This window comes from Terrabacter sp. GCM10028922 (assembly GCF_042666095.1).
Taxonomy (GTDB): Bacteria; Actinomycetota; Actinomycetes; order Actinomycetales; family Dermatophilaceae; genus Terrabacter.
This window is the reverse complement of record NZ_JBHTFG010000005.1, coordinates 1-56,670: the sequence shown is the minus strand read 5'-3', so window position 1 is coordinate 56,670 and position 56,670 is coordinate 1. Positions and strand designations below refer to the sequence as shown.

48 protein-coding genes and 2 tRNA genes (1 of these 50 only partly in view) are annotated in these 56,670 nt (G+C 71.9%); 20 read left to right on the top strand and 30 right to left on the bottom strand.

All coding sequences use genetic code 11. The features are described 5' to 3' along the window. The 5 genes in view from ACFQU3_RS04625 to ACFQU3_RS04605 are tightly spaced (at most 33 nt apart) and all read left to right on the top strand, a layout consistent with a single transcriptional unit that may run on beyond the window. Positions 1 to 259 carry the end of a nitrate/nitrite transporter gene (locus ACFQU3_RS04625; protein WP_385907190.1) on the top strand. It extends 1,232 nt beyond the left edge of the window, so 259 of the gene's 1,491 nt are visible here — the last part of the coding sequence; its start codon lies off the left edge, out of view; its stop codon occupies positions 257 to 259. A gap of 14 nt (positions 260 to 273) precedes the next feature. After that, the gene (locus tag ACFQU3_RS04620; protein ID WP_385907322.1) at positions 274 to 2,400 is read left to right on the top strand and encodes a molybdopterin oxidoreductase family protein; all 2,127 of its coding nucleotides are present in this window, start codon (positions 274 to 276) and stop codon (positions 2,398 to 2,400) included. Further along, entirely contained in the window at positions 2,397 to 3,998 is a 1,602-nt protein-coding gene (locus ACFQU3_RS04615; protein ID WP_385907187.1) for an FAD-dependent oxidoreductase, read from the top strand. Before ACFQU3_RS04620 ends, ACFQU3_RS04615 begins: the two co-directional genes overlap by 4 nt. After that, complete coding sequence (gene nirB / locus ACFQU3_RS04610) at positions 3,995 to 6,556, top strand: nitrite reductase large subunit NirB (RefSeq protein ID WP_385907184.1); 2,562 nt, start codon at positions 3,995 to 3,997, stop codon at positions 6,554 to 6,556. Before ACFQU3_RS04615 ends, nirB begins: the two co-directional genes overlap by 4 nt. A 33-nt stretch (positions 6,557 to 6,589) precedes the next feature. Next, a complete protein-coding gene (locus tag ACFQU3_RS04605) occupies positions 6,590 to 7,036 on the top strand; it encodes a nitrite reductase (NAD(P)H) small subunit (RefSeq protein ID WP_385907180.1) in 447 nt (148 codons plus the stop codon). Between the two features lie 173 nt (positions 7,037 to 7,209). Here the strand turns inward: ACFQU3_RS04605 and ACFQU3_RS04600 are convergent, their stop codons facing one another. Next, positions 7,210 to 8,073: an SDR family oxidoreductase gene (locus ACFQU3_RS04600; RefSeq protein ID WP_385907177.1), complete on the bottom strand. Its 864-nt coding sequence runs from the start codon at positions 8,071 to 8,073 to the stop codon at positions 7,210 to 7,212. A gap of 95 nt (positions 8,074 to 8,168) precedes the next feature. On the opposite strand from ACFQU3_RS04600, the gene ACFQU3_RS04595 reads away from it, so the two are divergent. Beyond that, positions 8,169 to 8,558: a winged helix-turn-helix transcriptional regulator gene (locus tag ACFQU3_RS04595; protein WP_385907174.1), complete on the top strand. Its 390-nt coding sequence runs from the start codon at positions 8,169 to 8,171 to the stop codon at positions 8,556 to 8,558. Here ACFQU3_RS04595 and ACFQU3_RS04590 read toward each other — a convergent pair. After that, positions 8,548 to 9,681, bottom strand: a complete 1,134-nt coding sequence (locus ACFQU3_RS04590; RefSeq protein ID WP_385907320.1) for a uroporphyrinogen-III synthase — start codon at positions 9,679 to 9,681, stop codon at positions 8,548 to 8,550. The two genes, ACFQU3_RS04595 and ACFQU3_RS04590, sit on opposite strands and share 11 nt — an antisense overlap. 122 nt (positions 9,682 to 9,803) lie before the next feature. Then, positions 9,804 to 10,826 (bottom strand): uroporphyrinogen-III C-methyltransferase, encoded by a 1,023-nt coding sequence (gene cobA, locus ACFQU3_RS04585; protein ID WP_385907171.1) that lies wholly within the window; start codon positions 10,824 to 10,826, stop codon positions 9,804 to 9,806. Between the two features lie 157 nt (positions 10,827 to 10,983). Here cobA and ACFQU3_RS04580 point away from each other — a divergent pair, with 157 nt between their 5' ends. Next, positions 10,984 to 11,673 carry a sirohydrochlorin chelatase gene (locus ACFQU3_RS04580; RefSeq protein ID WP_385907168.1) on the top strand — a complete coding sequence of 230 codons (690 nt, stop codon included), beginning with the start codon at positions 10,984 to 10,986 and terminating at the stop codon, positions 11,671 to 11,673. Here the strand turns inward: ACFQU3_RS04580 and ACFQU3_RS04575 are convergent. Together ACFQU3_RS04575 and ACFQU3_RS04570 are read right to left on the bottom strand one after the other, a co-directional pair. After that, positions 11,666 to 12,031 (bottom strand): fluoride efflux transporter FluC, encoded by a 366-nt coding sequence (locus tag ACFQU3_RS04575; protein WP_385907165.1) that lies wholly within the window; start codon positions 12,029 to 12,031, stop codon positions 11,666 to 11,668. The two genes, ACFQU3_RS04580 and ACFQU3_RS04575, sit on opposite strands and share 8 nt — an antisense overlap. After that, positions 12,028 to 12,390 carry a fluoride efflux transporter FluC gene (locus ACFQU3_RS04570; RefSeq protein WP_385907162.1) on the bottom strand — a complete coding sequence of 121 codons (363 nt, stop codon included), beginning with the start codon at positions 12,388 to 12,390 and terminating at the stop codon, positions 12,028 to 12,030. Before ACFQU3_RS04570 ends, ACFQU3_RS04575 begins: the two co-directional genes overlap by 4 nt. 107 nt (positions 12,391 to 12,497) lie before the next feature. On the opposite strand from ACFQU3_RS04570, the gene ACFQU3_RS04565 reads away from it, so the two are divergent. Then, positions 12,498 to 13,154, top strand: a complete 657-nt coding sequence (locus tag ACFQU3_RS04565; protein WP_385907159.1) for an IMPACT family protein — start codon at positions 12,498 to 12,500, stop codon at positions 13,152 to 13,154. Between the two features lie 13 nt (positions 13,155 to 13,167). On the opposite strand, the gene ACFQU3_RS04560 is transcribed toward ACFQU3_RS04565, so the two are convergent. Next, positions 13,168 to 14,211 carry a DUF695 domain-containing protein gene (locus ACFQU3_RS04560; RefSeq protein ID WP_385907156.1) on the bottom strand — a complete coding sequence of 348 codons (1,044 nt, stop codon included), beginning with the start codon at positions 14,209 to 14,211 and terminating at the stop codon, positions 13,168 to 13,170. A 75-nt stretch (positions 14,212 to 14,286) separates the two neighbouring features. Between ACFQU3_RS04560 and ACFQU3_RS04555 the strand changes: the two genes are divergently transcribed. Then, positions 14,287 to 14,874 (top strand): HhH-GPD-type base excision DNA repair protein, encoded by a 588-nt coding sequence (locus ACFQU3_RS04555; protein WP_385907154.1) that lies wholly within the window; start codon positions 14,287 to 14,289, stop codon positions 14,872 to 14,874. 84 nt (positions 14,875 to 14,958) lie between these two features. Here the strand turns inward: ACFQU3_RS04555 and ACFQU3_RS04550 are convergent, their stop codons facing one another. Continuing rightward, positions 14,959 to 16,329: a cystathionine beta-synthase gene (locus ACFQU3_RS04550; RefSeq protein WP_385907151.1), complete on the bottom strand. Its 1,371-nt coding sequence runs from the start codon at positions 16,327 to 16,329 to the stop codon at positions 14,959 to 14,961. A gap of 138 nt (positions 16,330 to 16,467) precedes the next feature. Between ACFQU3_RS04550 and ACFQU3_RS04545 the strand changes: the two genes are divergently transcribed. Continuing rightward, entirely contained in the window at positions 16,468 to 17,640 is a 1,173-nt protein-coding gene (locus tag ACFQU3_RS04545) for an SGNH/GDSL hydrolase family protein (RefSeq protein WP_385907148.1), read from the top strand. Here the strand turns inward: ACFQU3_RS04545 and ACFQU3_RS04540 are convergent. Then, the gene (locus tag ACFQU3_RS04540) at positions 17,624 to 18,385 is read right to left on the bottom strand and encodes a hypothetical protein (RefSeq protein ID WP_385907145.1); all 762 of its coding nucleotides are present in this window, start codon (positions 18,383 to 18,385) and stop codon (positions 17,624 to 17,626) included. The two genes, ACFQU3_RS04545 and ACFQU3_RS04540, sit on opposite strands and share 17 nt — an antisense overlap. Before the next feature lie 267 nt (positions 18,386 to 18,652). On the opposite strand from ACFQU3_RS04540, the gene ACFQU3_RS04535 reads away from it, so the two are divergent. Further along, on the top strand, positions 18,653 to 19,876 hold the full coding sequence (locus ACFQU3_RS04535) for an acetyl-CoA C-acetyltransferase (protein ID WP_385907142.1): 1,224 nt from the start codon (positions 18,653 to 18,655) through the stop codon (positions 19,874 to 19,876). Positions 19,877 to 20,023: 147 nt separating this feature from the next. On the opposite strand, the gene ACFQU3_RS04530 is transcribed toward ACFQU3_RS04535, so the two are convergent. After that, positions 20,024 to 20,314: a hypothetical protein gene (locus tag ACFQU3_RS04530; protein ID WP_385907140.1), complete on the bottom strand. Its 291-nt coding sequence runs from the start codon at positions 20,312 to 20,314 to the stop codon at positions 20,024 to 20,026. Positions 20,315 to 20,333: 19 nt separating this feature from the next. Beyond that, positions 20,334 to 21,212, bottom strand: a complete 879-nt coding sequence (locus ACFQU3_RS04525) for a Bax inhibitor-1/YccA family protein (RefSeq protein ID WP_385907137.1) — start codon at positions 21,210 to 21,212, stop codon at positions 20,334 to 20,336. A gap of 169 nt (positions 21,213 to 21,381) precedes the next feature. Between ACFQU3_RS04525 and ACFQU3_RS04520 the strand changes: the two genes are divergently transcribed. Further along, positions 21,382 to 21,456, top strand: a tRNA-Leu gene (locus tag ACFQU3_RS04520). A 192-nt stretch (positions 21,457 to 21,648) separates the two neighbouring features. Next, positions 21,649 to 23,232 carry a polyprenol phosphomannose-dependent alpha 1,6 mannosyltransferase MptB gene (mptB, locus tag ACFQU3_RS04515; protein WP_385907134.1) on the top strand — a complete coding sequence of 528 codons (1,584 nt, stop codon included), beginning with the start codon at positions 21,649 to 21,651 and terminating at the stop codon, positions 23,230 to 23,232. Positions 23,233 to 23,268: 36 nt separating this feature from the next. On the opposite strand, the gene ACFQU3_RS04510 is transcribed toward mptB, so the two are convergent. From ACFQU3_RS04510 to eno, 4 genes are read right to left on the bottom strand one after another with little or no spacing between them, the layout of a single operon-like run. After that, positions 23,269 to 24,249, bottom strand: a complete 981-nt coding sequence (locus ACFQU3_RS04510) for an exopolyphosphatase (RefSeq protein ID WP_385907131.1) — start codon at positions 24,247 to 24,249, stop codon at positions 23,269 to 23,271. Then, entirely contained in the window at positions 24,242 to 24,847 is a 606-nt protein-coding gene (locus ACFQU3_RS04505; protein WP_385907128.1) for a DUF501 domain-containing protein, read from the bottom strand. Before ACFQU3_RS04505 ends, ACFQU3_RS04510 begins: the two co-directional genes overlap by 8 nt. Beyond that, complete coding sequence (locus tag ACFQU3_RS04500; RefSeq protein WP_385907125.1) at positions 24,847 to 25,533, bottom strand: septum formation initiator family protein; 687 nt, start codon at positions 25,531 to 25,533, stop codon at positions 24,847 to 24,849. The genes ACFQU3_RS04505 and ACFQU3_RS04500 overlap by 1 nt, the downstream gene beginning before the upstream one ends. A 5-nt stretch (positions 25,534 to 25,538) precedes the next feature. Next, on the bottom strand, positions 25,539 to 26,840 hold the full coding sequence (eno, locus tag ACFQU3_RS04495; protein WP_385907122.1) for a phosphopyruvate hydratase: 1,302 nt from the start codon (positions 26,838 to 26,840) through the stop codon (positions 25,539 to 25,541). Positions 26,841 to 27,276: 436 nt separating this feature from the next. On the opposite strand from eno, the gene ACFQU3_RS04490 reads away from it, so the two are divergent. Further along, positions 27,277 to 28,713 carry a sugar transferase gene (locus ACFQU3_RS04490; RefSeq protein WP_385907119.1) on the top strand — a complete coding sequence of 479 codons (1,437 nt, stop codon included), beginning with the start codon at positions 27,277 to 27,279 and terminating at the stop codon, positions 28,711 to 28,713. Between the two features lie 177 nt (positions 28,714 to 28,890). Here the strand turns inward: ACFQU3_RS04490 and ACFQU3_RS04485 are convergent, their stop codons facing one another. The 6 genes from ACFQU3_RS04485 to ACFQU3_RS04460 form a co-directional block, all read right to left on the bottom strand. Continuing rightward, positions 28,891 to 29,913 (bottom strand): MazG family protein, encoded by a 1,023-nt coding sequence (locus tag ACFQU3_RS04485; protein ID WP_385907116.1) that lies wholly within the window; start codon positions 29,911 to 29,913, stop codon positions 28,891 to 28,893. Between the two features lie 17 nt (positions 29,914 to 29,930). Beyond that, complete coding sequence (locus tag ACFQU3_RS04480) at positions 29,931 to 30,482, bottom strand: hypothetical protein (protein ID WP_385907113.1); 552 nt, start codon at positions 30,480 to 30,482, stop codon at positions 29,931 to 29,933. Positions 30,483 to 30,515: 33 nt separating this feature from the next. Then, positions 30,516 to 34,166 carry a transcription-repair coupling factor gene (mfd, locus tag ACFQU3_RS04475; RefSeq protein WP_385907110.1) on the bottom strand — a complete coding sequence of 1,217 codons (3,651 nt, stop codon included), beginning with the start codon at positions 34,164 to 34,166 and terminating at the stop codon, positions 30,516 to 30,518. Positions 34,167 to 34,244: 78 nt separating this feature from the next. Next, positions 34,245 to 34,838, bottom strand: coding sequence for an aminoacyl-tRNA hydrolase (gene pth / locus ACFQU3_RS04470; RefSeq protein WP_385907108.1), 594 nt, complete (start codon positions 34,836 to 34,838; stop codon positions 34,245 to 34,247). Between the two features lie 134 nt (positions 34,839 to 34,972). Next, positions 34,973 to 35,674, bottom strand: a complete 702-nt coding sequence (locus tag ACFQU3_RS04465) for a 50S ribosomal protein L25/general stress protein Ctc (RefSeq protein ID WP_385907105.1) — start codon at positions 35,672 to 35,674, stop codon at positions 34,973 to 34,975. 335 nt (positions 35,675 to 36,009) lie between these two features. Next, the gene (locus ACFQU3_RS04460; RefSeq protein WP_385907102.1) at positions 36,010 to 37,008 is read right to left on the bottom strand and encodes a DMT family transporter; all 999 of its coding nucleotides are present in this window, start codon (positions 37,006 to 37,008) and stop codon (positions 36,010 to 36,012) included. A gap of 96 nt (positions 37,009 to 37,104) precedes the next feature. Here ACFQU3_RS04460 and ACFQU3_RS04455 point away from each other — a divergent pair, with 96 nt between their 5' ends. Both ACFQU3_RS04455 and ACFQU3_RS04450 read left to right on the top strand, forming a co-directional pair. Next, positions 37,105 to 37,677: a CGNR zinc finger domain-containing protein gene (locus ACFQU3_RS04455; protein ID WP_385907099.1), complete on the top strand. Its 573-nt coding sequence runs from the start codon at positions 37,105 to 37,107 to the stop codon at positions 37,675 to 37,677. Between the two features lie 161 nt (positions 37,678 to 37,838). Continuing rightward, the gene (locus ACFQU3_RS04450) at positions 37,839 to 39,131 is read left to right on the top strand and encodes an asparaginase (protein WP_385907096.1); all 1,293 of its coding nucleotides are present in this window, start codon (positions 37,839 to 37,841) and stop codon (positions 39,129 to 39,131) included. 110 nt (positions 39,132 to 39,241) lie between these two features. Here the strand turns inward: ACFQU3_RS04450 and ACFQU3_RS04445 are convergent, their stop codons facing one another. Continuing rightward, positions 39,242 to 40,222, bottom strand: coding sequence for a ribose-phosphate diphosphokinase (locus ACFQU3_RS04445; RefSeq protein WP_385907093.1), 981 nt, complete (start codon positions 40,220 to 40,222; stop codon positions 39,242 to 39,244). After that, positions 40,219 to 41,739 (bottom strand): bifunctional UDP-N-acetylglucosamine diphosphorylase/glucosamine-1-phosphate N-acetyltransferase GlmU, encoded by a 1,521-nt coding sequence (gene glmU, locus ACFQU3_RS04440; protein ID WP_385907091.1) that lies wholly within the window; start codon positions 41,737 to 41,739, stop codon positions 40,219 to 40,221. Before glmU ends, ACFQU3_RS04445 begins: the two co-directional genes overlap by 4 nt. A 211-nt stretch (positions 41,740 to 41,950) precedes the next feature. Here glmU and ACFQU3_RS04435 point away from each other — a divergent pair, with 211 nt between their 5' ends. Then, positions 41,951 to 42,565, top strand: coding sequence for a GNAT family N-acetyltransferase (locus ACFQU3_RS04435; RefSeq protein WP_385907088.1), 615 nt, complete (start codon positions 41,951 to 41,953; stop codon positions 42,563 to 42,565). A gap of 133 nt (positions 42,566 to 42,698) precedes the next feature. Here ACFQU3_RS04435 and ACFQU3_RS04430 read toward each other — a convergent pair. Beyond that, positions 42,699 to 42,777, bottom strand: a tRNA-Gln gene (locus ACFQU3_RS04430). A 161-nt stretch (positions 42,778 to 42,938) separates the two neighbouring features. Here ACFQU3_RS04430 and ACFQU3_RS04425 point away from each other — a divergent pair. Then, positions 42,939 to 43,544, top strand: a complete 606-nt coding sequence (locus ACFQU3_RS04425) for a TetR/AcrR family transcriptional regulator (RefSeq protein WP_385907318.1) — start codon at positions 42,939 to 42,941, stop codon at positions 43,542 to 43,544. Between the two features lie 17 nt (positions 43,545 to 43,561). On the opposite strand, the gene ACFQU3_RS04420 is transcribed toward ACFQU3_RS04425, so the two are convergent. Together ACFQU3_RS04420 and ACFQU3_RS04415 are read right to left on the bottom strand one after the other, a co-directional pair. Further along, entirely contained in the window at positions 43,562 to 45,295 is a 1,734-nt protein-coding gene (locus tag ACFQU3_RS04420) for a sigma-70 family RNA polymerase sigma factor (protein ID WP_385907085.1), read from the bottom strand. 423 nt (positions 45,296 to 45,718) lie between these two features. Further along, positions 45,719 to 46,606 (bottom strand): methyltransferase domain-containing protein, encoded by an 888-nt coding sequence (locus ACFQU3_RS04415; RefSeq protein ID WP_385907082.1) that lies wholly within the window; start codon positions 46,604 to 46,606, stop codon positions 45,719 to 45,721. A gap of 56 nt (positions 46,607 to 46,662) precedes the next feature. On the opposite strand from ACFQU3_RS04415, the gene ACFQU3_RS04410 reads away from it, so the two are divergent. Then, positions 46,663 to 47,205: a MarR family winged helix-turn-helix transcriptional regulator gene (locus ACFQU3_RS04410; protein WP_385907079.1), complete on the top strand. Its 543-nt coding sequence runs from the start codon at positions 46,663 to 46,665 to the stop codon at positions 47,203 to 47,205. Positions 47,206 to 47,273: 68 nt separating this feature from the next. Here the strand turns inward: ACFQU3_RS04410 and ACFQU3_RS04405 are convergent, their stop codons facing one another. Beyond that, positions 47,274 to 47,636, bottom strand: coding sequence for a VOC family protein (locus ACFQU3_RS04405; protein WP_385907076.1), 363 nt, complete (start codon positions 47,634 to 47,636; stop codon positions 47,274 to 47,276). Between the two features lie 151 nt (positions 47,637 to 47,787). On the opposite strand from ACFQU3_RS04405, the gene ACFQU3_RS04400 reads away from it, so the two are divergent. Continuing rightward, positions 47,788 to 51,024, top strand: coding sequence for a M36 family metallopeptidase (locus tag ACFQU3_RS04400; protein ID WP_385907073.1), 3,237 nt, complete (start codon positions 47,788 to 47,790; stop codon positions 51,022 to 51,024). 113 nt (positions 51,025 to 51,137) lie between these two features. Here the strand turns inward: ACFQU3_RS04400 and ACFQU3_RS04395 are convergent, their stop codons facing one another. The 4 genes from ACFQU3_RS04395 to ACFQU3_RS04380 form a co-directional block, all read right to left on the bottom strand. Continuing rightward, complete coding sequence (locus ACFQU3_RS04395; RefSeq protein WP_385907071.1) at positions 51,138 to 53,000, bottom strand: ABC-F family ATP-binding cassette domain-containing protein; 1,863 nt, start codon at positions 52,998 to 53,000, stop codon at positions 51,138 to 51,140. Between the two features lie 184 nt (positions 53,001 to 53,184). Beyond that, a complete protein-coding gene (locus ACFQU3_RS04390; RefSeq protein ID WP_385907068.1) occupies positions 53,185 to 54,126 on the bottom strand; it encodes a 4-(cytidine 5'-diphospho)-2-C-methyl-D-erythritol kinase in 942 nt (313 codons plus the stop codon). Positions 54,127 to 54,156: 30 nt separating this feature from the next. Next, positions 54,157 to 55,080, bottom strand: a complete 924-nt coding sequence (rsmA, locus tag ACFQU3_RS04385) for a 16S rRNA (adenine(1518)-N(6)/adenine(1519)-N(6))-dimethyltransferase RsmA (protein ID WP_385907065.1) — start codon at positions 55,078 to 55,080, stop codon at positions 54,157 to 54,159. A gap of 131 nt (positions 55,081 to 55,211) precedes the next feature. Further along, positions 55,212 to 56,342 (bottom strand): transglycosylase family protein, encoded by a 1,131-nt coding sequence (locus tag ACFQU3_RS04380; protein WP_385907062.1) that lies wholly within the window; start codon positions 56,340 to 56,342, stop codon positions 55,212 to 55,214. Between the last annotated feature and the right edge of the window lie 328 nt (positions 56,343 to 56,670).

The window sequence follows — 56,670 nt, the reverse complement described above, 5'->3', positions numbered from 1 at the left end:
GATGATCCCGGCCCTCTTCGAGGCGAAGTCGGCGTCCATTCCGGGCCCGGCCATCGAGCGGACAGCGTGGTCGCGCTCGATGGCCGGCGCCCTCATCGGCATCGCCGGCGCGATCGGAGCCCTCGGCGGCGTCCTCATCAACCTGGGCCTGCGCGCCTCGTACCTCGGCGCTGCCAAGTCGGCCACCGCCGCCTTCGTGGTCTTCACGCTCTTCTACGTCGGCGCCGCCATCCTGACGAAGGCGCGCTACCGCCGATGACCACGGACGTCCGAATGCCGTCTCGCGCGCTCGGAGGGGACCTCCCCTCCGAGCGGGCGGGCGTTGCCACGCACTGCGCCTACTGCGGGCTCCAGTGCGCGATGACCCTCACCGGGTCATCGGCGGCCGACCTCACCGTGACCCCGCGTCGGTTCCCGACGAACCGGGGCGGCCTGTGCCAGAAGGGGTGGACGAGCGCCGAGCTGCTGCGCACCTCGAGCCGCATCACGACGCCCCTCGTGCGCCGGGACGGCGAGCTCGTCCCCGCGTCGTGGGACGAGGCGCTCGACGTCGTCGCCGATGCCATCGTCCGCACCCAGACGGCACACGGCCGCGATGCCGTGGCGGTCTTCGGCGGCGGTGGCCTGACGAACGAGAAGGCTTACCAGCTGGGCAAGTTCGCCCGGGTCGCACTGCGCACGAGCCAGATCGACTACAACGGCCGGTGGTGCATGAGCTCGGCCGCGGCAGCCGGCATCCGGTGCTTCGGCCTCGACCGCGGGCTCCCCTTCCCCGTGACCGACATCGGGTCGGCGCACGCCGTCCTGCTCCTCGGCGCCAACCCGGCCGAGACGATGCCGCCCTTCCTCACCCACCTCGTGCGCGCGGCCGACTGTGGCGGCCTCATGGTCGCCGACCCCCGGCTCACGCCGACGGCGGCCAAGGCCGTCGACGGTGGTGGCCTGCACCTGCAGCTGCGCCCCGGCACCGACGCCGCCCTCGCACTGGGGATGCTCCACCTCGCGGTCACCGAGGGGTACGCCGACCGGCGCTTCATCGCGGAGCGCACCACGGGCTTCGACGACCTCTGGTCCGTCGCGGCCCAGTGGCTGCCTGAGCGTGTCGAGCGCGTCACCGGCGTCGCCGTGACGACGATGCGCGCAGCGGTCGCCGCCCTCGCCCGGGCACGCGACACCGAGCGCGGCGCGTACATCCTCTCCGCGCGCGGCAGCGAGCAGCACGCGAGCGGCACCGACACCGTGACGGCCTTCATCGCCCTCGCGCTCGCGCTCGGCCTGCCGGGCAACCCCGGCACCGGCTTCGGGACCATCACCGGCCAGGGCAACGGTCAGGGTGGGCGCGAGCACGGCCAGAAGGCCGACCAGCTCCCCGGGTACCGGAAGATCGACGACCCAGCCGCCCGCGCGCACGTCGCCGCTGTCTGGGGCGTCGACCCCGCGGACCTGCCGGGTCCGGGGCGCAGCGCCTTCGAGCTGCTCGCCTCGCTCGGCACCGACGGCGGCGCGAAGGTCCTGATGGTGCACGGCAGCAACCCGGTCGTCTCGGCCCCCGACGCCCGCGTCGTCACCGAGCGCCTGGCCGCGCTCGACCTGCTCGTCGTCTGCGACTTCGTCCTCTCCGAGACCGCCGCGATGGCCGACGTCGTCCTGCCGGTCCTCCAGTGGGCCGAGGAGGAGGGCACCCTGACCAACCTCGAGGGTCGCGTGCTGCGTCGCCGCCGGGCGCTCGCGCCGCCGTCAGGCTGCCGCAGCGAGCTCGACGTCTGGAGCGAGCTCGCTCGCCGAATCGGTTGTGCCACGGACTTCCCCACCGACCCCAGGGTCGTCTTCGACGAGCTGCGCCGGGCCTCGGCCGGCGGACCGGCCGACTACTCCGCGGTGACGTGGGAGCGGCTCGACGCCGGCGAGAGCCTGCACTGGCCGTGCAGCACCGAGCGCCCGCAGGGCACCCCGCGACTCTTCCTCGACCGCTTCGCGACCCCCGACGGCCTCGCCCGGTTCGTCCCCGTCGACCACGTCGGTCCGGCGGAGGCCGACGACCCGGCATACCCCCTCGTCGCGACCACCGGACGGGTGCTGCAGCACTACCAGTCGGGCGCGCAGACGCGGCTCGTGGAGGAGCTGTCGGCCGCGGCAGGAGACATGTTCGTCCAGGTGAACCCCGACACCGCGGCCGCCGCGGGCCTCGTCGAGGGCGAGCCCGCCGACGTCGTCAGCCGCCGCGGACGCACCCGCGCGACCGTACGCCTCGACGACGACATGCGCCCCGACGTCGTCTTCCTGCCCTTCCACTGGGGCGGCGACGCGCGCGCCAACTCGATCACGCACGCCGCCCTCGACCCGACCAGCCGCATGCCGGAGTTCAAGGCGTGCGCCGTCCGCCTGGAGGCCGTCTCATGACACCCACCCCCCGCCGCGTCGTCATCGTCGGAAACGGCATGGCCGGTGCGCGCCTCGCGGAGGAGATCCGGCACCGCGACCCGAACGCCTCGCGGTTCGCCGTGACGATCGTCGGCGAGGAGCCGCACGCCGCCTACAACCGCGTGCTCCTCTCGACCGTCGTCGCCGGGAAGATCACACCGCGCGAGACCCGACTGAAGCCCGACGGCTGGTGGACGGCCCGCCGGATCGACGTCGTCACCGGCGCGCGCGTCAGCGCCGTCGACCTCGAGGCGCGGACGGCAACGCTGAGCGGCACGGTGTCCCCGGCCGACGACCGCGTGCTCGAGTGGGACGAGCTCGTGCTCGCGACCGGCAGCACGTCCTTCATCCCACCCATCGAGGGCGTCGACCGCGACGGTCTGGACGCCTCGGGCCCGGACGGCGTCGTCGCGTTCCGAACCGTCGACGAGTGCCAGCGCATCGTCGAGCTCGCCGGGTCCGCCACGCACGCCGTCGTGCTCGGAGGTGGGCTGCTCGGTCTCGAGGCCGCTCGCGGCCTGCTGGGCCAGGGCATCGACGTGACCATCGTCCACCCGATGGGCTTCCCCATGGAGCGCCAGATGGACGCCGACGGCGGTGCCGTGCTCGCCCGGGTGGTCCGCGAGCTGGGTGCGAACCTCGTGCTCGGCCGGTTCGTGGCAGCCCGCCGCTCCGCGGACGCCCAGGGGCCGGCTCGGGTCGTGCTCGACGACGGCTCAGAGCTGCCCGCCGACCTCGTCGTCATCTCGACGGGGGTGCGCCCGCGGGTCGACCTCGGCCAGAGCCTCGGTCTCGAGGTGAACCGGGGCATCGTCGTCGATGACCGCCTCGCCACGTCGGCCCCGCACGTCCACGCCATCGGCGAGTGCTCCGAGCACCGTGGAGAGGTGCCCGGCCTCGTCCAGCCCGGCTGGGACCAGGCCCGCGTGCTCGCCGACGTCCTGACGGGCGCGGATCCCGACGCCACCTACACCGGCACGAGCGTGCTGACCCGGCTCAAGGCGCACGACATCGACCTCGCGAGCATGGGCTCGATCACCGTCGACGTGCACGACGCGGAGCACGAGGTCCTCTCGTTCACCGACCCGAGCCGGGGTCGCTACGCCAAGCTCGTCCTGCACTCCGACCGCCTCGTCGGTGCCATCCTTCTCGGCGTCGGCGACGCCGCAGGTGCCCTGACCCAGCTCTACGACAGCGGCTCGGCAGTGCCCCGGGACCGGCTCGCCCTCATGCTGGGCCGCGCCGTGACGCGCAGCTCCGCGCCCGAGAGCGCGAACCTCGCCGAGATGCCCGGCAGCACCGTCATCTGTCGCTGCAACACGGTGACGAAATCTGCCATCGTCGGCGCCTTCCGAGCCGGTGCCGACTCGGTGCCCGCCGTCGCCGAGGCCACCCGCGCCACGACCGGCTGCGGCTCCTGCAAGGGCGCCGTCGAGGGCCTCTGCTCCTGGCTCCGCTCCTCCGAACCCTCGACGAGCCCCGCCGCCCAGACCTCCCCCGAGACCGACTCCACCGCAACCTCCGCGCCGGCGCCCGCCGCGGCCCTGGCCACCGCTCTCACCGAAGGAGCCGCATGATGTCCGACCCCACCGGCACCAACACCGTCGCCCCCACACGGACCGTCGTCGTCGTGGGCCACGGCATGGTCGGCCACCGCTTCGTCGAGGCCCTGCGCTCGCGTGACGCGGAGAGCACGTGGAAGGTCGTCGTCCTCTCCGAGGAGGCGGAGGCGGCATACGACCGCGTCGGGCTCTCCTCCTACGTCGGCGCCTGGGACCGCAGCGCGCTCGCCCTCACGGGCAACACGTACGCCGGTGACGAGCTCGTCGACCTGCGCCTCGGCACGCGCGCCGACCACATCGACCGCGACTCCCGCAAGGTCACGACGAGCGACGGCGACGTCATCGCGTACGACGAGCTCGTCCTCGCGACCGGCTCCTCCCCCTTCGTCCCGCCGGTGCCCGGTCACGACTCGGTCGGCTGCTTCGTCTACCGGACGCTCGATGACCTCGACGGCATCCGGTCGGCGGCGGAGCAGGCCATCGCCCGGGCCACGGCCGAGGGCCGCACGGCGAACGGGCTCGTCGTCGGTGGCGGCCTGCTCGGGCTCGAGGCGGCCAACGCGCTGCGCCTGCTCGGCCTGACCCCGCACGTCGTCGAGTTCGCCCCACGGCTGATGCCGCTGCAGGTCGACGAGGGCGGCGGCGCGGTCCTCAAGCGCCTCATCGGCAACCTCGGCGTGCAGGTCCACACGGGGGCCGGCACGAGCTCGATCGACGCCCAGGACGACGGCCGGCTCGCGGTCGACCTCTCCGACGGAACGGCGCTGCTGACCGACCTCGTGGTCTTCTCGGCCGGCGTGCGCCCGGCCGACGCGGTCGGCCGGGCCGCCGGCCTCGACATCGCCGAGCGCGGCGGCGTCATCACCGACGTCACGTGCCGCACCTCCGACGAAAACGTCTGGGCCGTCGGCGAGGTCGCCGCCGTCGAGGGCCGCTGCTACGGCCTCGTCGCACCCGGCTACACCATGGCCGAGGTCGTCGCCGACCGGCTGCTCGGCGGTGAGGCGACCTTCCCGGGCGCCGACCTCTCGACGAAGCTCAAGCTCCTCGGTGTCGACGTCGCCTCGTTCGGAGACGCGATGGCCGCGACGCCCGGCGCTCTCGAGATCGTCCACACCGACGCCACGAAGGGCACCTACGCGAAGATCGTCGTCTCCGACGACGCGAAGACGCTGCTCGGCGGCATCCTCGTCGGCGACGCGTCGGCCTACACGACGCTCAAGGCCTACGTCGGGCGTGAGGTGCCCGGTGACCCGGGCGCCCTGATCTCCCCCGCCGGGGCCGAGCTCGGCGCCGACGCGCTGCCCGACGACGCCGTCATCTGCTCGTGCAACAACGTCACCAAGGGCTCGATCTGCGGCGCCATCGCCGAGGGTGCGTGCGACCTCGCCACGATCAAGGGCTGCACCAACGCCGGAACCACCTGCGGCGGTTGCCTCCCCACGGTCAAGAAGCTCCTCGTCGACTCCGGTGTCGAGCTGTCCAAGGCGCTGTGCGAGCACTTCGAGCAGAGCCGCGCCGAGCTCTTCGAGATCGTGGCCTCGACCGGGATCCGAACCTTCTCGGGCCTGATCAGCCGCTACGGCACCGGCACCGGCTGCGAGATCTGCAAGCCGACCGTCGCCTCGATCCTCGCCTCGACGAGCAGCGACCACATCCTCGACGGCGAGCAGGCCGCGCTGCAGGACAGCAACGACCACTTCCTGGCCAACATCCAGAAGAACGGCACGTACTCGGTCGTCCCCCGTATGCCGGGTGGCGAGGTCACCGCCGAGCAGCTGATCACGATCGGCCAGGTCGCCAAGGACTTCGACCTCTACGTCAAGGTCACCGGTGGCCAGCGCATCGACCTCTTCGGGGCCCGCGTCGAGCAGCTGCCGGCGATCTGGGAGCGCCTTGTCGAGGTCGGCATGGAGTCGGGGCAGGCCTACGGCAAGTCGCTGCGCACCGTGAAGTCGTGCGTCGGCTCGACGTGGTGCCGTTACGGCGTGCAGGACTCCGTGGGCATGGCCGTCGACCTGGAGCACCGCTACCGGGGCCTGCGCTCACCGCACAAGCTGAAGTTCGGCGTCTCGGGCTGCGCGCGCGAGTGCGCCGAGGCCCGAGGCAAGGACGTCGGCGTCATCGCGACCGACAAGGGCTGGAACCTCTACGTGTGCGGCAACGGCGGTCAGACGCCCGCTCACGCCAAGCTTCTCGCGAGCGACCTCGACGACGAGACGCTCCAGCGCTACATCGACCGGTTCCTCATGTTCTACGTCCGCACCGCCGACCGGCTCCAGCGCACGGCGCCGTGGCTCGAGTCGCTCGAGGGCGGCCTCGACCACCTCAAGGCCGTCATCTGCGAGGACTCGCTCGGCATCGCCGAGGACCTCGAGGCCGCGATGGCGCGCCACGTCGAGGGCTACAAGGACGAGTGGAAGGCCGTGCTCGACGACCCGGAGAAGCTGGCTCGCTTCGTGTCGTTCGTCAACGCCCCCGAGGAGGCCGACCCGACCGTGGCCTTCGACGAGTCCGGCCCGCGCAAGGTGCCGGTCATGCTGGGCATGCCGTCGGCGAACCGGCCGAGCTGAACCAGACCTCCTGTGCCAGAAGGGATCCCCATCATGACGAGTCTCATCACCCCTCCCGAGCTCACGCCCGTCGAGGACGTGGCGGTCCGGCCCGCCCGCACCGTCGTCCGCCCGGGCATCCTCCCCGGTCCCGGCCCCAAGGAGTGGGTCGCGGCGTGTGCGCTGCACGTGCTCGTGCCCGGCCGTGGCGTCGCCGTGCTGCTGCCCGGCGGCGGCCAGGCCGCACTCTTCCTGCTGTCGAACGGCATGATCTACGCCGTCGACAACATCGACCCGTACTCCGGCGCCGCGGTCATGTCCCGCGGACTCACCGGCGACCACGCCGGGGAGCCGACGGTCGCCTCACCCCTGCTCAAGCAGGTCTTCTCGCTGCGCACCGGCGTCGCCCTCGACGACCCCGACAACGCCGCTGTGGCCCTGCCGACCTACAGCGTCCGCGTCCACCACGGCATCGTGCGCATCGGCATCCCTCTCCCCTGACCCGCCGGCCCCCTCCCACGTCGAGTGGGCACTTTCACCCACACGCCGCGGTGCAAAGTGCCCACTCGACAGTGCTTTTCGGTCGAGTGGGCACTTCGCACCCACACGCCGCGGTGCGAAGTGCCCACTCGACAGTGCTTCTCCCCCGTCGAGTGGGCACTTTCACCCGGTGGTCAGACCTGGACGAGAGCGGCGCGCACCGCGTCCTCGACGCCCGTCGTGGGGCGGCCGGCGAGACGTGACAGGTCTCCGGTGTCGGTGAACAGCGCGCCGGCGGAGATGCCGCGGTCGCTGTCGGCGAGCAGGGCGGCATACGGCTCGGGCAGGCCGGCCGCCACGAGGGCTGCGGTGTAGTCCTCGACGGACAGGTCACGGTAGGTGACCTCCTGCCCGGTCACGCGGCTCACCGCAGCGGCGTACTCCGCGAGAGAGAACGCATGGTCGGCGCCGAGCTCGTAGACGGCACCCTCGTGCCCGTCGCCGGCCAGCACCGTCGCGGCAGCCGCCGCGTAGTCCGCGCGGGTAGCCGCGCTGACCCGGCCGTCACCCGCGGCACCCAGGACGGCTCCGTGCTCCTGGACCGTCGGCAGCTGACCCGTGTAGTTCTCGAGGTACCAGGAGTTGCGCAGCAGGGCGTGCGGCAGACCCGAGGCTGCGAGCAGCTCCTCGGTGGCGCGGTGCTCGGCGGCGAGCGCCAGGTCAGACGTGCCTGCCCGGGTGACGCTCGTGTACGCGACGAAGCCGACGCCGGCGCGCTTCGCGGCGTCGATCGCGTTGGCGTGCTGGGCGACTCGCTGACCGACCTCACTGCCGGACACGAGGAGCAGTCGGTCGACGCCGGCGAAGGCCGTGTCGAGCGAGCTGGGGTCGTCATAGTCGGCGCGGCGCACCTCGACGCCCCGCTCGGCGAGGTCGGCGAGCGTCTCGGGCTTGCGGGCGGTGGCGACGATGTCGGACGCGGACGTGCCACGGTCGAGCAGTGACTCGACGACGAGGCGGCCGAGGTGGCCACTGGCACCGGTGACGAGAAGGGTCATGACGTTCCTTTCGAGAGGGTCGGACACTGTGAGAACGACCCACTCCACGGCATACTTCCCAAGAGTTAGTACCCACTTTGAAGTAAGGTACTGATATGAAAGTTAGTCAGACGCTGCGCGACTACTTCCCCGACGCCGTCTACGCATCCGGGTGCCCCAGCCGAGTCGTCCTCGACCACGTGGCGAGCAAGTGGGGCACGCTCGTCATCCTTGCCCTGTCCGAGGGCGAGCCGCTGCGGTGGAGCGAGCTGCGCCGACGTGCGGAGGGCGTCAGCGAGAAGATGCTGGCCCAGACGCTCCGCATGCTCGAGGCCGACGGGCTGGTCCACCGCGACGCCAGGGCTGTCGTCCCGCCGCACGTCGAGTACTCCCTGACCGATCGAGGCACCGAGCTCGCTGCCCGGATGGTGCCGCTCATGGTCTGGATCGTCGAGAACGCGCCGGCCATCCTCGCCGACGCGGAGGCGGCGGCCCTCACACGTTGAGGCGGTAGCCCCTCCGCACGACCGTCTGCACGAGATGGCGGTCGGGTAGCGCCGAGCGCAGCCGGCTGACGGCCATGTCGAGCGCGTGCTCGTTCTCGGCGTCGGGCAGCTCGTCGAGCAGCCGCTCCCGGCTCAGCACCGCACCAGGCTCCGACATGAGCGCGGCGAGCATCGCCCGCGGTCCGCGGGCCAGCGTCACCGTCTCGCCGCCGAACGTCACGACGCGCCCGTGCACGACGAGCGGGCCGAGCGCCGTCTGGACCTCCTCGACACCGTTGAGCGTCAGGTGCTCGATGACCGTCCGGATGAGCGCGCCCATCCGGAAGCGCTCGGGCACGATCGGCGTGATGCCGAGGTCGAGCAGCGGTGCGGCCGTCACCGGCCCGACGGCAGCCGCCGTCACCCCGCACCGCATGGCATCGACGAGGACGCCGTCCATCCCGAGCTGGGCTGCCGCCGACACGAGCCCGTCGACAGCGGGTGCCGACGTGAACGTGACGACGTCGACCTCCCGGGCCGCCACCGCGGCGATGAGCCGACCCAGCCTGCTCTCGTCGGTGGGTCGCACCCAGCGGTACGGCGCGACCGTGAGGACCGAGGCGCCCGCCGAGCGCAGCCGTTCGAGCTGCTCGACGTCCTCGTGCCCGTGCAGCTGCACCGCGACGCGCTTGCCGGGGACGCCGTCCTCGAGCGCGAGGCCGACGGTCGAGGCCGTCCGCTCGTCGTGGGCGATGCCGTCGTCGTCGTGGCCGGCGGCCCGCACGGCCCCACGCGCCTTCGGGCCGCGCACGATGATGCGCGCCCGGTCGAGGGTGCGGGCGAGGTCCTCGCCCAGACCGGCCGCGTCGGCTCCCTCGATCCAGCGTCGGAAGCCGTATGCCGTCGTGACGATGACGATGTCGGGCCGGCTCTCGATGACGGCCCGGGTGTCGCCGACGAGGATCTCGTCCTCGTCGACCGGCGCGATGCGCACGGCGGGCGCGTGCAGCACCTCGGCACCACGGCGCACGAAGGCGTCGATGAGGTCGTCGGATCGGCGGTCCGACGTGACCGCGATCCGGAAGCCCTCGAGCACCGGACCACTCGCCTCGACCCTCGCGGCGTCCGTGTCCGCCTCGTTCAGCTGGGCGGACCACTGCGTGGCCGGGTGCGAGCGCCGGCCGCTCCCCTCGCTGTCGGTGGGCGCGTTGTCAGTGGGCGCGCTGCCGGTCGGCGCCGAGCCTGCCTGCTCGGGCGGTAGCTCGTTCACGCGACCACACCGATGGGGGCGGCGTCGAGGGTCGCGACCCGGCGGGCCCAGACCTCCGACTGCCGAACGACCTCACCGACGACGATGACGGCAGGTGAGGCGGCGCCCGCTCGGGCCGCGAGGTCGGGAAGGGTGCCGAGCGTGCCGACGACGCTGCGCTGGTCGGGGGTGAAGCCGCGCTCGACGACGGCGGCCGGGGTGTCCGTGGGGAGACCGGCCCGCGCGAGCGCGGTCATGAGGGGAACGAGGTTGTGCATGCCCATGAGGAAGACGATGGTGCCCCCGAGTCCGGCGAGCGACTCGGCCCGGCGTGGCTCGAGTGGCACGTGGCCCGAGACGACGGTCACGACGTGGCTGACACCGCGGTGGGTCACGGGAATGCCGGCCGCCCCGGGAACGCCGACGGCCGACGTGACCCCGGGCACGACGGATACCGGCAGCCCGGCCTCGACGGCAGCCGCGACCTCCTCCCCGCCCCGGCCGAAGACGTACGGGTCTCCGCCCTTGAGGCGCACGACGGTGAGCCCGGCGAGAGCCCGCTCCACCATGATCCGCTCGATCTCGTCCTGAGGCACGGCGTGGTGGCCCGGCCGTTTCCCGACGTCGATCACCTCGGCGCCTGGCGCCAGGGCCGCGACGTCACCGACCTCCGCGAGGCGGTCCGTCAGCACGACGTCTGCGGTGGCGAGGGCGCGGAGCCCGGCGAGTGTGAGCAGCTCGGGACCCCCGGGACCCGCACCGACGAGGACGACGCGGCCACGGGGTGTGTCCGGCACCGGCTCCGAGACGACGGCGGCCCGGCCCGTGAGCGCCTCGCGTGCCGAGGTCCACGTCGACGCGGGGCCGACGAGCACCGCCACGCGTGCGCGCGCGCACACGTCGGTCGTCGCCTCGGCGGGCGACGTGGCCAGCGTGACGGCGGCGCCCGCGCGCTCGTAACGGCGGACGACGGATGCCGTGAGTCCCGCAGGACCGAGGACCAGGACGGGCAGCCCGGTGAGGTCGATGTCGATCAGCACGGCGGACTCCCTTCCGTCGCCGGTCGCGTTTTGCGTCGGTACCCACGGTAGGAAGCGCGTGTTTCGTCTGCGTTTCGATCGTGGGATGCCCCGGTAACGACCGGCTCACCCGGCGGTCCCCGACGGGTGCGCTGCGCCGACCTGACACAGTGGCGACATGACCAGCGAAGCGCCAGTGCTCGTCGCCACCGCCCACGGCACGTCGTCACCGGCCGGGCGGGCCGCGATCGAGGGGCTCGTGGCGGCGGTGGCGGCACGCCGCGCCGACCTCACCGTCCGGGCCGCCTACGTCGACGTCCAGCAGCCCGAGCCCGCTGCGGTGCTCGCCTCGCTCGGCGGCGTACGCGGGGGTCGGCTCGTGCCGTTGCTGCTGTCCGCGGGGTACCACGTCTACGTCGACCTCACCGAGGCTGCCGACGCAGTACCCGGCACGACGGTTGCGCCGGCCCTCGGCCCCGACGACCGGCTGGCAGAGCTCCTGCGCCGGCGGCTGCTCACGTCCGGGCTGCGCGACGACGACGTCGTCGTCCTCGGGGCGGCGGGCTCGTCGCAGCCCTCGGCCGTCGAGGACTGCCGCACGGTTGCCGCCGCGCTGAGCCGGCTGCTCGACCGTCCGGTCACCCCTGCCTTCCTGTCGGCGGCGGAGCCCAGGCTGTCGGATGCCGTTGCGGCCCAACACCTTCCGGGTCGACGGGTCGTCGTCGCGACGTACCTCCTCGCGCCGGGGTTCTTCGCCGATCTCGCATCGGCGTCGGGTGCCGACGTCGTGACCCCGCCCCTGCTGCTGCCCGACGAACCCGTCCCCGACGAGCTGGTCGACATCGTGGTCGAGCGCTACCTCAGCTGACGACCGCCCACGCGCCCCAGACCACAGCCAGCCCGACGGCGACGTTGGCGACGACGTTGCCCAGGGCGTCCCGCCGGCGGTTCTCGAGCCACAGCTCGACGGTGTCGGCCGCCAGGGTGGACAGCGTCGAGAGCCCGCCGCAGAACCCACCGACCAGAACGAGCGACCACACGACGCCGAGCGCCTCCCGGTCGGCGACGACGGCCCCACCGACGGCGGAGGCGATCGTGTTGGCAGCGAGCACCCCGAGCGGCACCGGTCGCTTCGCGAGCCGCCGGACCAGCCAGGTGCGCAGCAGTGCCCCGGCCGAGCCGGCCGCGACCGCGGCCACCCAGCCCCACCAGGCGACCGCGCTCACGCGGCCTCCGCCCTGGACGTCAGGAAGCGGCCGAGCCACATGCCGACGGCGGCTGCGGCCACCCCGAGCACGATGCTCGTGAGCAGCCCGAGCGCGACGGCGTACCCGGGCGTCGCGTCGGCGAGGGCGATGCTGAGCGCGGAGAACGACGTCAGCGAGCCCAGCACGCCGGAGCCGAGCAGCGAACGGACCTGAGGTCGCACGGGGATCCGCGCGAGGACGCCGAGCAGGAACGCCCCGACGACGTTGATGACGCTGATCCGCAGATCCCAGCCACCCCCACCTCCGCCCCCGGTGGTGAGCAGAAGCCGCAGCAGCGTGCCGACGGCGCCACCCATGGCCACGGCGAAGGGATGCATGCCGCGATTGTCTCAGCAGCCCCGTGCGTCACGCGCGACGTGCCCGCCACAGCGCCCCTCCCCGGGGCGCCCGTCATACTCGGAGCGTTCCACGCGACCGAGGAGGTATGCCGCTGAGCCCGCCACGCCGTTACGTGACCCTCGCCGCCCCGGCCGCCGCGGAGACCGAGGTGCGGCGATCGCGCTTCCTCTGCGACGTCGCGCCGGCATCGACGGAGGATGGGGCACGCGCCTTCGTCGACGAGGTGCGCTCACGCAACCGTGACGCTCGCCACCACTGCACGGCCTTCGTGCTCGGTCCCGACGGGGCGACGGCGCGGAGCAACGACGACGGGGAGCCCTCGGGCACGGCCGGGGCCCCGATGCTCGACGTGCTGCGCGGCCGCGGCCTGACCGACGTCGTTGCCGTCGTGACCCGGTGGTTCGGCGGCACGCTGCTCGGCACCGGTGGCCTGATCCGCGCCTACGGGGACGCCGTCACCGCAGCGCTCGACACGGCGACACCCGTGGTGCGCGAGCTGCGCAAGGGACGCGTCGTCGACGTCGACCATGCGGTGGGGCCTCGGGTGGAGCACGCCCTGCGCGGTCTTGCCGGTGTCGCCGTGGGCGACGTCGAGTACCTCGCGACCGGCATGCGCCTCCACCTCGCTGCCGCGCCGGAGGCCGTCGGTGAGGTCGACCGCACCGTGGCCACCCTGACCTCCGGTGTCGGACGCGTGAACCCAGGTGAGTCATCGTGGGTCGAGGCGAGCGGGGACGACTGAGCCGCAAGGGAGCTCATCCCCGCAGGTGCGACACCATCTCCCAGCCCGGGTCGTGCGTCACCGTGACGGACGCCGAACCCTCGGTCCACCGCTGGGCTGCCACACGCACGAGCTCGGCGGCACCGGTCGTGCCGTCGACGTAGACGTGCAGGACGCGCGTGCCCGCCGACGACTGGTGGGCGACGATCCGGCCCGTGCCCGCGAGGTCGACCGTGAGCCCGTCCTCCAGGCGTCGCATGGAGTCCAGCGAGCCGGGGCTCGGCAGGCCCGAGTCGTCCGTCGACAGGTAGGGCAGGAAGACCGCCACGTGGGTGTCGAGCTCGGGCGCCGTCGCAGCCGCGAGGGGCACCTGCGCCATCGCCACCAGCGGTCCCTCGGCGCCGTTGCCCTGGAACATGACGTACTGCGGCTCGCCGTCCGGTGTCGTGTGCTCCCCCTTGAGGTCGCGCACGAGGCCCCGCAGCCACGTGATCGGGAACGCGTCGAGCGGGCTCGACTCCGCGGCCGTCACCTCACCGACCCAGCACTCGACGTCCTCCTCACCGAGCACCGCATCGAGCGCGAGGTAGGTGATCGTCAGGCGGGTCCTGTCGTCGACGTCCGGGAAGACGGGGTGGTAGACCGCGACCGGGATGCGCAGCCCCTCGCGACGCGCGGTGATGACGACGTCCTTGAAGGCGATGACGCGTCCGTTGACCTCCAGCTCCAGCCCGTCGAGGTCCTCGACGGGCTGACGGGTGTCGGCATAGGCCCAGGCCGCATCAGCCGGAGGAGCGGCACGCAGCCACCGGCGTGCGGTTCCGCGCAGGTCGGGGTTGCCCTCAGGACTGACGACGAGCATGTGGGCGCTGCTCCTGCCGGCGGCCAGCTCCCACGCGAGGTCCGGGTGGATCGCCCCGACGTGCGCGCTGATCGCCTGGCCCGCCCGCTCCGGCGCGTGGTCCGCGACCGCCGACGCGGTTGCCGTCGCGCCCTCCCTGCGCCACCACCCCCAGAAGTCCGCGATCGCGTCGGTTGGCGGTGTCTCGTCGCGCCGGCCGCGCCTGAACAAACCCATGTCGCCATCCTGCCCGACCGCGGTCGCCACGCGCTCTGGCGACCGGGCCGAGCTGCATACGTCAAGATGGTTCACATGGCACTGCACCTCGGCTCCACCGACGACGCGAACGCGCTTCTCGAGCGCGACCCCCTGGCGCTGCTGCTCGGCATGCAGCTCGACCAGCAGATCCCGATGGAGAAGGCCTTCACGTCGCCGAGCGTCCTCGCGCAGCGCATGGGCGTCGAGCCCGGCGGTCGGCTGGACGCCGCGGCCATCGCTGCCCTGCCCCCGGAGACGCTCCTCGAGCACTTCCGCACGCCACCGGCGCTGCACCGTTTCCCGGGTTCGATGGCGACGCGCACGCAGCAGCTCTGCCAAGCGCTCGTCGACGAGTGGGACGGCGACGCCGCCAACGTGTGGGCCGGTGTCGGCAGCGGTGCCGAGCTCGTCCGCCGCATCGGCAGCCTGCCCGGCTTCGGCGACCAGAAGGCCAGGATCTTCGCGGCCCTGCTCGCCAAGCAGTTCGGCGTCACACCGGACGGGTGGCAGGAGGCCACCGGCGACTACGGCCAGCCGGGGCACCGCTCGATCGCCGACGTCGTCGACGACTCGTCCCGCCTGAAGGTGCGAGAGTTCAAGAAGGCCAAGAAGGCTGAGGCGAAGGCCGTCCAAGAGGCCTGAGCCCCAGGACTTTCCTTACGTATGCCGCCGGGCTCGCTTCTCGTGGAAGCGAGCCCGGCGGCCTACCCGTGCGAGACGCGCGGCTCAGCTCGCGAGGAAGCCGAGGAGGTCGGCGCGGGTCAGCACGCCGATCGGCTTGCCGTCCTCGACGACGAGGATCGCGTCGGAGTCCTCGAGCTCCTTGCGTGCGGCCGACACGGGCGAGCCGGCGCCGACCAGCGGCAGGCCGGGCTCCATGTGCTTCTCCACCGAGTCGGCGAGGTGCGCCTTGCCCGTGAAGAGCGCCTGCAGCAGGGCGCGCTCGCTCACCGAGCCGGCCACCTCACCGGACATGACGGGCGGTTCGGCCTTGACGACCGGCATCTGCGAGACGCCGTACTCGCGCAGGATCTGGACGGCGTCGCGGATCGTCTCGTTGGGGTGGGTGTGCACGAGTGCCGGCATGTCGCCGGACTTGCTGTGCAGCACCGACCCGACAGTCTCCTCCGTGTGGTCGTTGAGGAAGCCGTAGGAGTGCATCCACTCGTCGTTGAAGATCTTGCTCATGTAGCCACGTCCGGAGTCGGGCAGCAGCACGACGACGACGGCGTCCTCGGGCAGGTCCTTCGCGGCCCGAAGTGCCGCGACGACGGCCATGCCGCAGGAGCCACCGACGAGCAGCCCCTCCTCGCGGGCCAGCCGTCGCGTCATCTCGAACGAGTCGGCGTCGCTGACGGCGATGACCTCGTCGACGACCGACGGGTCGTAGGCACCGGGCCAGAAGTCCTCACCGACGCCTTCGACGAGGTACGGGCGGCCCGTCCCACCCGAGTAGACCGAGCCCTCGGGGTCGGCGGCGATGATGCGCACGGCGCCGTCGCTGACCTCCTTGAGGTACTTGCCGGTGCCGCTGATCGTGCCACCGGTGCCGGCACCGGCCACGAAGTGCGTGACCTTGCCGTCCGTGTCGCCCCAGACCTCGGGACCGGTCGTCAGGTAGTGGCTGTTGGGGCCCTCGGGGTTGTAGTACTGGTTCGGCTTCCAGGCACCGTCGATCTCGCGCACCAGGCGGTCGGAGACCGAGTAGTACGAGTCGGGGTGCTCGGGCTCGACCGCGGTCGGGCACACGACGACCTCGGCGCCGTACGCCTTGAGCACGTCACGCTTGTCCTGGCTCACCTTGTCGGGGCACACGAACACGCATGAGTAGCCGCGGCGCTGGGCCACGAGGGCGAGGCCCACGCCCGTGTTGCCGCTCGTCGGCTCGACGATGGTGCCGCCGGGCTTGAGCAGGCCCTCGCGCTCTGCGGCCTCGACCATGCGCAGCGCGATGCGGTCCTTCACGGACCCGCCGGGGTTGAAGTACTCGATCTTCGCCAGAACGGTGCACCTCACCCCCGCATCGGCGACGACGGAGCCGAGCTTGACCAGTGGCGTGTTGCCGACGAGGTCGACGACGTTCTCTGCGTACTTCACCCGACCATCCTAGGAGGGGCGTCCCACTGGACGAGACACGTGGTCCTGTGTGCGAACGTGGCGAACGGGCACGGAGCGTCGGGTCCGGGCGTTACCGTGGTGCACCCGGTTCGACGACGGAAGAAGGGGGCCTTCGAGATGGGGCGTGCACGGCGCGCGCGCAAGATCGCGCAGGCTGCGGCATACGGCAGCGGGATGGGCGTGGCCGGCCTCGGCGCGCTCAGCCTGCTCGGCTACGCCCTCATCAGGGCCGAGGCAACCATGGCCCGCAGGATCGTCGGGCAGGCGTTCGAAGGTGCTCCCGAGGACAGCGGCACCTACGGTTCCGGTCACGGCACGCCGATCCGCTTCCTCGTGCTCGGCGACTCGACCGGGGTCGGCATGGGCGCCGACCACGCCCACCAGACCATCGGCGCGACGGTCGCGAGCGGCGTCGCCGCGTTCAGCGGTCGGCCAGTCCAGCTCACCAACGTCGCCGTCATCGGTGCCGAGTCGCCCGACCTCGACGAGCAGGTCGAGCGCGGGCTCGCGGCCGTGCCCCGTCCCGACGTCGCCGTCATCATGGTGGGTGCCAACGACGTCACGCACCGCATCGACACCTCGGTGGCCGTGCGCCACCTCGAGATGGCCGTGCGGAGCCTGCGCGAGGCCGGTGCCGAGGTGGTCGTCGGCACGTGCCCCGACCTCGGCGCCATCGAGCCGGTGGCCCAGCCGCTCCGGCTGCTCGCGCGACGGTGGTCGCGCGACCTCGCTGCCGCGCAGACCGTTGCCGTCGTCGAGGCGGGCGGGCGCGCCGTCTCCGTCGGCGACCTGCTGAGCGACGCCTTCTCGTCGGAGCCCACCGTCATGTTCAGCAAGGACCGGTTCCACCCGAGCCCGGCGGGCTACGCCCGCGTCGCCGCCGCGCTGCTGCCGACCGTGAGTGCCGCGCTCGACCTGTTCGGCGAGCGCAGCACTCCGATCGAGCCGAACCTGCGCCGCGGTGAGAGCGTCGGCCCCGTCTCCAAGGCCGCCACGAAGGCCGTCACACAGCCGGGCACCGAGGTCGCACCGGCCGTGGTCGCGGGGCAGTCCCGCGGGGCCCAAGGGCGCTGGGCCGTCCTGCTCCACCGCATCCGCCCCGCGGTTCCGCTCCCGGGGCTGCCCGGGAGCACGCCCGCAACCGGGAGTGCTGCCGAACCGACGACGCGTGCCGCCGGGTCGCCTCAGGCTGTCGCCGCCGGGACCCCGGCCGCAGACGCGCCAGAGGGGCCGCCCGGCCCGGACGACCCCTCTGGACGAGTGAGCAGCGGCCTCACCCGATCTTCATGATCTGGCCGGCCTCGGGGGCCTTGATGCCGAGGTCCTGGTTCCACCTGGAGAAGTCGAGCTGACCCGGACTCGACGCCGAGCCGGAGAAGCGGACGACCTCGAACGTGTCCTTGGAGACGTATAGGGCGCCCTCCGTCTTGCCCTTCGCGTCGGTGAGGACCCAGCAGTCCACGCCCGAGACGGTCTCGCTCTTCACGTCGGTGGCGAGCTGCTCGGGCGTGACCGCACCGAAGGCCTTCTCCAGGAACGACTTGAGGGAGAGGCTCTCCGTCATCGACGCGGCCGACGCCGGAGCCTTGATGAACTTGTCGCCGGCCTTCTGCACCGACGCCGGAGCCCCCTGCTTCTTCCAGAACGTCTCGTCGCCCTGGATGTAGATGCCGTCGGCGAGGGAGATGATGCGGGCCTTGCCGTCGCCCTGCATCTCGATCGCGATGTCGGCCGTCTTGCCGTCGCTCGTGCCCTTGAAGTCGATCTTGATGGTCTTGCCGCTCTGGTTGACCTCGCCGACGAAGGCCCCGGACTTCGCGGCGAGCGCGTTCTCCTTGGCCTTCGTGAGGATCTCGGAGGCCTCCGGGGCGTCGCCCGCCGCCGTCGCCGTCGAGCTCGTCGAGCTTGCCGAGGCGGCCGGCGTCGTGCCCGACGTGGTCGATGTCGGCGTGTCGGACTTGGAGCACGCGGCGGCGCCGAGGCTGATCGCGAGCGCGCCCGACAGGGCCACGACGCGGGTCGTGAAGGTCTTCATTGGGTGGTCCCCCTGATGGTCGGATGGCCCGGAGTGAGGCCCGGGCGCGGTCGGCGCAGCCGGCGCCGAGAACTGCTCCACCCTATCGGCCGCCCTCCGGGGCCTCCTGACGAGTCCCCGGCCATGGGCCGAGACGCAGGTCATCCCGGGCACCCTGTCCAACGGTACGTGGACGTCCTACCATCGAAGGACTGAGCAAGCGCTTAGTCGCCCGCAGCGAGAGCGCGGGCCGTCGATGAAGTCCGATGCACCCGCAGGAGAACCCCCGTGACCGAAGCCGTCATCGTCTCGACCGCCCGCTCGCCGTTCGGCCGGGCCTTCAAGGGCTCGCTCAAGGAGGTCCGCCCCGACGACCTCGCCGCTACGGTCATCCAGGCAGCCCTCGACAAGGTGCCCGCCCTCGACCCGAGCCTCGTGGAGGACCTCTACCTCGGCTGCGCCGAGCCCTCTGGTCGCCACGGCTCCAACATGGCCAAGGTCGTCGCCACCCTGCTCGGCCTCGACGCGACACCGGCCGCCACGATCAACCGCTTCTGCGCCTCGTCCGCCCAGACGACGCGGATGGCGTTCCACGCGATCAAGGCCGGCGAGGGAGACATCTTCGTCTCCGCAGGCGTCGAGTGCGTCTCGCAGTACACCGACTGGGCCGGCGCCGGCGGCGCCAAGGAGGACCAGCAGAACCCGCGCTTCGCCGAGGCCAAGGCCCGCACCGCCCGCATCGCCGAGACGAACGAGACCTGGACCGACCCGCGCACCGAGGGCCTGCTGCCCGACATCTACATCTCGATGGGTCAGACGGCCGAGAACGTCGCGACGGCATACGGCATCTCCCGCGAGCGCCAGGACGAGTGGGGCGTCGCGAGCCAGAACCGTGCCGAGGCCGCCATCGGCCGGGGCTTCTTCGACTGGGAGATCACGCCCGTCACGACGCCCGACGGCACGACGGTGACGAAGGACGACGGCCCTCGGGCCGGGGTGACCCTCGAGGCGGTGCAGTCCCTCAACCCGGTGTTCCGGCAGGAGGGCACCGTGACGGCCGGCAACTGCTGCCCGCTCAACGACGGCGCTGCCGCGCTCGTCATCATGAGCGACACCAAGGCGAAGGAGCTCGGGCTCGAGCCGCTCGCGCGCGTCGTGTCGACCGCCGCCACCGGTCTCTCCCCCGAGATCATGGGCCTCGGGCCGGTCGAGGCGACGAACCTCGCGCTCAAGCGGGCCGGGCTGTCCATCGGCGACATGGACCTCTACGAGATCAACGAGGCCTTCGCCGCACAGGTCATCGGCTCGGCCGACCAGATCGGGATGGACTACGACAAGCTGAACGTCAACGGCGGTGCCATCGCCATCGGCCACCCCTTCGGTGCGACGGGCGCCCGCATCACCGGCACGATCATCAACGCGCTGCGCGAGCGCGACGAGCAGTTCGGCCTCGAGACGATGTGCGTCGGCGGCGGTCAGGGCATGGCCGTCGTCTTCGAGCGCCTCAGCTGAGCCCAGAACGCCTCAGCCGAGCTGAGAACGCCTCAGCTGAGCTGAGAACGCCTCAGCCGAGCCCAGAATCCGGTCGAGTGGGCACTTTCACCCCGGGTGAAAGTGCCCACTCGACGTTCGGGCGGCGGGTGAAAGTGCCCACTCGACTCAGAGGGCGCGGCGCAGGTCGGCGAGCCGCGCCGCGAGGTCGGCACCGACGCCCGCCGCCCACGCGTCGCGCACCATGACCGTCAGCTGGTCCATCACGACGGCCGGTCCGAGGTCGGGCACCCATTGGGGCGTCAGGCCGCGCGCCCCGGCCGCCCTGTCAGCGAGCGACTGGACGAGGGCCCGGACGGGCGGCATACGAGAAAGCGCGTGGTCGAGCGGCAGCTGGTGCCACCGCTCGACCACGCGCCGGAGCTCGTCCGACACCTCCTGCGGGGTCGGCGAACCCACGCGAGGAGATGTCACCGGGTCAGTCGCGCAGACGCGCGAAGAGACGGACGAACTCGATGTAGAGCCAGACGATCGAGACGATCAGGCCGTGCGCGAGCAGCCACGAGTACTTCTGCGGAGCGCCCACCTGGACCGCGTGGTCGATCGAGTCGAAGTCGATCGCCAGGGAGTACGACGCGAGGCCGACACCGAGCAGCGACAGGATGATGCCGAGGCCGCCGCTGCCGCCGAAGCCCCAGCCGTCGATGACGCCGGTCATGAGCAGCACGACCTGCAGCAGCGAGAAGATCGCGTAGCCGACGATCGCGAAGAAGAACATCCGCCGGGTCTTGGCGTTGACCTTGACGAAGCCCGTGGCGTAGCCGATGTACATGGCGACGAACACGCACAGCGTCGCGAGCACCGCCATGAGGACGACGCCCTTGTAGTCCGGGATCGAGTTGATGAACTGGCTGAAGGCGCCGACGAAGCCGCCCTGGAGCACCGCGTAGACGACGATGAGCGGTACTGACACCTTCTTCATGAAGGCGATGACGAGACCCAGGATCAGCGTGCCGAACATTCCACCCAGCCAGAGCGGGAGGGTGAGGCTCGTGTTGCCGGCCGTCACGAACCACGAGACGGCGGCGACTCCGACCGTGACCACGAACAGCGAGAGGCTCTTGACGATGACGTCGTCGATGGTGACGCGGCCGGTGTCGACCGGACCGGCGCTCTGACGGGCGTACATCTCGTTCAGCTGCTCGGAGGTCATCGCGTCCTGCGTGGCGTAGCCGGCGCCCATCGCCTGCTGGCCAGCGGGAGCCCGTCCCTCGCGCTGGGGGGAGCCGAAGCCGGGGTACCGCTCCTGCTCGATCTGCTTGTTGAGCCGGTCGAAGACCGGGTTTCCACCTGCCATGTGAGTGTGCTCCTCGGGGCACTCGCGCCACCGTTCGTGGCGACCGTCACCAGACTAAGCGTTCGGGGACACCGTGCGGGTTCCCCGACGGCGCGCCACACCGCGACCGCAACGGGATCGTGACGCCCGTGGACGCGACCACCGCGCCCGGCGGCATACTGGGCACCGCGCCCCCGTGGCCCAACTGGCAGAGGCAGGCGACTTAAAATCGCCAACGGTGAGGGTTCGAGTCCCTCCGGGGGTACGGGGCAGGTGCCGGTGGTCGGGGACGGTTCGTGACGGCCCTGCTCACGCCTTGGGCGTGGCGCGGCACGCACCCAGCCGCACCACCTAGAATGACCTGCGAGAACGAGGTCCAGGGGCTGATCTGTCGCGCTCCTTCACGACCGTGCCGCGCCCGGGGGCGCGACCCTCACACCTCACGAAGGAGCAGCGGGTGCTGGAGCAGCGTGTCGCCGGTGCGACGACGACCGCTCCGCCGCGCACGCCGTGGCCCGCCGAGCTGCGCGTCGTCGCGTTCGTCGACCGGTTCAACGCAGCGCTCGTACGCAGCTGGGCCGACCCGATGGTCCGCCGCGGCACCATCGGCATGGGCCTTGTCGCCGCCGGCTCGATCAGCCCGGCCTTCCTGCCCGGCGACACCTTCGACACCCCGGCCTCCCCCCTCATCGAACGCTTCGGCCTCGAGTGGCTCGGCACCGGCCTCGGTCGCGTCGTCACGACGGTCCTGCTCGCGGTCGGCATGCTGCTGCTCGTCGACGCGTGGCTGCGCATGCGTCCGGTCCACGGTCGCAAGGCGCCGTCGATGGCGTGGTTGCTGTGGAGCCTGCCGATCATGCTCGCGCCGCCGCTCTTCAGCCGTGACGCCTACAGCTACGCCGCCCAGGGCCAGATCGTCCTGCGCGGCATGGACCCGTATGCCGTCGGGCCGTTCTGGGTGGCGGGACCTTTCGCCGACCAGGTCGACCCCATGTGGGTGCAGACCCCGGCGCCGTACGGCCCGCTCGCCCTCCAGGTCCAGCACGCCATCGTGGGACTCTTCCCGGAGAACGCGTACGTCTCGGCCGTCGCCATGCGGGTGCCCGCGCTCCTCGCCGTGGGCCTGCTCGCGTACGCGCTCCCCCGGCTCGCGGAGCGCTACGGCGTGAGCGGTCGGCACGCCTTGTGGCTCGGCGTGCTCAACCCGCTCGTCATGATGCACTTCATCGGCGGCGCGCACGGCGACGCCGTCATGGTCGCACTCGTGACGCTCGCGCTGCTCCTCGCGAGCCGTGGACAGCTCGTCGTCGCGACGATGACGCTGGCCGCCGCCACCGCGTACAAGCAGACGGCCATCCTCGCCCTCATCGGCGTCGTCGGCATGGCGCTGCAGGCGCAGACCGACCTCGCCCCCGGCGCCGCCGCGCGGCTCAAGGCGCTCATGCGTCACGGGTTGGCGTACGGCTCGGTCCTGGGCGCGACGTTCGTCGCGATCACGACGCTGACGGGGCTCGGCTGGGGCTGGGTCGGCAACCTGTCCGTGCCGGTGTCACTGCGCTCGCTGCTCTCACCGCCGACGTTCGTCGGCAGTGCTGTCGAGTGGCTGATGCGGGTCGGCGGGATGCCCGAGAGCGCGACCGACGTGCCCGTCCCGTTGGCCCAGACGATCGGGCTCGTCGCGGGCCTTGCCGGTATCGCCTGGATCACGTGGCGGGTCGCGCCGCGCAACCCGGTCCTCGCGACGGCCGGCGCGATGCTCGTGCTCTGCGCGTCGGGCCCGGTCCTGCACCCGTGGTACCTCCTCTGGGGAGGCCTGCTGCTGGCTGCGGTCCGCCTCTCCGCCGCGCAGCTGCGCACCATCGTCGTCGTGACGCTCTTCTTCGTCACCTACGGCGTCGTCGATGCCACGGTCTCCAACGGCACGTGGGCCCTCGGCGTCTCCGCGGCAATGTGGATGATCGCGCGGTTGCGCGCCCACCGCAGGCGCGCCCACGAGCAGGCCAACGAGCCGGTGCTCGTGGCGGCCCTGCCGCGCCGCTGACGGTGCGCCGCGAGCGGGCGCGGAACCGATACCGCTTCAGCCTCGCGGGCCTGGTGCGACACTCAGGGCGATGCCGTCGAGGATGTCGTGCTCCGACGTCATGACCTCGGTGATGCCGGCCCGTGCCGCGACCCGCTCGACGACCCGGCGCCAGACGAGTGCACCGGCGCCGATCACGTCGACGCGGCCGGGGTGCATGTAGGGCAGCTCGGTCCGTTGGGCGCGAGACAGGTGCAGCAGGTCGTCGCACGCGGCCAGGACGTCGGCCACCGACGCGCGCGAGAGGTGGATGCGCTCCGGCTGGTATGCCGGCAGGCGGAGCAGGTGCGCGGTGATCGTCGTGACGCTGCCGGCGAGCCCCACCAGGGTCGCGACGCCGTCGAGCGGGACCGTGGACTCGGCGAAGTCGATCGCGGCGTCGATGTCGCGTGTGGCACCGGCGATCTCGTCGGCCGTGGGCGGGTCGCTGACGAGATGGCGCTCGGTCATGCGCACGCAGCCGATGTCGACCGAACGCGCGGCCTCGACGAGGGCGGTCCCGCGGACGAACTCGGTCGAGCCGCCGCCGATGTCGACGACGAGATACGGACCGGGGACCCCTTGCGCGGCGAGGCCGGCCGTCGCCCCGGAAAAGGAGAGTGCCGCCTCCTCGTCACCGGAGACGACTTCGGGCGAGACCTCAGCGCCGTAGTGCTCGAGGAAGGTCGACTGCACCCCGTCGATGAACTCCCCCGCGTTGCGCGCGTCGCGCGAGGCCGACGTGGCCACGAAACGGGCCCGCACGGCGCCCAGGTCACGGCACGCGGCGGCATACTCCCGCGTGACGGCGAGGGTGCGCTCCATCGACTCCGGCGCGATCACGCCGGTGCGGTCGACACCGTGGCCCAGACGGACGATCTCCATGCGCCGCAGCACGTCGCTCACCGCACCGCTGATGGGGTCGACGTCGGCGACGAGCAGGCGGATCGAGTTGGTGCCGCAGTCGATCGCGCCGACGCGGACGGTCGCCTCACGCATCGGAGGCTTCCGGGGCGGCGTCCTCCGCTGCGTGGATCGCGGCACACGAGGTGGGCCTCCACCAGTCGTCGAGCATCGCGAGCGCCTCGTCACCGAGCGGGTTGACGCCGGGGCCGGCCGCGAGCGAGTGGCCGACGAGGACATGCAGGCACTTGACGCGGCTCGGCATGCCGCCCGCCGAGATGCCGTCGATCTCGGGCACGTCACCGAGCTCAGCGCGCTTCGCGAGGTAGTGCTCGTGGGCGCGCGCATACGCGCCGGCGAGCTCCTCGTCGCGAGCGAGGCGCTCGGTCATCTCCTTCATGACGCCGGCCGTCTCGAGCGTGCTGACGGCTCCGGTGAGGCGCGGGCACGTCGCGTAGTACGTCGTCGGGAAGGGCGTTCCGTCGGGGAGCCTCGGCTCGGTGCGCAGCACGTCGGGCTCGCCGCATGCACACCGATGTGCGACCTCAGCGACGCCACGGGGTCGCCGACCGAGCTGCCGCTCGACAGCGTCGAGGTCGACGGAATCGACCGATTCCACCGGAGGCGGCGGGGCGGGAGGGGCACTGTCGTTCACGCGAGGGCTCACTTCTCGGGCTGTCGGGTCAGCCGGCATCACTTGGTGCGAGCGACACCGGCGGTCGGCCGGTCGGCGATCTGGATCGACTGCCACACCTTGCCGTACCAGGGCGAGGACGCGTTGGCCATGGGTGCGGCGACGACGGGGCGTTCGGCAGCGGGAGCGCTCGCGTCGCTGGTCGAGGGGTCGATGACGGTGTAGGCGCGGTCACCGACCCGGACGAACTTGAGGCGCTCGCGGGCCTGGACCTCTATGTAGGCCGGGTCCTTCCAGAGCGCGGACTCGCGCTCCAGCTGCTGCACCGTCTGGCGCTGCTCGTCGACCTTGTCCTGCAGGGCGGTCGCGTCGCCACGCTGCTGCACGAGCGAGCGCAGCGTCGGCACGATCGTGACGGCGAGCATGACGAGGATGCCGAGCAGGATCGCGCCGCGGACCCAGGCCGTCGAGGCCGAAGGCGGCGCCGGCTGGGGCGTACGGGCTCGGGCCGCCAGGGCGGGACGCTCCTTGCCCGCGCCGGGTCGGCTCTGGCGGGAGGCCCCGGGCCGCGCCTGACCCGGGCGAGTGCCCGACGCGCGACCCGCCCCGGTGCGCGCCGCCCCCGCCCGTGGGGTCGACGCGGGCTGGGTGCGCGACGCCTGCCGGGGTGCGGCCGGCCGCGCGCCACCGCTCGGGCGGCCCGTCGACGACGGACGACCCGGGCGCGGCGGCGTGCGGTCGGCCACGAGGGTCAGTCCTCGGCGCCGAAGCGGCTGGCGTCGAAGCGCGGGAACGCGCCGGCGCCGGCGTAGACGGCGGCGTCGTCGAGCTCCTCCTCGATGCGCAGCAGCTGGTTGTACTTCGCGACGCGCTCGGAGCGGGCCGGGGCGCCGGTCTTGATCTGGCCGCAGTTCGTCGCGACGGCGAGGTCGGCGATCGTGACGTCCTCGGTCTCGCCGGAACGGTGGCTCATCATGCAGCGGTAGCCGTTGCTCTGGGCGAGCGTGACGGCATCGAGCGTCTCGGTCAGCGTGCCGATCTGGTTGACCTTGACGAGAAGGGCGTTGGCCGTGCCGCTCGTGATGCCGCGGCCGAGGCGCTCGGGGTTGGTGACGAAGAGGTCGTCGCCGACGAGCTGCACCTTGGCACCGAGCAGGTCGGTCATGGACTTCCAGCCGTCCCAGTCGTCCTCGTTGAGCGGGTCCTCGATGGACACGAGCGGGTAGGCGTCGACGAGCTCGCCGTAGTAGGCCACCATCTCGTCGGCCGACTTGCTCGCGCCCTCGAACGAGTAGGAGCCGTCCTCGAAGAACTCGGACGCCGCGACGTCGAGCGCGAGGGCGATGTCACGGCCGGGCTCGTAGCCGGCGACCTTGATCGCCTCGAGGATGAGGTCGAGGGCGGCGCGGTTGGACTCGAGGTTCGGCGCGAAGCCACCCTCGTCGCCGAGACCGGTGGCGAGGCCGCGCTCGTGCAGGACCTTCTTGAGCGAGTGGTAGACCTCGGTGCCCCAGCGCAGCCCCTCGCGGAAGGTCGGGGCGCCGATCGGCGCGATCATGAACTCCTGGATGTCGACGTTGGAGTCGGCGTGCGAGCCACCGTTGAGGATGTTCATCATCGGGACCGGGAGGACGTGGGCGTTGGGGCCGCCGACGTAGCGGAAGAGCGGGAGGCCGGCCGACTCCGCGGCGGCGTGGGCCACGGCGAGCGAGACGCCGAGGATGGCGTTGGCACCGAGGTTCTCCTTGTTGGGCGAACCGTCGAGCGTCATCATCTCGGCGTCGATGAGTCGCTGCTCGCTCGCGTCGAAACCGACGAGGCGTGGGTTGATCTCCTCGATGACGGCGTCGACGGCCTGCTCGACACCCTTGCCGAGGTAGCGACCCTTGTCGCCGTCACGGCGCTCGGAGGCCTCGAAGGCACCCGTCGAGGCGCCCGACGGGACGGCCGCGCGCGCGAACGTTCCGTCGTCGAGGCGGATCTCGACCTCGACCGTGGGGTTGCCGCGCGAGTCCAGGATCTCGCGGGCGCCAATCTCCTCAATGCTGGCCACTGACTCTCCTGTGCTGGTGCTGCTCGCGCCGCCGGGCGCTGCCCGGTGGTCGGTCGAGCAGGACGGGTTGGGTGGATGGGTCCGAGGTGCCCGGCGCGATCGAGCCGCGATCGGGGCGGACCCCGACGCACACGGGGCACCGGTGCTGGGAACGAGCGTAGCCCGTGGCGCGGGCAGGCCGACGGAGCGACCCGGCATACGGGCGGGTAGGGATGAACCCGCCCCGGGGCAGGGACAAACACGGCTCAATGCGTCGAATCATTTTTTACCGGTTCCTTACCATTCCCTGACCAGAACCCGGCATACTCGCAACTAGCCATCCGGGGGGGTGGAGCTGGTCGGAGATGGCGCCGCTGGGTGCCGGGGGTGGGGTGTGGACATGGGTCAACCCATGCGCGAGTCGGGGGTAGTTCTTCTAGACGTGAGTGCGCGTCCCGTGACGCAGCCACTCAGCGAGAGGGGCCGGGGGCAGCGACTGCTGCAGCTCGGGATCGCCGGTGGCGATCTCGTCATCATCGCTGCCGCGACCGCTCTCGCGGCGGTCGGGCGCACGAGCCTCGACGTCTTCGACGTCGCCAACGACGTCAACCAGGTCGCCCAGTCGGTCGGCCTGTGGATCGTCGCAGCGTGGATGGTCGCGAACCTGTGCCTCGGCACGTACACGAGCAGCCACCTGGGCGTCGGCACGATCGAGTACGCGCGGGTGTGCAGTGCCGCCGGCCTCACCGCCGGTGCCATCGGCATCCTCAGCTACCTCACGAAGTTCAACCTCTCGCGAGGCTTCTTCGTGCTGATCTTCGCCATCGGGGTGCCGCTCGTGCTGATCTGGCGCTGGTGGGCACGACGCCTCGTGCACCGCGCCCACTCGAGGGGACACCTGCTGACCCGCGTGCTCATCTCCGGCTCGGCGGCGCACGTCGACGACGTCGCGGCCGTGCTCGAGCGCGAGTCGTGGCTCGGCTACCGCATCGTCGGCGCGCTCATCCCGAGCTCGCAGCCGACTGTGGCGACACCACGCGGCGTCCCCGTCGTCGGCAACACGACGCAGACCGCCGAGTCCGTGCTCGCCGAGAAGGCCGACATGGTCGTCTTCACCGAGGGCGCCTTCCCGTCAGCCGTGGACTTCCGCCGGATCGCGTGGGACCTCGAGGGCCACCACGTTCAGATGGCGGTCGTGCCGAGCCTCAGCGACATCAGCTCCGGGCGCATGGCGATGCGTCCGGTCGGTGGCCTGCCGCTGGTGCACGTCGAGCAGCCGCAGAGCCTGGGCGCCTCCCGTGGCCTCAAGCGCGCGTTCGACTTCGTCGGGGCCACCCTCCTGCTGCTGCTCGTCTCCCCCGTCATGATCGCCTTCGCCCTCGCGACGAAGCTGCAGGACGGCGGTCCGGTGCTCTTCCGCCAGACCCGGGTCGGCCGCGACGGCGAGCTCTTCGAGTGCCTGAAGTTCCGCAGCATGGTCATCGACGCCGAGGCTCGGCTCTCCGGCATCACGCACCTCAACCACAACGCCGACGGCGTCCTCTTCAAGATGCAGGCCGACCCGCGCGTCACCCGGGTGGGCGCGGTCATGCGCCGCTACTCGATCGACGAGCTGCCGCAGCTCATCAACGTCATCAACGGCGACATGAGTCTCGTCGGGCCGCGGCCCGCGCTGCCGGCCGAGGTGCGTCGCTACGTCCCCGACGTGCAGCGCCGCCTGCACGTGCGTCCCGGCGTCACGGGCCTGTGGCAGGTCTCCGGCCGCAGCGACCTCTCGTGGGACGACACCGTGCGCCTCGACCTCTACTACGTCGACAACTGGTCGATCGTGCAGGACCTGTCGATCCTGGCCAAGACGATCCACGCAGTCGTCCGATCGCGCGGCGCCTACTGAGGCCTACACCAAGCCCGACGAGGGCCGCGTCACCGCACCCGGGTGACGCGGCCCTCGTCGTCCGCCGCGACGGTGCGACCGCGAGATCGGGCGTGAGGTGTCGTCACGCGACAGCAACCGCGCGATCTCGCCCCCGGCGAGCCCGACGAGCCCGACGACGTATGCCGTCCGGCGGGCTCAGCGGGCCGGGCCCGGCCCGGCGGTGTCGTCCGACGCAGGCAGCGCGGCGGCCTCGCTCGCGGCGGCCTCGCTCGCGGCGGCGAGCCCACGCAGGGTGTCGCGGAGGGCGGCCTCGGCGTCGACGCCCTCGGCCCGGGCCCGGCGTACGAGGTCGAGCAGCTGCGCTCCCAGGCCTCCGGTCGCGACAGCCGCGTCGACGAGGTCGTCACGGCCGGCCTTGCGCAGCCGCGAGACGTACTTCTCGGCGCGCGCGAGCGCCGGCAGCGAGTGCGGCACGCCCTCGACAGGGTGGGTGCGATGCTGCTTCTCCCCCGCCTTGATCGTCTCCCAGTTCGCGGCGACGGCGTCGGGGGTGGCAGCCTCGACGTCGGAGAAGACATGCGGGTGGCGGCGCACCAGCTTGTCGACGAGCGAGCCCGCGACGTCATCGATGCCGAAGGGGTGGCTCGGGTGCTCCTCGGCGACGCGCGACTGGAAGGCGATCTGCAGCAGCAGGTCGCCGAGCTCCTCCTGCATGTGCGCGGGGTCGCCGCTCTCGATGGCCTCGATGGCCTCGTGCGCCTCCTCGAGCAGGTAGGGCACCAGCGACTCGTGCGTCTGCTCGGCGTCCCACGGGCACCCGCCCGGCGAGCGGAGCCGGTCCATGACGGCGACGACGTCGAGCAGCCGCGCGCCCGGCACGTCGAAGGAGCCGATGAGCAGCTCCACGTCGGGCGGTTCGGGCAGTCGGGTCACCTCGACGGCGATGGCGTCGCTGAGGCCGGGGTCTCCGTCGGACGAGCCCACCCACACGACCACACCCGACTCCGTGGCGGCGACGAGGTCGCGGGCGAGCTCGGCCGGGTGCCCGTCCTCGCGAAGGAGGACCTCGATGCCCGCCTCGACGACGGCGGCGACCTGCGGCTCGTCGGGACGGCCCCACACGGCATACGCCTGCTCGAGCCCAGCCCAGGCCTCGCGGGTCAGCAGGCCGGGCGCGACGCGCGGGGTCGTCACGAGCAGGACGACGCGGGCAGGCACGTGGAGGACGTCGGGGACTACTGGGCGGTGGCCGGCGCGGGGTTCGCGCCCGGCTTGACCCAGTTGGGCGTCTGCTGGCCGATCGTGAAGTAGACCGGGCCCTCCTCGGACTTCACGACCGCGCCGTATCTCGGGTTGACCGAGATGTCGGCCTTCTTGAGGTCGTCGCGGTAGGCGGCGACGTCGGCCGGCGTCATGCGCTGGGACTGGATGAGGGCGACCGCCTCGACGAACTCCTTCGTCGTGTCGGTGGCCTCGGGGATCGAGGCGATGACGGAGGCGTAGGTCTCGTCGGGCTTCCAGCTGCCGGTCTTGGCGACGGCCTGCTTGAGCAGCGGTGCGGCAACGAGGGCCGTGACGACGATGTTCTCGGCGAAGTCGAGCTTGGCGGCCTTGAGCTGGTCGAACGTCTGGCGCACGTCGGACTCGTGGATGACGTGCCCGTTGACGACCGCGGCGGCCTGCTGGCGCGTCTCGAAACCACACCCGCCCAGGAGCGACACGGCACCGAGCGCGGCGATGCCGACGACGGCGACGCGCCTCGTGGGCTGAGCTGACCAAGCCTTCACTGATTTCCTCCTCTGGCGGATGCGTCTGACATCCTACGGGGCACCGACGGTGGACCTTGCCGCGGTCGACGAGGCGCCGGCCGCTGAGGCGATGTCGTCGAGCAGGACGGCCGATATGAGCTGGCGCGCCCAGGTCAGGACCTCGACGTCGCGCAGCGGCTTGCCGCCGACGCGGGCCGTCATCGGCACGGGCACGAGGATCGTGCCGAGGGCCTCCTTCACGATGGTGCCCGGGTAGAGGCGCATGAGCCGCAGCTGCTGGCTCTCGCGCAGGTCCTTGACGGGACCGAAGCGCACGACGCGGCCCTGCACACCGATGTCGCCGATGCGGGCCTCGCGCGCGACGACGCGCAGGCGAGCGACCTCGAGGAGGTTCTCGACCGGCCGCGGCGGCGCGCCGTACCGGTCGCGCAGCTCGGCCTCGATCTCGTCGACGGCCGCGAACGTCTCGACGGTTGCGAGCTTCTTGTACGCCTCGAGCCGCAGCCGCTCCCCCGGCACGTAGTCGTGCGGCAGGTGGGCGTCGACGGGCAGCTCGATCTTGATCTCGGCCGGCACGTCGACCGCGTCGCCGCGGAAGTCGGCGACGGCCTCACCGATGAGCCTGACGTAGAGGTCGAAGCCGACCCCCTGGATGTGCCCGGACTGCTCGCCGCCCAGGAGGTTGCCGGCGCCGCGGATCTCCAGGTCCTTCATGGCGACGGCCATGCCCGACCCGAGGTCGGTGTTGCTCGCGATGGTGCGCAGGCGGTCGTGGGCCGTCTCGGTCATCGGCTTCTCGGGCGGGTAGAGGAAGTACGCGTAGGCCCGCTCGCGCCCGCGGCCGACACGGCCGCGCAGCTGGTGCAGCTGCGAGAGGCCGAGGACGTCGGAGCGCTCGACGATGAGGGTGTTGGCGTTGGAGATGTCGAGGCCGGTCTCGACGATCGTCGTGCAGACGAGGACGTCGAACCTCTTCTCCCAGAAGTCCTCGACGACCTGCTCGAGCTTGTGCTCGCCCATCTGGCCGTGGGCGGTCGCGATGCGTGCCTCGGGCACGAGCTCGCGCAGGCGGGACGCGGCCCGCTCGATGCTGCTCACCTTGTTGTGCACGAAGAAGACCTGGCCCTCACGGAGGAGCTCGCGCCGGATCGCGGCGGTGATCTGCTTCTCGTCGTACGCGCCCACGAAGGTGAGGACCGGGTGCCGCTCCTCAGGGGGCGTTGCGAGAGTGGACATCTCGCGGATGCCGGTGACTGCCATCTCGAGCGTGCGCGGGATCGGTGTGGCCGACATCGAGAGGACGTCGACGGCCGTGCGCATCGTCTTGAGCAGCTCCTTGTGCTCGACACCGAAGCGCTGCTCCTCGTCGATGATGACGAGGCCGAGGTCCTTGAACCGCACCTCCTTGGCGAGCAGGCGGTGCGTGCCGATGACGATGTCGATGCTGCCCTCGGCGATGCCGTCGAGGACCTCCTTGGCCTCCTTGTCGCTCTGGAAGCGCGACAGGGCGCGGACCGTCACCGGGAACTGGGCGTAGCGCTCGGAGAAGGTCTGCTGGTGCTGGCTGACGAGCAGGGTCGTCGGCACGAGGACCGCGACCTGCTTGCCGTCCTGGATCGCCTTGAAGGCGGCACGGACCGCGATCTCGGTCTTGCCGTAGCCGACGTCGCCGCAGATGAGGCGGTCCATCGGGACCTGCTTCTCCATGTCGGCCTTGACCTCGTCGATGCTCGAGAGCTGGTCGGGCGTCTCGACGTACGCGAAGGCCTCCTCGAGCTCGCGCTGCCACGGGGTGTCAGGGGCGAACGCGTGGCCCTTGGTCGCCTGGCGGGCGCTGTAGAGACGGATGAGGTCGGCGGCGATCTGCTTGACGTAGCGCTTGGCCCGCGACTTCGTCTTGGTCCAGTCGGAGCCGCCCATCTTGTTGAGCGTCGGCTCCTCGCCCCCGACGTACTTCGTCACCTGGTCGAGCTGGTCGGTGGGGACGAAGAGGCGGTCACCGGGGTGGCCGCGCTTGCTCGGGGCGTACTCGATGACGAGGTACTCGCGGGTGGCGCCGGCGACGGTGCGCTGCATCATCTCGACGAAGCGGCCGACGCCGTGCTGCTCGTGGACGACGTGGTCGCCGGGGCGCAGCTGGAGCGGGTCGACCTGGTTGCGCCGGCGCGAGGGCATGCGCCGCATGTCCTTCGTCGACGTGCCACCGCCGGGCTGACCCGTCAGGTCGGTCTCGGTCAGCACCTCGATGCGGCCGCCCTCGTGGACGAAGCCGCGGCCGAGCGAGGCCGTGGTGACGTGGACCGCGCCCGGCACGAGCGAGTCGTCTCGGGAGGTGTCGAGCGGCTGCACGGCCACCTCACGGTCGCGCAGCACCTCGGCGACGCGCTTGGCCAGGCCCGGGCCCTCGGTGACGACCGCGACGGCCCATCCGTCGCGGACCCGCTCGCGCAGGTGCTCGACGGCGCGGTCGGTGTCGCCGCGGAAGGCGTCGGGGTCGACCGAGCGTACGGCGATCCGCTCGTCGACGTCGTCGTCCTCGATCGCCAGGTCGGCGTCGGCCACGAACGGGGTGAGCGTCCACCAGGCCCTGCCGGTGGCCTCGGCGTGCGCGCGAACCTCGGCGATCGACCAGTAGGAGGCGCTGCCGAGCAGGGACTGGAGGTCGACGGGGACGTGGTTGCCGGCCGCGGCGTTGGCCCAGCTGGCCTCGAGGAACTCCTCGCTCGTCGCGACGAGGTCGTGTGCGCGGCGACGGACCCGCTCGGGGTCCGCGACGAGGACGATCGAGCGCTGCGGCAGGACGTCGAGGACCGACTCCATGCCATCGACGAGCGCGGGTGCGAGCGACTCCATGCCCTCGACGGCGATGCCCTCGGCCACCTTGGAGAGCATCTCCGAGACGCCCGGCAGCTGGTCGGCGAGCGCCCGGGCGCGCGTGCGCACCTGTTCGGTGAGGAGCAGCTCGCGGCACGGCGGGGCCCACAGGCCGTGCTCGGCGATCTCGAGGGAGCGCTGGTCGGCCACCTTGAACCAGCGGACCTCCTCGACCGTGTCGCCCCAGAACTCGATGCGGACAGGGTGCTCCTCGGTCGGCGGGAAGACGTCGAGGATGCCGCCGCGAACGGCGAACTCGCCACGGCGCTCGACGAGGTCGGTGCGCGTGTAGGCCGCGGCGGCCAGGGCGTCGACGACCTCCTCGAGGGGCCGCTCGTCGCCGGCGCGCAGCGCCACGGGCACGAGCTCACCGAGACCCTTCGTCAGCGGCTGGAGGATGGCACGGATGGGCGCCACCACCACCGACAGCGGGCCGTATGCCGGGTCGTCGGGGTCAGGATGCGCGACCCGTCGGAGCACGGCGAGGCGACGACCCACCGTGTCGCTGCGCGGGGAGAGCCGCTCGTGCGGCAGCGTCTCCCAGGACGGGAAGACGGCGATGCGCTCTGATGGCAGGAAGAGGCCGAGAGCCGATGCGAGGTCCTCGGCCTCCCGCGTCGTCGCCGTGACCACGACGAGCGGGGCCACGTCGTCGGCCGTGGCGTCGGCCCCGTGCGAACCGTCGGCCTGCTGGGCCAGCGCGGCGACCAGGAAGGGTCGCGAGCCGTCACTCGCGGAGACGTCGACGAGGCGTGAGCGGCCGACCTGGTCGAGGACGTGGCGGACATCGGGAAGCGCCCTGAAGGCGGACAGCAGTGGGTGCGGCATCAGTGCTCCAGTCTAGGTCGGTGCGGCGACAGCCCCTGACGCGGATGGGCGACGACGCGGCGCTGGGCCGCGATCGGCTCAGCGCGGCGCGTGGAAGCGCTGCTGGGCGTCGAGCAGGCCGACCTCGATGAGCGACTCGACGGCGTCGGAGCCCTCGTCGAGCAGGAAGGGCAGCACGTCGGTGCGCTCGGCCTTCGAGAAGTCCTTGAGCACGAAGTCGGCGGGATCCTGCCGACCGGGCGGGCGCCCGATGCCGAGCCGCACGCGCAGGTAGTCGCGGGTGCCGAGCGACCGGGAGACCGAGCGCAGGCCGTTGTGGCCGCCCTCTCCCCCACCCTGCTTGAGGCGCACGAGGCCCGCGTCGATGTCGAGCTCGTCGTGGAGCACGACGACCCGGTCCACCGGCACGTCGTAGTACTTCGCGAGGCCCGCGACGGCTGAGCCGGACTCGTTCATGAAGAGCGACGGCACGGCGAGCACGACCTTGGGACCTCCCACGCGCAGCCGCCCCTCAGCCACCCGCGCCCGGGCGGCCTTGTGCGCCTTGAACGTCGCGCGCCCGCCGAGAGCCCGGCCGGCGAGCTCGTCGACGGCCATCGCACCGACGTTGTGCCGGTTGCCGGCATACCCGGGCCCGGGATTGCCGAGCCCGACGACGAGCCAGGTGTCCATGAGGTCCTCGATCGGTGGTCAGTGCCGCAGCGGTGGCAGGGAGGTGGTGCGCGTACGGGCCCCGCCGAGCCGGAGCTCGGACGGGACCCGTGGACGCGATGCGTGGCGCGCCGCGCCACGGATGAGGCGCAGGCTCAGGCCTCGGCGCCCTCGGCCTTGGCCTCGCCGCCCTCGGCGGCCTCGCCCTCGGCACCGTCGGCCTGAGCCTCGGCGCCCTCGGCGACCTCCTCGTGCTCCTCGCGCTCGATGCCGGCCTCGGCCTCCGCCTCGGCGAGCTCGGCCTCCAGGGCCTCCTCGGAGATCGCCTGCGTGACGTTGACGACGAGTGCCTCGGCGTCGGTGACGAGCGTCGAGCCCTCGGGCAGCTCGACGGCGCCGGCGAGGATCTGCGTGCCGGCCTCGAGGCCCTCGACCGAGACGACGACGTTCTCGGGGATGTTCGTGGCGAGCGCCTCGAGCTGGAGCGTGTTGTGGTCGAGCGTGACGATGGTCTCGGGAGCGGCCTCGCCCTCGAGGTGGACCGAGACGTCGACGGTGACCTTCTCGCCCTTGCGGACGACGACGAGGTCGACGTGGTCGATGACCGGCTTGATCGGGTCGCGCTGGACGTCCTTGGCAAGGGCGAGCTGCTCCGTGCCCTCGACGACGATGGTGAGCAGCGCGTTGGCCTGCTTGAGCGCCATCATCGTGTCGTGGCCCGGGAGCGAGATGTGCACGGGCTCGGTGCCGTGGCCGTACATGACGGCGGGAATGTTGCCGGCGCGGCGGATCTTGCGGGCGGCGCCCTTGCCGAAGTCGGTGCGCTTCTCGGCGACGAGCTTGGTGTTGTCGGACACGGGTGTCTCCTGTGAGTCTCGGATGAGGCGGTCTGGGTGGTCGGCCTCGACGCGGGACGACGCGCGGTGTTCGGCAGGACGGAACCGGAAGGCCCAGGGTCCGCGCGCAGAGGCGGACCCGACCGTGGAGGAGCTCCATGTGGTCAGGTACCGCGTCGATCACGGACCTGGGGAACGACTGCCGAAGCAGCCGTGCACCGTCCCTCGCCGAGGCAACTGCTCGATCTTACGGGACGCAGCGCCGGCCGCGAAATCCGCTGCGAGTGCCGACTCGGCGGGTGAAGGTGCCCACTCGACCAGACGGTCGAGTGGGCACTTTCACCCGCTCGCGAGGCTCAGCGCGCACCCTCGGTGACGTCGTCGGCCCGCACGGCGACGAGGCCGGCGACGATGAGCGCGCCGCCGACGAGCTGGACCGCCGTGGGCAGCTCGGCGAGGACGAGCCAGGCGAAGACGACAGCGAAGAGCACCTCGGTGAGGGCCACGAACGAGGCGACCTTCGCACCGAGCATCCGCACCGCGGCGATGCCGGTGACGTACGCGAAGGCGGCGGCGACGAGCGCGATGACGAGGACCGGCACCCACCAGGGCACGATGGCCCCACCGAGCGGGACCTGCGCGTCGCCGCGGGTCATGTCGAGCACACCCGCCACGGCGGATAGCCAGAGCGAGGCCGCACCGACGACGAGGCCACCACCGGCCAGCGCGAGGGGCGGGACGTCGTCGTCGACGTGGTCGGCGAGCAGGAAGTAGAGCACCAGGCAGACCGCCGCGGCGAGACCCCAGAGGACGCCCACGAGGCTGACGCTGGCGCCGCCGACGACGTCGAGGACGAGGAGCAGGCCGACGACCGCGAGGGCGACGCCGGCCAGCGTGAGCCGGCGCGGGGCGTGGCCGTGGCGCGCCCAGAGCCAGCCGACGATGAGGACCGGGGCGAGGTACTCGAGCAGGAGCGCGACGCCGACGGACAGGTGGGTCACGGCGTTGAAGTACGCGAGCTGGCAGCCGGCGACGCCGGTCAGGCCGTAGCCGACGACGACCCAGGCGTTGCGGCGCAGGGCCGGCCAGCGGCCGCGGAGCGACCAGAGCGCCGGGACGAGCAGCACGAGCGCGGCGAGGGTGATGCGCAGCGTCACGACGAGGCCCGGCGACCACCCGCCGACGAGGAGCGACTTGCCGAACGCGCCGGAGGTGGCGAACGCGGCGGCCGACACGAGGGCGACGACGAGGCCGAGGACCGGGCGGGAGCCGACCCGGACACCGGAGGACGCCCGGCCCGGCGCGGGCTCCTGCGTCGTCGCCACCACCGTGAGCTCGCCGCTCTGAGCCGTCATGCCGTCACCGCCCGTTCCACCCGTCGCTCGTGCGCCACCGGCCCAGGGTCACGTCAGGAGCAAAGTTGATTACACTCATGACAGTAGCGAGAGCCTATGTCAGGAGTCAACAGGTTGTTCACCCATGACACCGAGGCGGCCCTCATCGCCGCCGCCGCCCTCGTCAACACGATGCCCGGGAGCGTCCCCGGCGACACGAGCGAGGACACCCTGACCTCGGTCGAGCAGCTCGAGCAGCTGTTCGACGACCAGCAGTGGACCGGCCGGTTCGACCGCGACACCGCCGAGCTCGACACCGTGCGGGCCCTGCGCCCCCGGCTGCGCGGGCTCTGGGAGGGAGACGAGAGCAGCGTCGTCGCCCTCGTCAACGAGCTGCTCGCCGACGCCCGCGCCCTGCCACAGCTCGTCGACCACGACGGCCTCGGCTGGCACATCCACGCCACGCCCGCCGACGCCCCACTCCCCCAGCGGATGGCCGTCGAGGCCGCGATCGCCGTCGTCGACGTCGTGCGGGCCGGCGAGCTCGACCGGCTGCGGATCTGCGAGGCCGAGGACTGCGACGACGTCGTCGTCGACCTGTCGCGCAACCGGTCCCGCCGGTTCTGCGAGGGCGGCTGCGCGGCCCGTGCCCACACCGCCGCCTACCGCGCCCGCAAGGCGGGCGCCTGACACGGCATACGCAAGCGCTTTCACACGGCGGTAACGGCGGCGAAACCCCGACCGCCGCTACGTCTGCGAGGTTCGTGCCGGTGCCTCCCGGCACCCCGGGCACGAGCCCGACACCGTCGTCGTGAGGACTGCCTGGCTCCCCCGAACCAGGAGCAACCCACGTGACCCACCTCGAGCACCTCACACCCAGACGCGTCGCCGCCGTCCTCCTCGTCATCGCCCTGTGCGGCGCCACCGCCGTCACGACCTGGGCCCTGGGGCGCGGAGCCGGCGAGCCCACCGGCGCACCCCCGAACCGCGTCCTGACCCCCGACCTCGTGACGAACGTCGGCTACCAACAGGCCCTCGCCGCGCAGCCCACCGGCACGCCGAAGGTCACCGTCATCGGCACCGGCGGCACGATCGCCGGCGTCGCCGAGAGCCGCAGCAGCTTCACGAACTACCGCGCAGGGCAGATCCCCATCGCCGACCTCGTGGCCAAGCTGCAGCCGGAGATCGGGGCCGTCGCCGACGTCGACACGATCCAGTTCGGCAACAAGGGATCCGGCGGCTACACGATCGCCGAGTTCCATGCCCTCACCCTTGCCGTCGAGAAGGCGCTCGAGACGTCAGACGGCGTCGTCGTCACGAGCGGCACGGACACGATGGAGGAGTTCGCGTACTGGCTCGACCTGACCGTCCAGAGCCCCAAGCCGGTCGTCATGACCGGCGCGATGCGCCCGACCGTCGCCGAGTCCGTCGACGGCCCCGGCGTCATCGGCGCCGACGGCCCGGCCAACCTCTACAACGCGATCGCCCTTGCGGGCAGCCGCGTCACGACCTGCTTCGGCACCGTCCTCATGCTCGGCGACGAGTTCCACGCCGCGCGCGACGTCACGAAGACGAGCTCCTACCGGATGGACACGTTCCAGACGCGCGAGCTCGGTGTGCTCGGCTGGGTCGACGGACCCAACGTCAAGGTCGGCCGCGCCCCCGCTCGCGTCGCGGCGTGCGACAACCCGCGGAAGTGGGCGACGCCCTTCGACCTGTCGGACATCAAGGCCGCCGACCTCCCGCGCACCGAGATCGTCTACGGCTACCAGCAGGCCGGCGGCGAGTCGGTCACCGCCTTCGCCGACGCGGGCGTCAAGGGCATCGTCACCGCGGGCACCGGTGCCGGAGGCATCTCCGCAGCGCAGTCGGCGGCCCGGTCCGCGGCCGCCGCCAAGGGCGTCGTGTTCGTCAGCACGACGCGCACCGGGTCGGGTTCGGTCTACGGCGGCAGCGGCAACGTCATCGCCGGCGACGACCTGCTCCCCCAGAAGGCGCGCCTGCTGCTCATGCTGAGCCTCGCCTACGCCAAGGGCGACGTCGGGCAGGTGCGCACGTGGGTCACGACCATCGGCAACCCCGAGTGGGACACGCTCGCGACATCGGCCGGCACGCCGCCGGGCCAGCTCAAGCCAGCCGCGTGACCGGCATGACACAGCCGCGCTGAGGCACCACGCACACACGCACCACGCACCGAGGCCGTATGCCGTCGGGACCCGCCCGGCGGCATACGGCCTCGTCGTGTGCTGGCCGCTCAGGCCTTGCCGTCGAAGAGGCTCGTGACCGAGCCGTCCTCGAAGACCTCCTTGATCGCCATCGACACGAGGGGCGCGATGGACAGGACCTCGAGCTTGTCGAAGCGACGGTCGTCGGGGATCGGCAGGGTGTTGGTGACGATGACCTCCTCGACCCGGCAGGCCTTGAGGCGGTCGACGGCCGGTCCCGAGAGGATGGCGTGGGTCGCGGCGATGATGACCGCGTCCGCTCCCTGGTCCATGAGGGCGTCGGCCGCCTTCGTGATCGTGCCGGCGGTGTCGATCATGTCGTCGACGAGCACGCAGACCCGGCCCTTGATCTCACCGACGACGCGGTTGGCGACCACCTCGTTGGGCCGGTTGATGTCGCGCGTCTTGTGGATGAAGGCCAGCGGGGCGCCACCGAGGCGCGAGCTCCAGTCCTCGGCGACCTTGATCCGGCCGGCGTCGGGCGAGACGACCGCCAGGTCGAGGTGGCCGTACTTCTTCGCGACGTAGGCGGCGAGGATCGGCATGGCCATGAGGTGGTCCACGGGGCCGTCGAAGAAGCCCTGGATCTGCGCGGTGTGCAGGTCGATCGCCATGAGCCGGTTGGCGCCGGCGGTCTTGAAGAGGTCGGCCATGAGGCGGGCCGAGATCGGCTCGCGACCCCGGTGCTTCTTGTCCTGGCGGGCGTAGCCGTAGAACGGCAGCACGACGGTGATGCGCTTGGCCGACGCACGCTTGAGGGCGTCGATCATGATGAGCTGCTCCATTATCCACTCGTTGATCGGAGCGGTGTGGCTCTGGATGACGAAGGCGTCGGAGCCGCGGACGGACTCCTCGTAACGCACGTAGATCTCGCCGTTGGCGAAGTCGTAGGCGGACGTCGGCACGAGTGCCGTGCCGAGCGCCTGGGCGACCTCCTGTGCCAGCTGGGGATGGGCTCGGCCGGAGAAGACCATGAGGTGCTTCTCGGTCGTCTTGTTGATGCCACTCATCCCTGGGCGTCCTTCGTGTCGTTGGTCAGCTCGTTGGATAGGTCGTCGGTCAGGTCGGTGGTCGGCTGGGTGGTCGACTGGTCGTCCGGCGATGCCTGCGCGGCCCGGGCCGCCGCGTCGGTCTTCGTGCCGGCGCGCCGGCGCGCGACCCAGCCGTCGATGTTGCGCTGCGGCGCCCGGGTCACGGCGAGCTGTCCGGGCGCGACGTCTCCGACGATCGCCGATCCGGCCGCGACGTAGGCACCGTCGCCGATGGTGCGCGGTGCGACGATGACCGAGTTGCTGCCGACGAAGCTGTGAGCGCCGACGTGCGTGTGTCCCTTCGTCACCCCGTCGTAGTTGGCGAAGATGGTGCCGGCGCCGATGTTCGCGCCCTCGCCGACCGTGGCGTCACCGCAGTACGTCAGGTGCGGCACCTTCGCGCCGTCGCCGATCTGGGCGTTCTTCGTCTCGACGAAGCCGCCGATCTTGCCGTGCGCGCCGAGGCGCGTGCCCGGCCGGAGGTACGAGAAGGGCCCGACGGTCGCGCCGGGCCCGATCTCGGCGAGCTCTGCCTGTGTGCGTACGACGCTCGCGCCGTCGCCGACCTCGACGTCGGTGAGGGTCGTGTCGGGGCCGATGACGCAGTCGCGGCCGATCGTGGTCGCACCGAGAACCTGCGTGTTGGGGTGGACGACGGTGTCGGGACCGATCGAGACGTCGGCGTCGAGCCATGTCGTGGCGGGGTCGATGACGATGGCGCCGTCGCGCATGGCCTGCTCGACCGTGCGGCGGTTGAGCTCGGCGCCGAGGCGGGCGAGCTGCACCTTGTCGTTGACGCCCTCGGTCTGCCAGAGGTCGGCGACGAGGTGTGCGCGAACCGTGAGACCGCGACCCCGGGCGATCGCGATGACGTCGGTGAGGTACTTCTCGCCCTGGGCGTTGTCGGTGCCCACCTCGGCGAGAGCCTCGCGCAGGACGGTCGCGTCGAACGCGTACAGCCCGCTGTTGACCTCGCGGATGGCGAGCTGCTCGTCGTCGGCGTCCTTCTGCTCGACGATCGCGAGCACGGACCCCTCGTCGTCGCGGATGACGCGCCCGTAGCCCGTCGGGTCCTCGAGCGTCGCGGTGATGACGGTGACCGCGCTGCCGGAGGCGTCGTGCGCCTCGACGAGGCCCTCGAGCGTCTCGGTGGTCAGGAGCGGCACGTCGCCGTAGGTGACGACGACGGTGCCGGACAGGTCACCCGGGAGCACCTCGAGCGCGCACTCGACGGCGCGACCCGTGCCCTTGACGTCGTCCTGGTCCGCCACGATCGCCTCTGGGTCGACCTGGGCCACGTGCTCGGCGACGCGGTCGCGCTCATGGCGCACGACGACGGCGAGGTGGTGTGGGCTCGTGCCCCGGGCCGCCCGGATCGCGTGGCCCACGAGACTGCGGCCCCCGATCGTGTGGAGGACCTTCGGGGTCGTGGACTTCATGCGTGTGCCCTCACCGGCGGCGAGGACGATCACGGCGGTCGGCCGTCGATCGCTCACAGGGCGCAGCTCCTTTGTGGATGGGGGTGCACTCGGGTGCGGACGACCCCGGATCGCGTGGCGTGGGGGCGCCGGGCCCATGCTACTCGGGCGCCAGAGGCCCGCCCGCCCGGCCGTGGGCATGCCGTGACCCCCCTCACACACAACCCCCGAACCCGAGGACGTATGCCGTCCGCCCCCGCTCACGGCGCCGCTCGCTAGGCTCGATGCCATGCCCGGGCTTGAGGTCCGCCCTCTGACGTTGAGCCGGTGGGACGACGTTGCGACCGTGTTCGGCCGGCGTGGCGATGATCCGGCGTGGGACTGGTGTCGGCGGTTCCTCCAACCGCCACCGGAGCAGACGGACCTCGCGCTGGAGAGACGTGACAACCGTGCCGCCTTCCACAGCGAGGTGGCCAACGCGCCGGTCCCGCCCGGCCTGGTCGCCTACCTCGAGGACCAGCCGGTCGGATGGACTCGGGTCGGGCCGCGCGATGGGTTCGCCGGAGTCTGCGGCAACCGCGCACTGGCTCGGCTACTGGACCCAGATCCCGCTGCGTGGTGGGTCACCTGCTTCGCCGTTGCACCGCCCGCCCGCGGAGCCGGTGTGGGGACATCCCTGTTGCGCGCCGCGGTCGAGTTCGCCTTCGCCCACGGCGCAACGTCGGTCGAAGGGCATCCTGTCGACGTCGAGGGTCTCAAGACCGGACGCGCGTCGCCGTCATCGATCTTCACCGGCACGGTTGAGATGTTCGTGGCGGCCGGCTTCACCGAGATCGGGCGCACGCACCCCTCTCGGCCCGTCATGCGCCTCGCAGTGAAGCGTCGGTTCGGCGGCTCGGAGTGAACAGGTGGCATGTCAGAGGGTGGCCAACCGGATGGCTGCTCCTGTTAGCAAATGTGTTGGCAAGAGCCGTCCGGGAGGATGGGCACTGATATGCACCAGCATCTATGTGCGCAGGTCAGGAACCAGACTTGCGCTCCCCGGGTAGGAGTCGAACCTACGTCGCTAGTCCTGATTCAAAGTCAGGCGGGCCCTGCCGGCAGACCAACCGGGGATCGTCACCAGCCGTGCCGCGAGGGCACCGGCGGGACCACCACAGGGTAGTGCAGGCCACGCCGGGGGCTTCGTGCACGTCGCGGTCGTCGCGGCCGGGCAGAATGGCGCCGTGACCGCCGACCGACCCGACCGAGCCGAACGCTCCCGCCCGCGGGCCCGGATGACGGGACCGGAGCGGCGCGAGCAGCTGCTCACCGTCGGCCGCAAGCTCTTCGCCGACAAGGGGTTCGAGGCGACCACCGTCGAGGAGGTGGCCTCCCGGGCCAACGTCTCCAAGCCGGTCGTCTACGAGCACTTCGGCGGCAAGGAGGGTCTCTACGCCGTCGTCGTCGACCGTGAGATCCAAGCGCTGCTCGGCGGCATCAGCACCGCCCTCGAGGAGCCCGAGGGCGCCCGGGTGCTGCTCGAGCGGGCGACGATGGCGCTGCTCGACTACATCGAGAGCGACCCATCGGGCTTTCGCATCCTCGTACGCGACTCGCCGCCCGGGCAGTCGACGGGCTCGTTCGCGAGTGTCCTCGGGGAGGTCGCCTCACAGGTCGAGCACCTGCTCGCCGCCGAGTTCAAGCAGCGCGGCATCGACACGAAGTCGGCCCCGATCCACGCGCACATGCTGGTCGGCATGGTCGCCCTGACAGGCCAGTGGTGGCTCGACCACCGCAAGTTCAAGAAGGACCAGGTGGCCGCGCATCTGGTCAACCTCGCCTGGAACGGCCTGTCGGGGCTCGACCAGGCCCCGCGGCTCGTCACGGTCCCCCACCGATAGACCCGGTCAGGGACGGGTCAGGACGGGGTGAGGATCTCGGTCCAGGTGTGGCCCGCTGCGTCGGACACCCGGACGACGACCGGCTCGACGCCGCCCGTGCCGGACTGCTCGAGGAGAGCCTGGCCGCGTCCGCCCGTGCACGTGACGGCTGGCCCGGAGGTCTGAGCGCACGTCCAGCTCGAGTTGCGCACGGTGAGCCGCCCGGAGCCGGACTCGATGCTGATGCGGACCGTCATCGTGCCCAGGATCTGCGAACGCACGCGCACCGAGATGCGCGCCGGATCACCGTCGGACACGAGCCGGGCGGTCATCGTGGGCGCGCCGGCCGGGGGTGGCGTCGTGGTCGGCGGAGGAGGCGGTGTCGTCGTGGCCGGAGGCTTCGGGTTCGGGGCCGTCGGCGGCTTCTCCCCCGGAGCCTGCGTGCCCGTGCCCGGACCGGCACCGGTGCCGTCCGGGGTCGGCCTCACCGAGTCGGGAGCGGGCCGGTCGACCGTCGAGCTGACCGGGCTCGGCGTGCCGGTGACCGTGACCCGCCGGGCGGTTCGGCCCACGGACGGGATGGCCGACGCGCTGACGGTCGAGACCGGCTGGCCGCGAGGCGCCGTGGCCGCCGGCGACGGGGTCGACCCAGCCGACGTGGCGCGGGGCGCCGTTGCCGTCACGGCCGACGGCGTGGGGCCGGCGGCCGGCGGCGGGGGCGAACCCGGCAGCGCCAGTGCCCCGGCGACACCTGCCGTGACGGCCACACTGGCGACGAGGCCGGCGACTCGGCTCGCGACCTGCGCCGCGGCGTCGATCCCCGACGCGCCCGACGAGGAGGCCGACGACAACGGGTCGGTCGTCGGGGTGGACGAGCCGTCGGCCGCTCCCGCCGAACCCGAGCCGGGCTCGGCACCGAGCACACCGGAGGACCCCGTCAGCACCGCCGCGCTGACGAACCCCGGCGTGCCCAGTCCGGCTGTGAGGACGAGCGGCACGAGCAGGGACGGGAAGCCGTCGTGGATGAGCCTGAGGTCCGCAGCGAGCGACGCGGCATGCGGACAGTCGGCGACGTGCGCCTCGGCACGTTCGGTCTGGCGCCTCGGCAGCCGGCCCCGCACGAGCGCTCCCAGGTGGCTGATCGTCCAGCGGCACTCGTCGTCGTCGGCGTGGGCCAGGCCACGCTGGGCCCGGGCGTCGAGGTAGAGCGCGCGGAGCGACTCACGGGCTCGCATGGCCCGGACGCTGACGGCGTTCGCCGTCATGCCCAGGACGGGAGCGACCGCCCGCGGCGCGGCGCCCTCGACGGTCGTGTGCCAGAGCACGCGCTGGTCCCTCTCGGACAGGCCTGCGAACGCCTCCCGGACGAGCGCGAGGCCCTCCTCGTCGACGGCGAGGCCGGCGAAGGGGTCCTCGAGCGGCGGGGTGAGCTCGTCGAGGTCCTCCGGCTCGGTGGGCACGAGCCGCAGGTCGCGCCGGCCCTGGTCGATGGCGACCGTGCGCACCGCGGAGAGAAAGTAGGCGCGGAAGTGCTCGTCGGGCCCGCGGCCGTCGCGGATCAGCGAGAAGACGCGGGCTGCTGCCTCCGCGACGATGTCGTCGGGGGCCGCGCGTCCGCGGTGACGGCCGGCGACGGCATACGCGGCGGGGAGGTGGCGTCGCCACAGCTCCCCGAACGCCTCCGCCGACCCTTCTCGGGTGAGCTGCAGGAGGTATCCGTCAGGAGCCGAGGCCCACGCCTCGCTCGACCACAAGGTCGCGTCTGCCGACAACCCTTCGCCCTTCTACTGCCCCGAGTGCGTGCCAGTCTGCCAAGCAGCGGGGTGGGCGTCGAGTCGGGACACCAGCGCGTCCACTATCGGGACACAACCATCCGGACCGGGCGGGGCCCGAAGGGGTGGCAGGTTTCGTCCTCCCGAATGATCCCCTCCACGAAACCACGCGGGAGGACGAAACCTGACGGCACCACCAGAGACAACCCGTAGGGGCCACTCCCTCCCCTGACCAAGCGGGAGACCCCTGCGGTGCCGTCATCTGTATGACGTGCCAGAACCCATTTCATGACACGGTTTTCCGAAATGGGAGGAAATGCCGGAAATTGACCCAGATTTTCTTCCACGGTGAGACGGCCGACCTGGGCGAGACCCGGGCCTTACCGACCCGAGACTCGGGTTTTACCCGGTGACGGCGCCCCGCTAACGGCTGGTGCGCGCCACCGCGAAGGTCCGCGTGAACGGGAAGAGCACCCCGAACGGCCGCCTCGGGTATGCCGCCTCGAGCTCGCGCTCGTAGTCGGCGACGAACGCGTCGCGTTCCTCGTCGTCGAGCACTCCGAGCACCGGGCGCAGGCCCGTGCCGCGGACCCACTCGAGGACTGGGTGCGGCTCGCCGTCCTCTGCGGGCAGCACGTGCTCGTACGTCGTCTGCCACACGTCGACGTCAGGGGTAAGGTCGAGCAGGAGGGAGGCGTACGTCTCCGGCCGGGCAACGGCCTGGGCGCGGTCGAGCACGGGGCGCAGGTCGTCGGCGCGGGGGTGGCGTGCGGCGACCTCGCGCATGAGGCGGTGGGACGGCGCGTCGAAGTTCGAGGGCACCTGCATCGCGAAGGTGCCGCCGGGCGCGAGGCTCTCGAGCCACGACGGGATGAGGCGCAGGTGGCTCGGCACCCACTGGAGCGTGGCGTTGGTGAGGATGACGTCGATCGGCCCACCGGACTCGGTGGGGTCCCAGTCCTCGGCCGCGGCCTCGACCCACTCGACCCGGCCGTCGACGTCGAGGGTGCGGGCCTTCGTGAGCATCTCGAGCGAGCTGTCCACGCCGATGACGCGCGCGCCCGGCCAACGCTGGGTCAGTCCCACGGTCAGGTCGCCGGGACCGCACCCGAGGTCGGCGACGAGCCGGGGGTCCCGAGCGTCGACCCGCGCGAGGAGGTCGGCGAAGGGCCGGCCGCGATGGCCCGCGAAGACGGCGTACTGGTGGGGGTCCCACGCGGCATCCGACATGTGGTCGACCGCGCCGGGGACGGCCGGACGCCCCGGTTGGGGCGCGGCGTCAGTAGGGGCTCGGTTCGTCGGTTCGGTCATGACTGCCCTCGCTTTCCTTCGATGTCAAGAGTCTTGACGGCGACTACAGTTGGGCCATGAGCGCCGACCGCAGGCCCGTCGACCTTAGGCCCGCCGATGACGTCGACGAGATCGTCGCGGCCTGGCGTCGTGAGCGGCCAGACCTCGACGTGTCTCCGCTGGAGGTCCTCTCGCGGGTCTCGCGGCTCGCGCGTCGGCTCGACCTCGCGCGCGGGTCGGCGTTCTCCGAGCACCTGCTCGAGGGCTGGGCCTTCGACGTCCTGTCGGCGCTGCGCCGTGCGGGCGAGCCGTACGAGCTGTCGCCGGGCGCGCTCGTGCAGCAGACGCTCGTCACCTCGGGCACGATGACCAACCGCGTCGACCGCCTCGAGCGCAGCGGCTTCGTCGAGCGCCGACCCGATCCGGGCGACCGCCGCGGCGTGCTCGTACGCCTGACCCCGGCGGGGCGCGACGTCGTGGACTCGGCCATGGCCGACCTCATCGAGCAGGAGAAGTCGCTCCTGTCCGAGCTCAGCCCCACCGACCGCGAGCAGCTCGCCGGCCTGCTGCGGCGCATGCTGGCACCGCTCGAGGCGCGCGCCGGCGGCGCCCAGGTCTGAGACCGGGCTACCGGAGGCGGCAGGAGTCCGGGTCGGGTTTGGGGTCACCGCACGGGCCCGGGCACCCGTCACAGTGCGGCCTGCTCGAACTCCAGCCTGTTGCCCACCGGGTCGGCCGTGTGGAAGCGACGGAGCCCCGGGATGGCGTCGTCCCACGTGACGGTGGCGCCGGCTGCCTGTACGGCTCGCGCCACCTCGTCGACGTCGGCGACGGCGATGCCGGGATGGGCCTTGCGCGCCGGGGTGAAGCCGTCCTCGATGCCGACGTGCACCTCGGCGGTCCCGGCGCGGAACCACGCGCCCCCTCGGGCCCGCAGCCGTTCCGGCTTCTCGACCTCCGTCATCCCGAGGACGCCGCCGTAGAAGGCGCGCATGGCGTCCTCGCAGCCTGCGGGGCCGGACACCTGGACGTGGTGCAGGAACATCTCCATGCCCGGCAATTTATCTTGATATCAAGATAAGTTCAACGGTCCGCGGGGGTGCGCAACCCCCGCGCGTACCTTCCGGTAACCCTGAGTCGTTTCTCCTTGCACCGGGCCGCCCGCCTCGGCGCGACCCGACGAGCACTCCTAGGAGAACCGCGTGAAAACCACCCGCAGGCACGCCCTCACCATCGGGCTGTGCGTCATCACGGCGGCAGCGGGCGCCCCGCTCGCGTCGGCAACGACGTCAGCCGCGCTTCCGCCGGTCAGCACCACGCCCACCAACACGCTGACCGACACCGTTTCCGACCTGCTCGCCACGCTCGACACCAGGGCCGTGACGAAGGCCGTCGTCCCGACGAGCACCACCCGCACCGCCGTCGCGAAGCTGCTCACAGCAGCCGGCTCCGGCGCGCGCGCCACGTGGGACCCGCGCTTCGGCACGCTCCGCGCCCTCCGCGCGACCGGCTACCTGTCCTCTGCCCGCACCGGATCCGCGGTCGACGTCGCCCGTGGCTGGCTCGCGTCGCAGCCGTCGGCGTTCGGGCTCACCGGCTCGCAGGTGCAGTCGCTCGCGGTCGCGCGCGACCACACGCTGCCAGGCACCGGTACCCACGTCGTCAGCTTCGTGCAGACGTTCGCCGGGGTGCCGACCGCCCGCGGGGGCCGACTCAACGTCGCCGTCGCGTCCGACGGTCGTGTCCTGTCGTATGCCGGCGAGTCTGCTCCCGGCGCGACGCTCGGTGGCGCCTGGGTCCTCGGTGAGGCCGGCGCTCTCCTCAAGGTCGCGGGCACGCTCGCGCCGGGGACGGCATACGCCCCCGTCGCGGACGGCACCCAGGCCGGCTTCACGACCTTCACGCGGGGCCCCTTCGCAGGACCCGGGTACGTGCGCAAGGTCGCGTTCCCGTCGCGCACCGGCCCGGTCGCGGCGTACAAGGTCTTCTTCCTCAAGAGCCAGACCGAGGCTTGGGAGGTCATCGTCGACGGCACCACCGGTGCCACGCTGCACCGCACGAGCGTCGTCCAGTTCGACGACGCCCACGGCACGGTCTACGACAACTACCCCGGTGCGGCGAAGGGCGGCCAGCCGCGACAGCAGTCGTTCGGTCCCACGGCCCAGTCCCCGAAGGGCTGGGTCGACCTGACCGGTGCGACCGGCGCCGGCAGCACGACGGTCGGCAACAACGCCGACACGTACGCCAACTGGTCGAACTTCATCGGCCCCGTCGACAACGCGCCCCGGCCCGTCGCCGCCGACGGCCACTTCGACTATCCCTACACGAACCAGTGGGCGGCCACCGGGGGCCAGACCGTGCCACCGTCGTACGCGTCGGACCTCGACCCGGCCGCGACGAACCTCTTCTTCCAGCACAACCGGATCCACGACGAGTACTACGCGCTCGGCTTCACCGAGACCGCCGGCAACTTCCAGGTCGACAACGCAGGCAAGGGCGGCCAGGGCGGTGACGCGATCCGCGGCCTCGTCCAGGCCGGTGCGGCGTCCGGAGGCGCACCGACCTACACGGGCCGCGACAACGCGTACATGCTGACGCTCGACGACGGCATCCCGCCGTGGAGCGGCATGTTCCTGTGGGAGCCGATCGACGACGCGTTCGAAGGGCCCCATCGCGACGGGTCGTTCGACATGTCGGTGATCCAGCACGAGTACACCCACGGCCTGTCCAACCGCTACGTCGCGGGTGGCGCGGGCCTCGCCTCGCAGCAGGCTGGGTCGATGGGCGAGGGCTGGTCCGACTGGTACGCCCTCAACCACGGGTTCTCGGCGGGGCTGCTGACCAAGCCGATCGTCGGCGACTACGTCACGGGCAACCCGATTCGCGGCATCCGCAACTGGAACTACGACCAGAACCCGACGACCTTCGGCGACATCGGCTACGACCTGACCGGACCCGAGGTGCACGCCGACGGCGAGATCTGGACTGCGACCCTGTGGGACCTGCGCAAGGCGCTCGTGGCCCGCTACGGTGCGGCCACCGGGGCGCAGGTCGCCGCCCGGCTCATCACGGACGGTATGCCGCTGACGGCGCCGAACCCGTCGTTCCTCGACGCGCGCGACGGCATCCTCTCCGCCGACCTCGACCGCTACCACGGCGACAACACCGCGCTGATCTGGTCGGTCTTCGCCAAGCGTGGCGCGGGCGCGTCGGCCACGAGCAACACCGGAGACGACACCGAGCCGAAGCCCGCGTTCGACCACCCCGCCGCGGCGCAGAACGGCACCGTGGCGCTCACCCTGGTCAACGCGACGACGGGCCAGCCGATCTCGAACGCGCGGGTCATCCTCGGGCGCTTCGAGGCCCGCGTGTCACCGCTCGTGCGCACGGGCTCGTCCGGCGGCGCGAGCGTCAGGGCCGTCGCGGGCACCTACCCGCTGACGATCCAGGCCCCGGGCTTCGGCACCCAGACGATCGAGGGGTTCTCGGTCGCGGCCGGCAAGAACGCGGCCCGGAAGATCTCACTCGCCCCGAACCTCGCCTCGACGGCGGCGGGCGCGCAGGTCGTCTCCGTCTCGAGCCAGGACGACGGCGCCCCGGCGAAGTTCGCCTTCGACGACACGGCCGCCTCGGTGTGGTCGACGAAGGCCGGCGAGACGCCCTACAACGCCGGCCCCGACCAGCGGGTCACGGTGAAGCTCGCGGCCGCGGCGACGGTCAGCTCGGTGCGGGTCAGCGCGTACAAGGCGACGAATGCCTCGCGGTTCGCTGCGCTCAAGGGCTTCACGGTCCAGACGTCGCTCGACGGCGTGACGTGGACGAGTGCGCGCACCGGCGCGTTCGGGTACCAGACCCCGCGGCCGACCGCCCCGGACCTCAACTACGCGACCTTCACGCTGGCCAAGCCGGCCAAGGCCGCCTACCTGCGGTTCTTCGTCGACTCGGTCCAGGGCGACACGACGACGTACGCCCAGGTCGCCGAGATCGAGGCGTTCGGCTCGGGCGCCACCGTGGCCAACGGCACCGTCACCCCCGACGCGCCGTACAGCGACCACGGCACGATCGTCGCCAACAACCCCGCCGCGGGTGACCCGACGGGGCTGCAGAACGTCTTCGGCGTCACAGGTACCGAGATGAACACCGCGTGCACGTTCCCACCGGCGTCGCAGGGCGTCGACGGGTGGGTGACGAAGTTCCCGGCGGGCTTCTCCGACGGGCTGCACTCGGTCTCGGTCACCGGCAGGAGCGCGCTCGACGACACGGTCGGGCACGACCTCGACCTCTACTTCCTCGACAGCGCGTGCCAGCTGACGGGGTCGGCGGCCACGGCCTCTGCCGACGAGTCGGCGGTCATCCCGCCGGGCTCGGTCTACGTCGTCACGCAGCTCTACACCGGGGCGAACGTCACTGTCGACGTCACCGCCGTCGACAACCGCTGACCTCGCAACACTCCGCAACACTCCGCAACACACCGAGCAGACCGCAACGCACCGGGATCCGATCCCGGTGCGTTGTCGGTTCCTCGGTGTGTTGCGGTGGAGCGGCGGCTGGGTCAGCCGACGACCTCGGCGGCCTCGAGCCACTCGAGCTCGAGCTCCTCGCGCTCGCTGACGACGGCCTGGAGCTTCTCGTTGAGGTCGGCGAGCGCTGCCGGGTCGGTGGCCCGCTCGGCCATCTCGCCGTGCAGGCGCTCCTCGCGGTCCTGCAGACGCGAGAGCTGCTTCTCGATGCGGGCCATCGTCTTGCGGGCCTCGCGCACCTCCGCGGGGTTCGCCGTCGGCGCGGACGACGACCCAGCAGGTATGCCGGCCCGCTGGGTCTGGCTGGCAGCCCGCGCCTCGGACGTGGTGGCCGACGAGGAGGCGGTCAGGGCCGCCTCCCGCAGCCGGAGGTACTCCTCGACACCGCCGGGCAGGTCACGCAGACGACCGTCGCCGAGGAGCGCCAGCTGGTGGTCGCAGGCCCGCTCGAGCAGGTAGCGGTCGTGCGACACGACGACGAGCGTGCCGGCCCAGCCGTCGAGGACGTCCTCGAGGGAGGTGAGCGTCTCGATGTCGAGGTCGTTGGTCGGCTCGTCGAGGATGAGGACGTTGGGCTCGGTCAGCAGCAGGCGGGTCAGCTGGAGTCGGCGGCGCTCGCCGCCGCTCAGGTCACCGACGCGCGACTGCTGCCGCCCGCCCGGGAAGCCGAGGCGCGTCGCGAGCTGGCTCGCGCTGATCTCCTTGCCGCCCAAAGTGGTCCACTGCCGCACGTCCTCGATCGCCTCGATGACCCGCCACTGCTCGAAGCGCTCGAGCTCGCGCACCTCCTGGGTCAGGTGGGCGATGGCCACGGTCTTGCCGATCTTGCGGCGGCCGCCGTCGAGCGGGATCTCGCCGGTGAGCGCCCTCAGGAGCGTCGACTTGCCGGCGCCGTTGACGCCCACGATGCCGATCCGCTCCCCCGGCGCGAGGCGCCAGGTGACGCGGTCGAGCAGCCGTCGCTCCGTGGGCGGCGCGCCGACGGTGACCGTCGCGTCCTCGAGGTCGAGCACGTCCTTCCCCAGGCGCCGGCCGGCGAACGACGCGAGCTCGACGCTGTTGCGCGGCGCGGGTTCGTCGGCGATGAGGGCGTTGGCCGCGTCGATGCGGAACTTCGGCTTGCTCGTGCGGGCAGGCGGGCCGCGGCGCAGCCAGGCGAGCTCCTTGCGCATGAGGTTGGCCCGGCGGTCGGCGACGACCCCGGCGAGACGGTCGCGCTCTGCCTTCGCGAGGACGTACGCGGCATACCCTCCCTCGAAGGCGCTGACGCCGCCGGCCTCGACCTCCCACGTCATGGTCGCGTACGCGTCGAGGAACCACCTGTCGTGGGTGATGGCGACCGTCGCGTTGCCCGGGCGGGGACGCTTCGTCGCGAGGTGGTCGGCGAGCCAGGCGACGCCCTCGACGTCGAGGTGGTTGGTCGGCTCGTCGAGCAGGAGCAGCTCAGGGTCGGCGACGAGCAGGCGCGCCAGCGCGAGACGGCGGCGCTCGCCACCGGACTTGGGGCCGACGCGGCTGTCGAGGCCGCCCACGTTCTGCGCCTCGATGCCGCCGAGCAGGCCGGTCAGGACGTCGCGGATGCGCGGGTCGCCGGCCCAGACGTGCTCCGGCAGGTCGCCGAGCACCGCCTCGCGGATCGTCCACTCGGGGTCGAGCGAGTCCTCCTGCGACAGCATGCCGATGCGGATGCCGCCCTCGCCACCCTGCTTCGTGATGCGTCCGGAGTCGGCCTCCTGGAGACCGGCCATGACGCGCAGCAGGGTCGACTTGCCGCCGCCGTTGACGCCGACGACGCCGATGCGGTCGCCGGTGAGGACGCCGAGGCTGACGTCGTCGAGGACGTGCGTGGTGCCGAAGACGAGCGAGACGCGTTCGAGCGAGATCAGGTTGGCCATCGGTGACTGACCCTACGGCCTGCGCCTCCACCGGCCGAAATGCGCGTCAGGTCTCGAACGCGGGTCTCGAACGCGTCGCCGGGTCTCGAACGCGTCGCTGGGTCTCGAACACATCGGTGCACCGGCGCGTTCGGCACCGAACGATTCGTTCGGTGCCCCAGCAGGCCGGCGGGGGGCAGACGGGTCAGACGCTGCGTGGGGCGGCGACGATCTGGGCGCCGTGGACGGGGCCCTTGGCCCGGCGCAGGTCGCGGCACAGGTCGGAGGCCGCGAGCGACACGGACAGGTCGAGGGCCGCCTCGTGGCTCTCGGTGAGGAACGCGACCGTCGGGCCCGAGCCCGACACGATGCCGCCGAGCGCCCCGAACTCGACACCCGCGTCGCGCAGCTCGCGCAGCTGCGGGCGCAGGGAGAATGCCGCGGGCTCGAGGTCGTTGTGCAGCGCGGCCCCGAGAGCGGCCGGTTCACCCGACCGGAGGGCCGCCATCAGCCGGGAGCTGACCTTGGGCTCCGGCGCGTCGACACCGTCACGCTCGCGCAGGCGGTCGCATTCGGCATACACCTCGGGGGTCGACAGGCCGGTGTCGCTGATGGCGAACACCCAGTGGAAGGTGCCCCGAGCGAGGACAGGCGCGAGCTGCTCGCCGCGGCCCGAGCCCATCGCGTTGCCCCCCGTCAGCACGAACGGCACGTCGCTGCCGAGCGATGCGGCGAGCTCGGCCAGCTCCTCGCGGTCGAGGCCGAGGCCCCAGAGCTGGTCACAGGCCACGAGCGCCGCTGCGGCGTCGGCCGAGCCACCGGCCATGCCACCCGCGACCGGGATGTCCTTGTCGATGCGGATCGAGAGACGCTCGTCGACGTCCCAGCGCTCGGCGACGAGGCGGGCAGCGCGGACCGCGAGGTTGTTGCCGTCGGTGGGGATGCGGTCGGCGTAGGCGCCGGCCGCGACGACCTGCCAGTCGTCCCACCGGGCGACGGAGACCTCGTCGTGGAGGGACACGGCCTGGTAGACGGTCGCGAGCGCGTGATAGCCGTCGGCTCGCCTCGGGCCGACGCGCAGCTCGAGATTGACCTTGGCCGGGACCCGCACGGTCACGGCGCCGGGCAGAGTCGGCGCGACAGTCATGCGCCCACCCTAGGGGCCTTCCCGGTCTGGTTAGTTCGGATGGCTCCGACGACGCACCCGCGGCTCGGCGGCGGCTCCGGCGGGCCGGGCCTCGGCGATGCGCGCGAAGGTCGTGATGTCGAGCTGCTCGCCCCGCGTCCGCGGGTCGACGCCTGCGGTCACGAGCGCCTGCTCGGCCCGGTCGGCCGAACCGGCCCAGGACGCGAGGGCGCCCCGCAGGGACTTGCGCCGCTGGAGGAAGGCCGCGTCGATGCACCGGAACACGTCCTCGCGGCTCGCCGTGGTCTTCGGCGGCTTGCGACGACGCAGCGACACGAGGCCCGAGTCGACGTTGGGGGCCGGCCAGAAGACGTTGCGCCCGACGCGACCGGCGAGCTCGACGTCGGCGTACCACGCCGCCTTGAGGCTCGGGACACCGTAGATCTTGGAGCCGGGCTTGGCGGCCAGCCGCTCGGCCACCTCGAGCTGCACCATGACGAGCACCCGCTCGATCGACGGGAAGTGCTGGAGGAAGGACAGCACGACCGGGACCGAGATGTTGTAGGGAAGGTTCGCGACGAGGGCCGTCGGGTCGGCGCCCGGGAGCTTCGTGACGGTGAGGGCGTCGGCGGCGACGAGGCGGAGCCGCTCGACGTTGTCGGGCTGGAGCGAGCGGACGGTCTCCTCGAGCGCACCCGCGAGCCGGGGGTCGACCTCGACGGCGGTCACGGACTTGACGACGGGCAGCAGGGCGAGGGTGAGCGAGCCGAGCCCCGGCCCGACCTCCACGACGACGTCGTCCGGACCGACGCCGGCCACACGGACGATCTTTCGCACGGTGTTGGCGTCGACGACGAAGTTCTGGCCCCACTGCTTCGTCGGCCGTACCTCGAGCCGCTCGGCCAGCTCGCGCACCTGCGCCGGGCCGAGGAGCGCGGCATCGTCGGCCTGCGGCGCGGCGTGCTTCTTCGTCATGCGTTCACCCTATTGGCGCGACGCGCGCTGCCACCGCGCCCCGCCGCCCCGACGTCGCCCGATGATGGGGCCGACGCGAAAGGCCCCCGACCGCGTGAGATCGGGGGCCCTCGCGTATGCCGGGGGCGCGCTCAGGCGCAGCTCCACGGCGACGTGCCGCTCGTCTCGTAGAGACGGTTGGCCACGGTGATCTGCTCCTCACGGCTCGCGAGGTCGGCGCGCGAGGCGAAGTCGCCACCACCGGCACCCAACCACGTCGAGGTGAGGAACTGGAGGCCGCCGTAGTAGCCGTTGCCGGTGTTGATGTGCCAGTTGCCGCCGGACTCGCACTGCGCGATCCTGTCCCACATGTCGGCGCGGGCCAGGTTGAGGCCGGCGCCCGAGCTCGAGCCGCTGCTGCTCGTGGTCGTGGTCGTCGTCGCCGACGGACGCTCCTTCGTGCCGACGAGCAGGATCCGGTCCACCGGCTGCTTCGTGACCTTGGCGGAGATCTCCTTGGTGGAGACGACCTTGCCGTCGACGACCGTCGTGCGGACGGTGACGACGCGCTGGCCGTCGACCCCCGCGCGCGAGACCTTCGTCTGGCCGGTGTAGAGGTCGTTGGTCTTCTTCTTCGTCGTGCCGTAGGCGATCGACTCGGTGACCTTCTTCTCCTTGGTCTGCACGCGCTGCACGACGACCTTGGCGCCCGACGCGAGGCGCGTCGTGACCGGCGGGTTGACCTTGTCGGTCTTTGCGAGTCGCACGCCGAGCTGCGTCAGGGCCTCACCGACGGTGGCGGCGGCGACGGTCTTGGTCGTCGTCCTGCCGTCGACGGTGACCGTGACGGCCTTGGGCGTGACGATCGTGAGCGTGAGGCCCTGTCGACCGATCGTCTGCGAACGCGACACCGACAGGCGGGCGCCCTCACCGCGCAGGCCGAGGGCGAGCAGGGCGCCGTCGACCGTGGTCTCGGTCGTGCGCAGCGTGCGCGTCTTGCCATCGACCGTGAGGGTCAGCAGGCGGGCGTACTTCACGGTGATCGTGTCACCGTCGCTGATGGCGGTGGCGGCCGCGGGGACGACGACGTCGCCCTTCTTGACCGCGATGCCTTGGCTGTCGAGCACGTCACCGACGGTGGAGCCGAAGACGTGGGCGGTGGTGGCCTTGCCGTCCACCGACAGGTTGACAGTCTTGTCGAGCTGCGCCGCGCCGACCGCACCACCGGTGAGGACGATGGCTGCGCCAGCGGCGGCCAGGATCTTGGCATTGCGAGAAATCAAAGCACTCCGAACGTCGTACGACCCGGGTGCGACGCGCTCTCGATCCATCCGCCTCACGTCGTCGGGAGGAGGTCGATGCGGGGTAGCAACCGGCCAACAGTCGTCCACAGTGACCGATCAATGACGGAAAGGTCAAATTTCGATAACGGCGGCCGGTGTGGCTGGACCGCAGATGTGCGGTGCGCTAGGTGTACCCGGCCATGACGTTGGTAGCAGCGAGCCTGCTTGAACAAACGAGAACCTCCGAATGGGATGTGGCTTGTCTAAGGCCCACTCCAACCCGGAGGTTCTCGTGTCCCACGGTAGTGCCCGGCTGACCATCCATGGT

What these genes read in the sequence shown, in the direction of transcription:
- ACFQU3_RS04595 (WP_385907174.1), top strand. Translation starts at nt 8,169, where the DNA reads ATGAAAGTTAGTCAGACGCTGCGCGACTACTTCCCCGACGCCGTCTAC.
- ACFQU3_RS04540 (WP_385907145.1), bottom strand. Translation starts at nt 18,385, where the DNA reads ATGAAGACCTTCACGACCCGCGTCGTGGCCCTGTCGGGCGCGCTCGCG.
- ACFQU3_RS04390 (WP_385907068.1), bottom strand. Translation starts at nt 54,126, where the DNA reads ATGACTGTCGCGCCGACTCTGCCCGGCGCCGTGACCGTGCGGGTCCCG.
- ACFQU3_RS04620 (WP_385907322.1), top strand. Translation starts at nt 274, where the DNA reads ATGCCGTCTCGCGCGCTCGGAGGGGACCTCCCCTCCGAGCGGGCGGGC.
- ACFQU3_RS04445 (WP_385907093.1), bottom strand. Translation starts at nt 40,222, where the DNA reads ATGAGTGGCATCAACAAGACGACCGAGAAGCACCTCATGGTCTTCTCC.
- ACFQU3_RS04510 (WP_385907131.1), bottom strand. Translation starts at nt 24,249, where the DNA reads ATGCGTGAGGCGACCGTCCGCGTCGGCGCGATCGACTGCGGCACCAAC.
- ACFQU3_RS04605 (WP_385907180.1), top strand. Translation starts at nt 6,590, where the DNA reads ATGACGAGTCTCATCACCCCTCCCGAGCTCACGCCCGTCGAGGACGTG.
- ACFQU3_RS04410 (WP_385907079.1), top strand. Translation starts at nt 46,663, where the DNA reads ATGAGCGCCGACCGCAGGCCCGTCGACCTTAGGCCCGCCGATGACGTC.
- ACFQU3_RS04565 (WP_385907159.1), top strand. Translation starts at nt 12,498, where the DNA reads ATGCCGCTGAGCCCGCCACGCCGTTACGTGACCCTCGCCGCCCCGGCC.
- ACFQU3_RS04455 (WP_385907099.1), top strand. Translation starts at nt 37,105, where the DNA reads ATGTCAGGAGTCAACAGGTTGTTCACCCATGACACCGAGGCGGCCCTC.
- pth (WP_385907108.1), bottom strand. Translation starts at nt 34,838, where the DNA reads ATGGACACCTGGCTCGTCGTCGGGCTCGGCAATCCCGGGCCCGGGTAT.
- ACFQU3_RS04505 (WP_385907128.1), bottom strand. Translation starts at nt 24,847, where the DNA reads ATGCCGGCTGACCCGACAGCCCGAGAAGTGAGCCCTCGCGTGAACGAC.
- ACFQU3_RS04425 (WP_385907318.1), top strand. Translation starts at nt 42,939, where the DNA reads ATGACGGGACCGGAGCGGCGCGAGCAGCTGCTCACCGTCGGCCGCAAG.
- nirB (WP_385907184.1), top strand. Translation starts at nt 3,995, where the DNA reads ATGATGTCCGACCCCACCGGCACCAACACCGTCGCCCCCACACGGACC.
- rsmA (WP_385907065.1), bottom strand. Translation starts at nt 55,080, where the DNA reads ATGACGAAGAAGCACGCCGCGCCGCAGGCCGACGATGCCGCGCTCCTC.
- ACFQU3_RS04460 (WP_385907102.1), bottom strand. Translation starts at nt 37,008, where the DNA reads ATGACGGCTCAGAGCGGCGAGCTCACGGTGGTGGCGACGACGCAGGAG.
- ACFQU3_RS04525 (WP_385907137.1), bottom strand. Translation starts at nt 21,212, where the DNA reads ATGGCAGGTGGAAACCCGGTCTTCGACCGGCTCAACAAGCAGATCGAG.
- ACFQU3_RS04405 (WP_385907076.1), bottom strand. Translation starts at nt 47,636, where the DNA reads ATGGAGATGTTCCTGCACCACGTCCAGGTGTCCGGCCCCGCAGGCTGC.
- ACFQU3_RS04560 (WP_385907156.1), bottom strand. Translation starts at nt 14,211, where the DNA reads ATGGGTTTGTTCAGGCGCGGCCGGCGCGACGAGACACCGCCAACCGAC.
- ACFQU3_RS04570 (WP_385907162.1), bottom strand. Translation starts at nt 12,390, where the DNA reads ATGCATCCCTTCGCCGTGGCCATGGGTGGCGCCGTCGGCACGCTGCTG.
- ACFQU3_RS04580 (WP_385907168.1), top strand. Translation starts at nt 10,984, where the DNA reads ATGACCAGCGAAGCGCCAGTGCTCGTCGCCACCGCCCACGGCACGTCG.
- ACFQU3_RS04435 (WP_385907088.1), top strand. Translation starts at nt 41,951, where the DNA reads ATGCCCGGGCTTGAGGTCCGCCCTCTGACGTTGAGCCGGTGGGACGAC.
- ACFQU3_RS04600 (WP_385907177.1), bottom strand. Translation starts at nt 8,073, where the DNA reads ATGACCCTTCTCGTCACCGGTGCCAGTGGCCACCTCGGCCGCCTCGTC.
- ACFQU3_RS04555 (WP_385907154.1), top strand. Translation starts at nt 14,287, where the DNA reads ATGGCACTGCACCTCGGCTCCACCGACGACGCGAACGCGCTTCTCGAG.
- mfd (WP_385907110.1), bottom strand. Translation starts at nt 34,166, where the DNA reads ATGCCGCACCCACTGCTGTCCGCCTTCAGGGCGCTTCCCGATGTCCGC.
- ACFQU3_RS04615 (WP_385907187.1), top strand. Translation starts at nt 2,397, where the DNA reads ATGACACCCACCCCCCGCCGCGTCGTCATCGTCGGAAACGGCATGGCC.
- ACFQU3_RS04545 (WP_385907148.1), top strand. Translation starts at nt 16,468, where the DNA reads ATGGGGCGTGCACGGCGCGCGCGCAAGATCGCGCAGGCTGCGGCATAC.
- ACFQU3_RS04415 (WP_385907082.1), bottom strand. Translation starts at nt 46,606, where the DNA reads ATGACCGAACCGACGAACCGAGCCCCTACTGACGCCGCGCCCCAACCG.
- ACFQU3_RS04395 (WP_385907071.1), bottom strand. Translation starts at nt 53,000, where the DNA reads ATGGCCAACCTGATCTCGCTCGAACGCGTCTCGCTCGTCTTCGGCACC.